Origin of the sequence: Streptomyces hokutonensis, assembly GCF_000376565.1 — a bacterium.
Classification (GTDB): domain Bacteria; phylum Actinomycetota; class Actinomycetes; order Streptomycetales; family Streptomycetaceae; genus Streptomyces; species Streptomyces hokutonensis.
In genome coordinates, this window is sequence record NZ_BARG01000028.1 from 1 (window position 1) to 48874 (window position 48874).

Here is a 48874-nt window from a genome sequence, read left to right on the forward strand (position 1 = left end):
TCCTCCAGGTCCTCCGGCGACAGGATCAGCAGGCGCTCCCCGTCCGACACCGCCGCCCGCCGGCCGTCCGGGGAGAGCGCCATCGGATGCCCGGTGACGTACGTGGTGCGTCCGCCGCGGACCAGGGCGTGGGATCCGTCGGGATGCTCCAGGACCAGCAGCCGCCCGTCGTCGCCCGAGCCCACCGGCCGGGCGCCCGGCACGGTGCGGAATCCGACCCGCACCGCCAACTCGGAGTCGAAACAGACGCCTTGGCCCGCCGCGTCGATGATCGCGGTCAGTCCGCCGCCCGGCAGGGCGCCCGTGACCGCCGTCACCGGCTGGGTGACCTGGAGCAGCCGTCCCGCGGTCAGGTCCAGCCGGTGGACACGGTGTTCACCGACGGCGAGGGCGAAGTTCCGAACGCGGGTGAGAGTGAGAAGCACCGGCTCCAGCTGGTGCTCGGCGCCCGCCCGGCCGTCCGTGTAGCGGGTGAGCCTCCCGTCGAGGCCGCCCACCAGCAGTCCGCCGCCGTCAGTCGCCAACACCTGGACGCCCGCCCGGTGTTCCAGTACCGGCTCCGGGTCCTTGGTGTCGAGCGACAGCGACCACACCGCCCCGCTCCACATCCCGACGTACAGCACGTCCCCGGCGAAGGCCAGCGCACCGGGCACATTGAACCGTCCGCCGTGCGGCGCGGGCAGGTCGACGATCCGGTGCCGCCCGTCCGGGGCCGCCAGCACCACCCGCCCCGACCAGTCGGCGACGGCCAGACAGCGCTCCCCGCGTGCCCACAGCCGGGGCCGCTCCCTGAGCTCCGCCGTACCGCCGACCTCGTGCTCCGCCGTATGGAAGGTCAGGGTTCGTCCGTCGCGTACGGCGAGCGCGCGGCCGTCGGGGAAGAAGACCGGGTGTCCGCGCGCGGCGAGGACGGGGCGGTCGGGCTCGTCCCAGGACGGCTGCTCCTCGGGTGCCCGCACCTCGAAGGGCGGGGTCGTCGCCGGTTCGCAGCCGGGAGCGGTCGCGACGAGCCGTACCTCCGGGGCGGGCGTGCGGAACGCGAGGTCGCCGAAGACCGCCGTGCTCCCGGTGACCGACGCGGTCAGCGTGCCGGTCGGCTCGGCGGTGGGCGGGTGTGCGGTCAAGGTGACCGTGGCCCCGGCCGGCCACGGGGACACACCGTCCGGTGCCGTGCCGGTCACCTTCAGCGCCGGCAGCGTGTGACCGGCGATCGCTTCGCTGACCGGTGTCTCGAAGTGGAGGACGGTGCGGGCCTCGGCATGGCGCAGCCCCACGGCCTCGCACACCTCGTCGATCCAGCGGGGCCGTGCCGTGGAGATCCAGTTGATCCGGTGCACGATGTACGGCACCTTCTCGACGGCCCCCGGATTGATGAGCAGCGGGATGAGCCGGCCGCCCTCCGGAGGGTTCAGCTTGTACGCCTCGTGCAGCTCCCACTGGCAGACGTCCTTGTCGAAGTACGTCGGCGAATAGAGCGCCACGACATGGCGGCTGCGGGGGAGCGCCTCCTCCAGGAAGCTCTGCCAGTCCGCGCCCAGCGGGGTGCCGCTGGTGCGGGACACGTCGAGGTAGATCCTCGGCGTCGCACCGTCGGCGGTCACACACCCGCTGAGCTCGTCGTGCAGATCCCTGGCCTGGATGTAGTCCTCGCGGGCGTAGCTGATGAACACGTCCCACTGGTCGGCCCCGGACGCGGTCCCCGCGATGTCCGTCGTCATCCCAGCACCTTCGAGATCGCGCCGATCAGCTCGTCGAGCAGCTTCCGGTGCTGCGGGTCCATGGCGGCGCCGTGGCCGCGCCGCAGCCGCTGGGCCTCGTCGCGGATGCCGGTCAGTTTGGTGCGCATGGTGTACGGATCCGGAGTCGGCGGCTGGAAGGGGAACCGTGCCGACAGGGGGTCGGGCGGCGGCTTGACCAGGTTGTTGAACCGTTCGACGAGGTCCGACACCATCAACGCCGTCTTCACCCGGGCGACTTCCGTGCGGCGCGCGGTCACCAGCTTCGCCAGCTCGTCCAGCGGATCGCGCCCGCCGTTCTTCCCGGTGCCCCGGCGCTGGTTGCTGATGCGCGCGTCCAGGTCGTCCAGGGAACGGGCCAGCCGGTCCGCCGTCGCCGTGTCGGAGATACCGCCCTTCACCGGGGACATGATGGCGTCGTACCGGTTGTACAGATCGCCGACGGCCATCGCGTCCGCGACTTCCGCGAGCCGCTGGACCGTCGCCTTTTCCAGCTCCCGGACGATCTGCCTGCCCTGCTCGGACCGGACCGCCTCCCGCACAGCGGGAAGTCTGCCCTGCAGGCCGGTCAGCCGGTTGCGCAAGGTGGCCAGCCGGTGTGGGGACCCACCGCTGTTCGCGGCCTTCATGGCGTCGACGAACTCGGCGACCGCCGGGTTGACGACCGCCGCCTCCTGCCAGCCCCGCACGGCCTCCAGCAGTTCGCCGGCCTGGGTGATGGTGGCGTCCCGCCCGGCGATCTCGGCGCAGGCCACCGCCCGGTCCGGGTCGCGGCCCAGGTGCAGCAGGCAGACGGCGTAGAGGAAGTTGAGCCAGGAGAAGCCGGAGACCAGGGGCAGGACACGGGCCAGTACCTGCTCGGCGGCTTCGGCGAGACCGGCCTGCAGCAGCGCCGCGGCCGTCTGTCCGTCCGCCTCGGCGATCAGCGAGTAGACCGCGTCGGCGCGGTCGCGGGGCAGGTTCGGCGCCGGCGGTGCCGCGCGCCTCGGGCTGGTGACGCACAGGGCGAGATAGGCGTCGAAGTCGGCGATGACGGAGTGGCGGCGCCGGCGGGCGTCCATGCGGGCCAGCTCGGCACGCGCCAGGCGCGGGTCGCCCGCCCTGAACGCTGCCACGGCCGGCGCGGCGGCGGGACGCGCCAGCTGGAGCAGCAACCTGCTTTCCAGTGCCGCGACCTGCTCCTTGTCGACGTCCGCTTCCGCGACCCCCCGCGTCGCCGTGTCCAGGGCCAGTTCCAGCGCGCCGGCCTTGGCCTGGCCGAGGGCGACGAGACAGGACAGCGAACCTTCCTCCGGGGCCAGCTCGAGGAACGCCTCCGCGCGTTCGAGCGCGCCCCGGGGATCGGCGCCGGCCGTCCGGGCGTAGGAGTCCATCTCGCCCGGGGTGAGACGCCTGCGCAGTTCCCGGCGGAGTTCGCCGACCTGCCCGCGGAGGTCGTCCGGCATCGGCTCGTCGCGCAGCGGACGCAGGATCCGCAGCGCCGCGACCTGGTCCTGCCCGTCCAGGCGGTACATGCAGAACGCCCGCAGGTAGCGGGCTTCCTGGTGCTCCGGCTTGTTCAGCAGGTATTCGGTCAGGAGCTCCAGGGCGATGTCGTACTTGCCTTCGTGGGCGTTGGCCCGGGCGTCCTCGAGGAGGTCCTCGCCCTCGTCGTCGAGCACCAACGACATGTCCATGAGCGTGGCGGGCGGCAGCTCGAGCAGGCGGTCCGTGACGGGCTTGGCGCCCGGCCCGCGGGTCAACTCCTCCAGCTGCTGGTCGTGTTCGACGAGGCCCGCCCGGCGGCCGATCCCCGAGAACTCGAAGGACGGCGTCCGCAGCGACTGAACGGGGTTGATCTCCCGGAACGAGTGGCGGTCGTCCGCGGTACCGGTCACGAGTACTCCTCTCCGAGCCCGGACGCGTCCCCGGGCTCCGGCACCTCGCCGGGGTCGGGCACCGTGCCGAGCGCGTGTTCGGCCAGTTGCCGGGCGAGCAGATACTCGGACTCCTGGTCCACCTTCACCAGGAGCATCAACACCCGGGCCAGCCCGGCCTGTTCGAAGAGCTGCTCCTCGGCCGGCTCGGGCTGGTGCTCCACTCGCGGCAGCCGGTCGAGCAGCGCGCCGCGGTCGGCCGTACGGCCCCGCCCGAGCGCGAGCGCGAGTTCGGCCCGCAGGCCGCCCGCCCGTGCGCCGGTCCACCGCCCGGGCACGACCCGCCGCCTAGGCATGATCCCGGTCATCGGTCCTCTCCTCCTCGGGCAGCAGGATCTCTCCGGTACCCACGATGATCTTGCGTTCCGCTCCGTGCAGGACCGCGGCGCCGTCGGCGTACACCTGGGAGGCGGCCTCCAGCTCCTTCAGCAGCTCGTTCACGACGGCCCTGGCCGGGTGGTCCTCGGGGAGGTCCCGGAGCCTCGGGTACGTGATGAGTTCGATACGACGGCGCAGCGCGTCGTTGCGGCGCTGGATGTCGTCCTGCGGGGCCCGCGGCCGGGGAACGGCCTCCGTGTCGAGGCCGCCAGGGTCGCCGTACGGCGCGAACCTGTCCTTCAGACGCCGGTATTGGGCCCGGTCTCCCGGGGAACGGTCCGGATCGTCGAGGAACTCGCTCACGAGGGCGAGATACCGGGAGATGGCGTCCCCCTCGCCGCCGAGCGCCCGCTCACGTTCCATCAGGTCCAGCACCTCGGGCAGCGTGATGCCCTTCGCGAGTCCCGTGCCCTCGTCCAGCACGACGAGCGCCTGTTCGCGTTCGGGCTGGCTCAGGGCGAAGTAGTAGCGGACCAGGCCCTCGACGAGTGCGGGGTCACCGAGGTCGGGATCCGCCTCGCGCACCGCGGCCGCCCGCCGCTCCAGCTCCTCGAAGTCGGACGGCCACGGTGCCCCGGACAGCGCGGGCCTGCCCAGCCACTCCCGCACCAGGGCGAGCAGCCTCAGCATCGCGACGCCGGTGCGCAGCGGTCCTGTCGTGGGGGCGTCGGCCGGGCGATGGGCCACCTGGAGGGAGAGACCGGCCAGCCGCTCGCTCAGCTCGCCCGGATCGCCATCCGCCCAGTCGCAGGCGAGAATCCCCAACTCGGCCTCGGTGACGGGCAGTTCCCGCTCCTCGGCACGCTTGCGCGCGCCGGTGAACGCGTCACGGGCCTCGTCGATCCGCCCGTCGAGCATCGACTGGACACCCTTGACGAGCTGGAGGTCATTGACTTCGGGCGGGATCCGGTCGGTGAGTTCGTCGAGTTCCCGGACGCGGTCGAAGTGGTGCAGCGCTCCGTCGGTCTCGTGCCGCTGCCAGTGCCCGACGGCCAGGTGGAGGTGGGAGATGGCGGCGATCCGGCGGCTCTCCGGCCGGCCCTTCAGAAGCTCGGCGTGTTCCGCGTACAGGTCGGTGACCCGGTCGTGCCTCTCCAGCCGTGCCTGTACCCACAGTTCCAGGTAGGCGGTGTCCGTCGTACGGCCCTCACCGGCGATCAGTTCGTCGAGGGCGGTCGCGGCGGCGCCGTAGCGCGCCGGTTCGTACCGTCCCAGCATCGCCCGCACATAGGCCTGCGCGAAGCGGATCCGGTCCAGCCCCTGCCCCCGGGGCCCCGCCCCGACGGCCTGCCCGAGCAGCCCGTCGGCCCGCTCCAGCTCGTCGCGGTCGTCGCTGTCGAGCAGCACCAGCGCCTGCTCGTACGGCAGCCGCCAGCGGCTCGGCAGTACGACCAGGAAGTACGCGGCACCGGCCAGGACGGACAGGAACAGCAGCGGCATGACGACCGCCAGGAGAATCGTGGTCACGTCCCGGTCTCCCTGCCGCGTTCGCGGTGCAGCCGCCGGACGAGCTCCGCGTACCGCATGCCGTATTCATGGATGTGACGCTGTGTCATGTGTCCGCTCTCCCGGACGCGCCGGAGGCCCGTCTGGACCTGCTCGGCGACCTGTTCGGCCGCGTCGAGCCGGCCGAGGAGCAGGAAGGTCTCGGCGTAGTCGAGCATGAGGTCGAACCGCCACCACATCAGCGTGTCGCCGTCGTGCAGCCACTGGTGCACAAAGGCGTTGGCCTTGGCCAGTTCGCCCTGACCGATCAGACAGACGGCCATCTCGTGCGCGTGTTTGCGGCGCAGATCGGGCGGCAGCCGGTCGAACGCCGTGTGGGCCGTCGTCAGGAGCCGGTGGGCGAAGGAGCCATCCGTGGCCCCGGCGAGCCGGCCCTGCACGACCTCCCACAGGCCGCCGATGATCGACAGCTGTGCCGTGTACGCCTCCACGCGCTCCGGGTCCGCCTGCACCGCGCGTTCCAGCAGCGACAGCGCCTCCAGCGGGTCCCCCAGATCCTCGTGGGCGATCTCGGCGGCGAGGATCAGCAGCGGGTATCCGGGGCAGTCGACCAGTGCCGTGTGGGCGAGCCCGACGGCCTGGCGCGGCCGGCCCGCCGCGCGGAGGGCACCTACCGCCGTCACCGGATCCATCGCGCGGCGCGCCTCGTCGAGGGCGTCGGCCAGCTGTTCCGGGTCCGTGCCGCCGAGCCCCGCACTCAGCGCGCGAAGCTGTTCCCGCACCTCCCGGACCGGTTCCACCCGGCGCATCCAGGACGGCAGCAGGCTGTCCTGGGCGCGGGGGGCGAACACGCCGGCGCAGGCCGCCCGTTGCAGCAGCCGCTCCTTGTCCGCGTCCGGCGGTGACTCGAAGCAGCGCAGTGCGGTGACGGCCAGGGCGTGCAGCCCGGGGTCCCGGCCGCCGGCCGGCAGCCCGCGGGCCGCTTCCGGCGTGAGATGGGCCAGCCGCTCCGGCTCCGCGAAGAGCTGCCCGAGGGACGGCGCTCCCCAGGCGGGCAGCGGCAGCAGCAGCGGGCCGTGCCCGGTCACCACGATGTCGGCGGGCAGGGCCACCAGTTCGGGGCCGATCGCGGCGCGCCAGGCCGGCAGTGCCCGCAGCGCCTCGGCCACGGACGCGAGCTGTGCGGCCGTCTCGCGCCCCGCTAGGGCGTCGGCGAGGTTGCCGGGCGCGTCGGTCTCGTAGCTGACGACCTGGAACCAGCGGCCGGCGAGCTGCCGTTGCTCCCCCCGCTCGCCGGGCATCACCGGGACCAGCCCGATGCGGCGCGGCCGGGTCTGCCAGGCCAGCAGCTCGGCCCGCTGGTCCCCGTCGATCTCCTCGACCGGGATCAGCCGGTACCAGCGTCGGCGGTGGGGTGCGCGGTAGAGCGTGCCCCACCAGCCGACACCGGCGTACTCGGCGTCGAGCTCCGCCGCGACGGCCGCTTCCGGTGCCTCCGTGGCCGTGGTCAAAGCTCGGCCTCGATGACGTCGGCGAGCTCGTCCAGCGTGTCCTCGTCGGCACCGGAGCACACGGCGTTCCAGAACCCGTCCAGGGCCGCGGTGAGAGCGGGCGACGCCTGGCCGACGCGGAGGGCCTTCTTGACCGTACGGCGGTACTCGGCCGGTACGGCGGCGGCGTCGATCCCGCCGACCGGGGCCCCGGTGACCGCCACCGGGCCGGGAATCACGGCCACCGGATCGGGAATCACGGCCACCGGCCCGGGCACGGTGGGCACCGGCCCGGGACCGACCGGAGGCTGCGGTTCGCCGCCCGGCGCGGGCCCGCCGACCGTCGCGAACAGCTTCTCCAGCGCGGCCCGTTTCTCCGCCAGCTCGTCGAGCGTGCCGATGGTGGTGCTCTGGTCGAAGGTCGCCTGGTACTCCCGCCCGGTGTTGGTGTGCGTGACCTGCACCGCGAGCAGCCCGTTCATGTCCAGCGTGAACTCGACCTCGAACTCGTGGTAGCCCTGTGGGCGGCGCTCGATGTCGTCCAGATGGATCGTGCCGATCAGGGTGTTGTTGTAGATGAACCTGTCCTCGCCCTGATAGATGGCCGCCTCGATGCGGGGTGCCTGATCAGGGTTGTAGTACTTCTGCACATGGCGGGCCGGGATCTTGGTGCCGCGCGGGATCAGCGCGCTGAACTCGCCGTCCTGCACACCGACGCCCATGGTGTGCTCGGCGATCAGCGTGACGGCGTAGTCCTGCTCGTCCGCGGACCGCTCGGCGGTTGGCCGGGTCGAGAGGTCGAAGGCGGGCGAGGCCTCGAACCGGTTGGCCACGATCGCCGCGCCCCGGGCGACCAGCGTGTCGGGGTTGGCGTCTCCGCGCACGAACCCCTCGTCCTGGTCGAAGTGGTTCAGCAGCATCCGCCTGACCTGCGGGACACGGGTCGAACCGCCCACGAGGAGCACGGCGTTGACATGCTCGGGCAGTACGCCCTTGCCGTTGCGCGCGTCGTCCAGCGCCCTGTCGACCTGCTCCAGGGACCGGTCGAGGTGCGGCTGGATCAGTGACTCGAAGGTTTCCCGGTCCAGCTCCAGCGGGGTGGTCCCATGGCCGAGGTCGACGGTCGTCGCGGCGCGCAGCGACAGCTCGCGCTTCGCCGTCTCCGCCGCCGCCTTGATCCGCAGCGGCTCGATCTCCTTCGGCAGGGTGTCGCCGAGCCGCTCCTTGATCCACTCGGCGACGGCGTCGTCGAAGTCGCCCCCGCCGAGCCGCTGGTCCCCGGCGGTCGCGATGACCTCGATCTCGTCCTCCCGGGTCTCGATGATCGACACGTCGAAGGTGCCGCCGCCCAGGTCGAAGACCAGGTAGACCTGCCGCTCGGTCTCGGCCCGGTCGACGCCGTAGGCGATGGCGGCGGCGGTGGGCTCGGGGATGAGCTGACGGGGGTAGAGACCCGCCAGCAGCGCCGCCTCCTCGGTGGCCTTCTTCTGGCGCTCCGTGAAGTAGGCGGGCACGGTGACCACCGCGTCATGGATCTCCCCGCCCAGAGCCTGCTCGGCGATCCGCTTCATCTTCATCAGCACCAGAGCGCTGATCTCCTGAGGGAGCAGCCACTCGTCACCGAGCCTGGCCCGCACGGGGTCGTTCACCTGGTAGACGCCCTGGGCGCCGAAGTACGCGAGCCGTTCCGGCTCCTTGAACTCCGCTCCCATCTCGCGCTTGATCTCCACCAACGTGCCCTCGGCGCCCGGTCCTCGGCTGATGGCGTCCTTGGCGTCGTGCCCGACGACGAGGGCACCGGTGACCGTGTCGAGCCGTACGACCGAGGGCGTGGCGACGGCGGCGGACCCCTCGCGTTCGGGGTCGGCGAGGATCTGCGGGGCGAGGTCGTCGGGGTGATAGGCGGCGACGGCCGAGTAGGTGGTACCGAGGTCGATGCCGACGACCCGGTGCAACTCGTCTTCCATGGGGGACCTCCGGGGTTCAGTCGTCGGCGAAGCCGTCGAGCAGATGGGTGCGGGTGAAGTCGCCGGTGAAATCCGTACGGGTGGTATCCGTGGGGCGGTGGACGTCCTCGCCGGCCGCGGCGAGGAATGCCTCGATCTCCCTGCGCAGCACGGTCAGACCGGCGGCCTTGCCGTCCGCGTCGAGGATCGGCTCCCAGGTCGGTACGAGACGCAGCAGTGGGAGCGGTGGATGGCGGGCGTCGTGTGCGGCGCGGGACTCGGTGCTCTCCAGATTGGCGGCGTGGGCCGCGGCGATCTCCTCGTCACTCGCACCGCGCGCTCTGAGCCGGGCGTCGTTGCGGTTCGCGGCCGCCCGGATCTCCTCGGCCGTGGCCTCGGGCGGCACACCGAGGCGCATGTACTCGGTTGTTCTGGGTACGACCATGGGCAGCGAGAACAGCGCCCCGCCGGCCTCGTCGGCACCGGGCATCCCAACATCCCCCGTTCACGAACGCTACGCGCCGGGGGCGAGGCTGGGAGGGCTCGCGCTCGACACGGTCCTTCTTGACGCAGGACGACCTGTGCGGCCGTAATGGTGCGCCGAGTCTAGAGGCGCCGAGGGGTAACTTGCCGTAGATCCCGAGTAGTTGTGGGCGATGGGATCGACATGGCTGGAATTGGTCCCACGGGTCGCCGTGACGTGCAGTCCTTGTGGAGCCGTGGTGAAGGGGAGAGGACCGTGACAACCCTCGCTGTCACCGGGCACATGGATCTGACGGACGAAAGCGTCCCCCTGATCCGCACCGCCCTGGACGAACTGCTGCGGCAGTACGCCGCTGCCGCCGACGACGTGCTCGTCGGTGTCTCCTGCATGGCCAAGGGCTCCGACTCCTTGTTCGCCGAGGCCGTTCTCGCCGCCGGCGGGTCCCTGGTCGCCGTCATCCCCGCCAAGGATTACCGCCGGAACCACGTCGCCGCCGACTACGCGCCCACCTTCGACGGGCTCGTCGAAGCCGCCGACGAGGTGCTCGTGCTGCCCTACGAGACAGCCGGCCCGCAGGCCTACGCCGCCGCCAACGCCGTACTGCTGGAATGCGCGGACCGGCTCGTCGCCGTATGGAACGGGGAACCCCCGGGCGGCAGGGGCGGAGGTACCGCCGACGCGGTTCTCGATGCCCGGAAGGCCGGCATCCACGTGGACGTGGTGTGGCCGGAAGGCGCCGTCCGCAGCTCGGTGACTCACTCCTGACGAGGAGTCCGACTACCGTCCGTCACCGCGCCGAATCGGCCTCGCCGCCCCCGGTTGTTCGCCATGCTGGTGGCATGAGCGACATCGGGGACGCGTTGTGGAACACGGGGGTCGGTCCGTCCGACTACTCGGAAGCGAACGACCGCTATCAGCAGGCGGTACTCGACCAGTACAAGCTCTGCGTGGAGATGGCCGACCGGGTCAGCTCCCGACGCAATCTGACCAACACCTTCTTCTTGTCGCTCAACAGCGCGGTCGTGGCAGTCGTGGCCGCGGTCTCGGACCGGACGGTGGCCGACATGTCCGTCCTCCTGCTGCTGGCCGGGCTGGTCATTCTGCTCGCCCAGTGCGCGGCGTGGTACATCATGGTGCGCTCGTACCGGCAGCTCAACACCGCCAAGTACGAGGTGATCGGCGCCTTCGAGGAACGACTGCCGGCGTTCGCGTACTCCCGTGCCGAGTGGGGCGCGCTCGGAGAGGGCCGAGACTGGCGCAAGTACCTGCGCCTGACCCACGTCGAGCAATGGGTACCGGTCGTCTTCGCGGCCTCCTACCTCCTGGGCTTCTGCGCCCTCGCCGCCCGGTGACCACGAGGTCCGGCGGCGCGGCGCCGAGCTTCTACGTCGAGCAGGCCATGGGACTGGTGGGAGAAGCGCTGAGTCTGCTGACCGGTGATCGTCCCGGGGGCTCCCACCTCAGCACTCGATGATGTTCACCGCAAGCCCACCCCGAGCCGTCTCCTTGTACTTCACGCTCATGTCCGCCCCCGTCTCCTTCATCGTCTTGATGACCTTGTCGAGGGACACCTTGTGGGACCCGTCCCCCCGCATCGCCATGCGCGCGGCGGTGACCGCCTTCACCGCGGCCATGCCGTTGCGTTCGATGCAGGGGATCTGGACGAGGCCGCCGACGGGGTCGCAGGTGAGGCCGAGGTTGTGTTCCATGCCGATCTCGGCCGCGTTCTCGACCTGCTCGGGGGAGCCGCCGAGGACCTCGGCCAGCGCGCCCGCCGCCATGGAGCACGCCGAGCCGACCTCGCCCTGGCAGCCGACCTCCGCGCCGGAGATGGACGCGTTCTCCTTGAAGAGCATGCCGATGGCGCCGGCCGCGAGCATGAAGCGGACGACGCCGTCCTCGTCCGCGCCCGGCACGAAGTTGATGTAGTAGTGGAGGACGGCCGGGATGATGCCGGCCGCGCCGTTCGTCGGGGCGGTCACCACCCGCCCGCCCGCCGCGTTCTCCTCGTTCACCGCCATCGCGTAGAGCGTGATCCACTCCATCGCGTGCGCCAACGGGTCGCCCTCCGCCCGGAGTTGGCGTGCCGACATGGCGGCCCTGCGGCGGACCCGCAGGCCGCCGGGCAGGATGCCCTCCCGCGACATGCCCCGCGACACGCACGCCCCCATCACCCGCCAGATCTCCAGCAGCCCGGCCCGGATCTCCTCCTCCGTGCGCCAGGCGCGTTCGTTCTCCAGCATCAGCGCGGAGATCGACAGGCCGGTCTCCTGGGTGAGGCGCAGCAGCTCGTCGCCGGTGCGGAAGGGGTACTTGAGGACCGTGTCGTCCAGCTTGATCCGGTCGGCGCCCACCGCCTCCTCGTCGACGACGAAACCGCCGCCCACCGAGTAGTACGTCTTGGACAGCAGCTCGCCGCCCGCCGCGTCGTACGCCCACAGGGTCATGCCGTTCGCGTGGTACGGCAGGGTTTTGCGGCGGTGCAGCTTCAGGTCGGCGTCGAAGTCGAACGGGATCTCGTGCTCGCCGAGCAGGCGGATGCGTCCGGCCGCCTTGATCTGCTCGACCCGTTCGTCGGCCCCCTCCACGTCCACCGTGCGCGGCGACTCGCCCTCCAGGCCGAGCAGCACCGCCTTCGGGGTGCCGTGCCCGTGCCCGGTCGCGCCGAGGGAGCCGTACAGCTCGGTGCGGACGGCGGCGACGGAGTCCAGCAGCTCCTCGTTGCGCAGCCGGCGCGCGAACATGCGGGCCGCCCGCATCGGGCCGACCGTGTGGGAGCTGGACGGGCCGATGCCGATCGAGAACAGGTCGAAGACCGAGATGGCCACGGTGACTCCTCAGAACGCGGACGTGCGGGGTGGTGCAAGGGGGGTGGGGTGCCGCCGCACACCTTCCAGTCTGCGGCGGCACCCCCGGGGTTGACTACAGCCCGGGGTACAGCGGGTACTTCTCCGCCAGCGCCGTGACCCGGGCCTTCAGACCCGCCACGTCGTACGACGGCTTCAGCGTCTCCGCGATGACGTCCGCGACCTCGGCGAAGTCCTCGGCACTGAAGCCGCGGGTCGCCAGCGCCGGCGTGCCGATGCGCAGGCCCGACGTGACCATCGGGGGCCGCGGGTCGTTCGGGACGGCGTTGCGGTTGACCGTGATGCCGACCTCGTGGAGCCGGTCCTCGGCCTGCTGGCCGTCGAGTTCGGAATTCCGCAGGTCGACCAGGACGAGGTGCACGTCCGTGCCGCCCGACAGGACGTCGACCCCTACGGCCTTCACGTCGTCCCGGACCAGTCGCTCGGCGAGCAGCCGCGCGCCCTCCACCGTACGCCGCTGGCGCTCCTTGAAGTCCTCGCCCGCCGCGACCTTGAAGGAGACCGCCTTGGCGGCGATCACATGCTCCAGCGGACCGCCCTGGAAGCCGGGGAAGACGGACGAGTTCAGCTTCTTCGCGAAGGACTGCTTGGCGAGGATGATCCCGCCGCGCGGGCCGCCCAGCGTCTTGTGGGTGGTGGACGTGACGACGTCCGCGTAGGGGACGGGGTTCGGGTGGAGGCCGGCCGCCACCAGCCCGGCGAAGTGCGCCATGTCGACCCACAGATACGCCTCGACCTCGTCCGCGATCCGGCGGAACTCGGCGAAGTCCAGCTGCCTCGGGTAGGCCGACCAGCCCGCGATGATGACCTTCGGGCGGTGCTCCTTGGCGAGCTTCTCCAGCTCGGCCATGTCGACCAGACCGGTCCGCGCGTCCACGTGGTAGGCGACCACGTCGAACTGCTTGCCGGAGAAGTTCAGCCGCATCCCGTGGGTGAGGTGGCCGCCGTGCGCCAGGTCGAGGCCGAGGATCGTGTCGCCGGGCTGGGCGAGCGCGAACAGGGCGGCCTGGTTGGCGGAGGCGCCCGAGTGCGGCTGGACGTTGGCGTACTCGGCGCCGAACAGCTCCTTGACCCGGTCGATCGCGATCTGCTCGGCCACGTCGACGTACTCGCAGCCGCCGTAGTAGCGACGGCCCGGGTACCCCTCGGCGTACTTGTTGGTGAGGACGGAGCCCTGTGCCTCCATGACCGCGACCGGAGCGAAGTTCTCCGAGGCGATCATCTCCAGCGTGGACTGCTGACGGCGCAGCTCGGCGTCGACCGCGGCGGCGATGTCCGGGTCGAGCTCGTGCAGGGGCGTGTTCAGGACGGACATGGTTCTACGACTCCTCAGCCGGCGGTGAAGGCGGTGTACTCGTCGGCGGAGAGCAGGTCGCCGGGCTCGTCCGTGATCCGTACCTTGAAGAGCCAACCGCCGTCGAAGGGCTCGGAGTTGACGAGCGCGGGCTCGTCCATGACGGCCGTGTTGATCTCCACGACCTCACCGGTGACCGGCGCGTACAGGTCCGACACCGACTTGGTCGACTCCAGCTCGCCGCAGGACTCGCCCGCGGTCACCGTCGTGCCGACCTCGGGGAGCTGGGCGTAGACGACGTCGCCGAGCGCGTTGGCCGCGAACTCGGTGATGCCGACGGTCGCGACACCGTCGGCGGCGGCCGTCAGCCACTCGTGTTCCTTGCTGTACCGCAGATTCTCGGGGTGGTTGCTCATGGCGTGAATTCTCCTGTACGCGGGGGAGTGCTGGTGAAGGGGGCAATGCGGAGGGCGTCGTAGAGCAGGGGCGATCCGCCCCCGGTCACGGACTCGACGCTACGACGACTGTCACTTCCGGCGCTTGTAGAACGGCAGCGCCACGACCTCGTACGGCTCGTGACTGCCCCGGATGTCCACGCCGACACCGGCCGTGCCCGGCGCGGAGTGCGCTGCGTCGACGTAGGCCATGGCGATGGGCCTGCCCAGCGTGGGGGAGGGGGCGCCGGAGGTGATCTCGCCGATCACTTGGCCGTCGGCGACGACGGAGTAGCCGGCGCGGGGGACCCGGCGGCCCTCGGCGACGAGGCCGACCAGGACGCGCGGCGGCTGCGCGGCGGCGCGTTCGGCGGCGGCCGTAAGGGCCGTACGCCCGACGAAGTCGCCGTCCTTCTCGAACTTCACGACCCGGCCGAGCCCGGCGTCGAACGGGGTGAGGGAGGTCGACAGCTCGTGGCCGTAGAGCGGCATGCCCGCCTCCAGGCGGAGGGTGTCCCGGCAGGACAGGCCGCACGGGATCAGCCCGGCCGGGGCGCCCGCCTCGGTCAGCGCCTCCCACAGCTTCTCCGCGTCACCGGGGGCGACGAACAGCTCGAAGCCGTCCTCGCCGGTGTAGCCGGTGCGGGCGATCAGCGCGGGGACGCCCGCGACCGTGCCGGGCAGCCCGGCGTAGTACTTCAGGCCGTCGAGGTCGGCGTCCGTGAGCGAGGCGAGGATGCCGGGGGACTCGGGGCCCTGGACGGCGAGCAGCGCGTACGCGTCACGGTCGTCGCGGACGACGGCGTCGAAGCCCTCGGCGCGCTCGACCAGCGAGTCCAGGACAATCTGGGCGTTCGACGCGTTGGCCACCACCATGTATTCGGTGTCGGCCAGGCGGTAGACGATCAGGTCGTCGAGGATGCCGCCGTCGGCCCGGCAGATCATCGTGTAGCGGGCGCGGCCGACGCCCACGGAGGCGATGTTGCCGACGAGCGCGTAGTTGAGGAGTGCGGCCGCCTCCGGTCCCGTGACCGTGATCTCGCCCATGTGGGAGAGGTCGAAGAGGCCGGCCTTCGTGCGGACGGCGAGGTGCTCGTCGCGCTCGGAGCCGTAGCGCAGCGGCATGTCCCAGCCGGCGAAGTCGGTCATCGTCGCACCGAGCGAGCGGTGCAGCGCGTCGAGCGCGGTACGACGGGGGGCGGCGGTACTGCTCATCGGTCGGTCTCCCAAGGCATGACGGCGAGGTCGTTCCTCCCCATCTGTCATCGGAACCTGAGAGGTTCGCCATGACCGCGCGGGACACGCACGGGCCATGGGTTGCACCTTGGGTGGGACCACCGGGACGGGCGGTCCGCTTTTCAGATGTGCCTCGCCCGCGCGGTAACTGGGCCTGAGAGATTCAAGGGAGGGACTTGCTCCTTCGGCGCCCCGGAGGTCGTACGACCGGGGACTCTCCCGCGCGGATTCAAGCGGCCGGTATGCAGTTAGGCGCGCACATCATCGCACAGGCTTTGTAACAGGCCTGTGGCCGGAAGCGAACGGAACCGCGAGACACCGTGCATTACCTTCTCTTTACGCTAGTTGGGGAGAACCTTTCCTGACCCCGCAGGGAGGACGATCACGGTGACAAGGACCACGGTGTACGCCACGACCTCGGCCGTAGCGCTGCCCGAACAGCCCTCGGCCCCGGCCAGGGAGGCATGCCCGGCGCGCCCGGCACCGGTCGTCCGCGACCTCCGCGAGCGCGCGGGCCGCAGCCCGCACGGACTCCGCTTCGGCCCCCGCGACCTGGTCGTGGTCACCGGCCTGCCCGGCAGCGGCAAATCCACGCTGATGCGGCGCGCGGTGACCGGCGACGGCGTCCGCGTCGACAGCCAGGACGCCAGGGACCGCTGGGAGACCCGGGCGTCCCGTATATCCGGACTCCTTCCGTACGCCGTCTACCGCCCGCTGGTCCGCCTCGCCCACTACACCGGACTGCACCGCACCCTGCGCTCCGCGTCCGGAGCGGTCGTGCACGACTGCGGCACCCAGACCTGGGTGCGCGGCTGGCTCGCCCGCGCCGCCGGCCGCCGCGGCGGCACGCTGCACCTGGTGTTCCTCGACGTCAGCCCGGACACCGCGCTCGACGGCCAGCGCGAGCGCGGCCGGGGCGTCTCGCGGTACGCGTTCCTGCGCCACCGCCGGGCCGCCGCCCGCCTGTTGCGCGCCGTGGAGCGCGGCGACCTGCCGCACGGCGTGGGCTCGGCGGTCCTGCTGGACCGGGACGCGGCGGACGTGCTGAGGCGGATCGACTTCGCGGACTGAGCCGCTAGCCTTTTCCGTCACAGCACGTTTACAGCAGGCGGTTTCACCAGCAGGCGGTAGGTAGATGGACTTCCCGGCGGACTTCCCCGGTCAGGCGTACCCCCACCCGCATCCGCACGGCGGATGGCCCGGCAACGAGCTGGAGGAGGTGCTCTCGGTCTCCCTCGGCCTGCCCTCGGCCGGCGGCCGGATCATCGAGGTGCTGTCCCGCAGCTTCGTCTGGGTCCCGCTGCCCAGCGGCGGAGGCCCGCACAGCGGACCCCTGGATCTGCCCACGCTCGACATCGAGGGGCAGGCCTTCGTCCCGGTCTTCAGCTCCGAGGAACAGTTCCGCAAGGTCGTCGGCTCGCATCTGTCGTTCACGATCGCGCCCGCGGTGGAGTTCGCCCGCGGGCTGCCCCCGCAGGTGGGCATCGCGGTGAACCCGGACGGCGTGGTCGGCATCCCCCTCCCGCCCGCCGCCGTGGCCGAGCTGTGCCGCATCGGCCGTACCGCCCTCGACGGCCCCACCAGCGGCGGCCGGGTCCGCCTCTTCGAACCCGACTGGCAGGACGACCCGGTCGACTTCCTCGCCGCGGCCTCCGCCGAGTTCGCCGCCATCGGCGTGGTCGGCACGGCCCGCCGCTGCCTCGCCGCGATCGAGACCGCCGACCCGGTCATGTTCGTGGGCGTCGAACTCACCAACTGGGACGGCGACCTGAGGGCGGCCCCCATGGACGCCCTGTCCCGCGCCCTCACCAGGACCGAGGTCAAGTGGCCGGTCAACCTGGTCCTCCTGGACGTGACGCAGGACCCGGTGGCGGAGTGGATGCGGCAGACAGTGCGCCCCTTCTATACACAGGGTCACTAGAAACTCCGCGAGGGGCAGCCGACCCGGGGGCGCGGGGCTGTGTCGATCTGCGGCTCCGCCGCGGGGCGCGACAAGCCACGACGCACCCGCACTCGCCAACGGACACTGAGCCCCCACCCATTGGGCGCTTAAGCTGTTTCCGAACGCAGGCCAACCACCAGAAGGGGCGGTACACGTGAGCGCCAGCGGCACCGCGACCGGCCAGGTCGAGCACATGCTGCGCCAGGTGACGCCCGGGCGCTACGACGCCTACGAGGCGCTCCTGCGCGCCCTCGCGACCCCCCACTCCGGCCAGATCTGGATGCTCCTGTGGCACGGCCAGTCCGGCTCCCCGGACGCCCAGTACGGAAACATGCACGTCGAGGGCTACGGCTACGCCCCCTGCGTCACCTCCGCCCAGGAGCTGTCCGCGAGCGGCTGGAACCGCTCGTACGAGGTGGTCGACGGCCTGGACGTGGCCCGCACCCTCTACCCCGACCACTTCGGCCTCTGGCTCAACCCGCACGCCCCCGGCGGCGGCGTCGGCATCCCCTGGCTCGACCTGCGCCGCATCGCCACCGGCCTGGAGCGCCAGCCCGCCGGGCCGTTGCGCCTGACGGAACCGGCGATCGAGGTCCCGCAGTTCTACGGCCTGCTCACCCAGAACGCCCACCGTACCCCGGCGGTCCGCACCCTCCGCCGCGCCTGGGTGCAGCCCGCGCTCGGGGCGCCGTATCTCGCGATCGGTCTGGATGTCTACGACACCAGCCCGCCCGCCGTCGACTCGGTGCGCGCGATGATGCAGCAGTCCATCGGCGCGGTCCCGGACGGCCTGCCGGTGTCGACCGTGGCGATGTCCGACGACTACGACCCGGTGGCCCTGTGGCTGCGGGCGAACGCCCGCCCGTTCTACGACCGCGAGGCCCACGCGGCGCCGGCGCAGGTGTCGACGCCGGGTGGATACGGCTATCCGCCTCCGAGGTACTGAAAGACGATGGGGCCCGCTCTTTGAAAAGAGCGGGCCCCATCGTTTGTTTCCGGCGTGCGCTTATACCGTCACGAATCTCTTACTTCGGCTTCGGGGTGCAGGTCTCGTTCCTGCTCTGGCACGAGGCGAAAATCGGGTATGCGGTAATGGCGTGCACGGTGTTCGACTTCACCTTCACCACGCTGCAGTTCGACTTCTCCAGCCATTTGGTGGTGGTGAAGGGCGTGTACTGGACCTTCGGCTGGACGTATCCGTAGTAATGGCCGGCCACCGGCAGGGAGAAGGAGACGCTGTTGTCCTTCTTGGTCGACTTGGTCACGTTGTACGCGTAGCTGCCGTCGACCTTGATCTTCATGATCTTCTTGATCTCCCACTCGAGGCTCACGCCCACCGAGAAGGTGTGGGAGGTCTGGCGCACCGTGCTGAAGGCCAGGGTGTAGTTGAGCGTGGCCTTGGACGAACTGCTGTTGTACGCGCCGACGCGGTTGCCGAGGGTCGAGTAGTACGGCTTGCCCGCCTTCTTGACCGTGTAGGTGATTTCCCCGCCCGGACAGGACATCGGGCTCTTCGAGCCGGATGTCGCCGCACTGGCGGCAGGGGCCATGGCGACCGCGCCCGTCATGACGGCAGCCAGCGCCATTGCCGAATGGGCGGTTCTGTTCATACGAAGCGACATTCGTGATTCCCCGTTTCTCGGCTTGGGCGAGCAGATTGCTCTCCGCCGATGGGGAGGAAGGTATCGGGCCGAAATAAAACGTGGCAAGCGGATTCGAATTCCTCCCCGCGCCCACCCTCAAGCGACGCTCAAATTCCGCTTTCCCTCGACATGGCACGGTTCGGGGATTGCCTCGAATGTCCGCCCTGCGGGCCGGGAGAAAGGTGGGCTTCTTGTCGTGAACTGGACATCACGACCTCGCGGTGTGGTGTACATCACGCCTTTCGGCCTCGCCCTGGGGCGGTGCTCCTGGGGGTTTGGTCAAGGGGTGGTTGGGGCGAGGTCGACGTAGGTGGCGGGCGGGGAGGGTGTCATCGCCGGAAAGAGGGTGGGCATCCAGCGGTCCCTCGATCCAGTGCGGTGAAGTCGGCGCCCGCCGGACGCTCGGCCGTGCGGGGCGCCTTTGGGGGATCGGGGCGACCGGTCGTAGACGTCCGGCCCTGTGGATCAGGGTCTGCGAGCCGGACTGGTCCGGTGGGTGGGCCGCGCAGTCGGTCGGAGAGGTGATCCGTCGCGTCGTCGATCCCGGCGGGTGGGTGGCGTGGCGTCCCGGGTCGCGTGCGGCTGCCGACGGCGGGGCCCGGATCGGTGTCGTCCGGTCGGTGACGGGGGCGCTGTGCGGCCGTCCGGCGTGGCGTTGCGGCCGCCGGCGAGCGCCCGCCCGGGCGGGCGGGTACGGCTGCTCACCCGTCCGTGGTGGATACTTGCCCGGCGAGTCCTCTTCCCCGCTTCTCCGCAGGATTTACGCCGACGACACATTTCTTCGCGCGTAGATCGCGGTCCGATGCCCTAAAAAGGCACCGGATCGGTGTTCTGTCCCAACTGCCCCGCGTCCGGGGGGCGTTACCCGTTGTCCGTATAACGGAACCCTCCAGCCCGCATCACGTTTACGCATCCATTCACCGCCAAGTCTGGCAGCAGATCACCAAAGCGTTGAAGACTCCCGCACCAGGGGCCGTGTGCCCCGATGTACGACGGACTGATCATGGCCGCCACAGCGGCAAGTGTGGGCCGGCTACCGCCGGTTGAGAGGGGTCCCTGCCAGATGACGGCACCATTGCACGAGCCGACCGCGGAAGCGGCCCCGAGCGCAGCCGAGGAAGCGGCGATCGCCAACGCCGGTGACAAGGCCGTGCAGGGGCGTTCCCTGGGCCGGATCGCCTGGGAGCGCCTCAAGCGCGACAAACTCGCCCTCACGGGCGGCATTGTCGTGCTCGTCCTCATTCTGGTCGCGGTTTTCGCCCCGATGATCGCCAGCCTCATCGGACAGGATCCGGACACCTTCCACGAGACCCTGATCGACCCGCTGTTCGGCACCCCCAAGGGGTCGCTGGGCGGCATCAGCGGCGACCACCTGCTGGGTGTCGAGCCCGTCAACGGCCGCGACATCTTCGCGCGGATCCTCTACGGCTCCCGGATCTCGCTCCTCGTCGGCTTCCTGTCCGCGATCGTCGCCGTCGTGCTCGGCACCGTCCTCGGCATCCTGGCCGGCTTCTTCGGCGGCTGGGTCGACTCGGTGATCAGCCGGGTCATGGACGGTCTGCTGGCCTTCCCGCAGCTGCTCTTCATCATCGCGCTGGTCTCCGTGATGCCGAACGAGATGCTGGGCCTGAGCGGTTCCAGCGTGCGGGTGTTCGTGATGATCCTGGTGATCGGCTTCTTCGGCTGGCCGTACATCGGACGCGTGGTGCGCGGACAGACCCTGTCGATGCGTGAGCGCGAGTACGTCGAGGCCGCCCGCTCGCTGGGCGCCGGACGCTTCTACATCCTGTTCAAGGAACTGCTGCCCAACCTGGTCGCGCCGATCATCGTGTACACGACGATGATGATCCCCACCAACATCCTCACCGAGGCGGCACTCAGCTTCCTGGGCGTCGGCGTCAAGCCGCCCACGTCCTCCTGGGGACAGATGCTCTCCACCGCGATCGACTACTACGACTCGGACCCCATGTACATGGTGGTTCCCGGCGTGGCGATCTTCATCACCGTTCTGGCCTTCAACCTCTTCGGCGACGGCGTGCGGGACGCGCTGGACCCGAAGGCTTCCCGCTGAACCGCATTGACCCAAGCGTCCCGTGCCATCTACACGGGGTCTCTCATCAAATCCGGAGGATCCGAGATCGTGACTACCCAACGCACCTCAGGGCGGCGTAGGCAGGCCTTTGCCGCTGCTGCCGCGGTCGCCGGCATGCTGGCCTTGGCAGCGTGCGGCGGCGGCAACAGCAGCGACGACGGCGGTTCGAAGACCGGTGCCGCCGGCTTCGACGCGGCGAACAACAAGGTCGCCCAGGCCTCGCTGGTCAAGAAGGGCGGCGAGCTCAAGTTCGTCTCCGCCCAGGACGCCGACTTCTGGGACACCACGCGCGGTTACTACGGCTTCATGTGGGACTTCTCGCGGTACTACAGCCGTCAGCTGCTCACCTTCAAGACCGAGCCGGGTGCCGCGGGCGCCGAGCTCACGCCCGACCTCGCCACCGACGAGGGCCAGGTCTCGTCCGACGGCAAGACCTACACCTTCCACCTGCGTGACGGAATCACCTGGGAGGACGGCAAGGCCATCACCTCCCAGGACATCAAGTACGGCATCGAGCGGGTCTGGGCGCAGGACGTGCTGTCCGGCGGTCCGATCTACCTCCAGCAGATGCTCGACCCGAACAACACCTACAAGGGTCCCTACAAGGACACCTCGAAGGACAAGCTCGGCCTGAAGGCGATCTCCACGCCCGACGCCAAGACGATCGTCTTCCACCTGCCCGTGGCGAACTCGGACTTCAAGCAGGTCCTCGCCATGGTCACGGCGTCCCCGGTCCGCCAGGACAAGGACACCAAGGCGAAGTACACGCTGCACCCCTTCTCCTCCGGCCCGTACAAGTTCCAGTCGTACAGCCCCGGCAAGAAGCTGGTGCTGGTGCGCAACACCAACTGGAAGGCGTCGTCCGACCCGGTGCGCAAGGCGTACCCGGACAAGATCTCGCTGACCATCTCCTCGAACCAGTCCGACATGGACCAGCGTCTGATCAACGGCGACTACGACATAGACGCCGGCCAGACGGGTCTGGGTCCGCAGGGCCGCACCATCGCCCTGAAGGAGCACAAGGCCAACCTGGACAACCCGATCTCCGGCTTCATCCGCTACGCGGTCTTCCCGCAGAGCGTCAAGCCGTTCGACAACATCGAGTGCCGCAAGGCGGTCATCTACGCGGCCGACCACGTGTCGCTGCAGACCGCGCGCGGTGGCCCGATCGCCGGTGGTGACATCGGCACCAACATGCTCCCGCCCGCCATCGCCGGTGGCGAGGGCCAGAAGTACGACCCGTACGGGATCTCCGGTGCCAACAAGACCGGCAACGACGACCTGGCCAAGAAGGCCCTGAAGGCCTGTGGTCAGCCGAACGGCTTCAAGACCACCATCGCCGTCCGCAACAACAAGACGCAGGAGGTGGCCACGGCCACGTCCCTGCAGGCGGCACTGAAGAAGGTCGGCATCCAGGCCGACATCTACCAGTACGACGGTTCGCAGAGCTCCGGCATCATCGGCTCCCCCTCGAACGTCGCGAAGAAGAAGCTCGGCATCATCATCATGGGCTGGGGTGCGGACTTCCCGACCGTCCAGGGCTACGGCGCCCCGCTGTGGGACAGCAAGTACATCCTGCAGAGCGGTAACAACAACTTCGCCCTGATCAAGGACAAGACGATCGACGGGCTGTTCAACCAGTACAACACTGCGCTGGACGAGTCGAAGAAGACGCAGATCGCCACGGAGATCAACCACAAGGTGATGGAGGGCGCGTACTACCTGCCCTTCACCTTCGAGCGACTCCTGAACTGGCGCTCCTCGCGTATCGCCAACGTCTACACGACGAACGCGTACAGCGGCTACTACGACTTCGTCAACATCGGTCTGAAGTCCACGAAGTAATCCCGGCACACCCGCCGTACGGCACGAAAGGCAGGTGAAGGCCGGCGCGGCGGGGCCGTGGGCCACCGGACGACCTCCGGTGGCCCCGGTCCCGCAGCGGGCCGTTAGCTGTGCTCGCTTACCTCATCAGGCGGCTGTTCGCCGCCGCAGTGATGCTGGTCGTCATCATCCTGGTGGTCTTCAGCATCTTCTTCCTCGTCCCCAAGTGGGCGGGCGTGGACATCGCCACGAGTTTCGTGGGCAAGCAGGCCGACCCTCATGCCGTAGCGGCGGTGCGGGAGAAGCTGGGTCTGAGCGACCCGATCTTCATCCAGGTCTGGCACTTCTTCAAGGGCATTTTCGTCGGCCGCACCTACTCGGCCGGCGGCGACGTCACCCACTGTGCCGCGCCGTGCTTCGGCTACTCCTTCCGTAGCGAGCAGTCCGTATGGCCGGTGCTCACCGACCGCTTCCCGGTGACCCTGGGACTCGCGCTCGGTGCCGCTGTGCTGTGGCTGGTCTTCGGTGTCGCGGCGGGTGTGCTCTCCGCGCTCAAGCGGGGCACGATCTGGGACCGGTCGGCCATGGTGATCGCGCTCGGTGGCGTGTCCCTGCCCATCTACTTCACGGGTCTGCTCTCCCTGGCGATCTTCAGTTACGGGCTGAACTGGATCAACGGCCAGTACGTGCCGCTGGACCAGAGCTTCTCCGGCTGGCTGGGCGGCATGATCCTGCCCTGGATCACCCTCGCCTTCCTCTACGCCGCGATGTACGCCCGTATCACCCGCGCCACCATGCTGGAGATCCTCGGTGAGGACTACATCCGCACGGCACGCGCGAAGGGCCTCAAGGAACAGGTCGTCATCGGCAAGCACGCCATGCGCTCCACGATGACGCCGATCCTCACCATGCTCGGCATGGACCTCGGTGCCCTCATCGGTGGCGCGATCCTGACCGAGACGACGTTCAGCCTGCCCGGCCTCGGCCAGGCGGTGCTCACCGCCATCAAGAACCAGGACCTGCCCATTATTCTGGGCGTCACCCTGATCACTTCTCTCGCGGTGCTGCTTGCCAACCTCGTGGTGGACATCCTGTACGCCGTGATCGACCCCCGAGTGAGGCTCTCATGACGGAACTCAGCAAGAGCGGGGCCGCCGTGGGCGAACCCACGGACGCCTCTCCCGCGCCCACGGCCTTCCTGGAAGTGCGCGACCTCAAGGTGCACTTCCCCACCGACGACGGCCTGGTCAAGTCCGTCGACGGGCTCAGCTTCTCGCTGGAGAAGGGCAAGACCCTCGGCATCGTGGGCGAGTCCGGCTCCGGCAAGTCGGTGACCTCGCTCGGCATCATGGGCCTGCACACCGCCGGCCAGTACGGCAAGCGCAAGGCGCAGATCTCCGGCGAGATCTGGCTGGACGGTACCGAGCTGCTGTCCGCCGACCCCGACCATGTGCGCAAGCTGCGCGGCCGGCAGATGTCGATGATCTTCCAGGACCCGCTCTCCGCGCTGCACCCGTACTACACGATCGGCGCGCAGATCGTGGAGGCGTACCGGATCCACCACGACGTCGACAAGAAGACCGCCAGGCGCCGCGCGGTCGAGATGCTCGACCGGGTGGGCATCCCGCAGCCGGACAAGCGGGTGGACAGCTACCCGCACGAGTTCTCCGGCGGTATGCGCCAGCGCGCGATGATCGCGATGTCGCTGGTCAACAACCCCGAACTGCTGATCGCGGACGAGCCGACGACCGCCCTGGACGTGACCGTCCAGGCACAGATCCTCGACCTCATCCGGGACCTGCAGAAGGAGTTCGGCTCCGCGGTCATCGTCATCACCCACGACCTGGGCGTCGTCGCCGAACTGGCCGACGACATCCTGGTGATGTACGGCGGCCGGTGTGTCGAGCGGGGACCGGCCGAGGACGTGTTCTACCAGCCCCGGCACCCCTACACCTGGGGTCTGCTCGGTTCGATGCCGCGGCTCGACCGTGAGCAGCAGGACCGGCTGATCCCGGTCAAGGGCTCCCCGCCCTCGCTGATCAACATCCCGTCCGGCTGCGCCTTCAACCCGCGCTGCCCGTACGCGGACCTCCCGAAGGACAACGTCACCCGCACCGTCCGCCCCGAGCTGGCCGAGGTCGGCACCCGGCACTGGGCCGCCTGCCACCTGGGCAAGGAACAGCGGGAGCGTATCTGGACCGAAGAGATTGCGCCGAAGCTGTGAGTGACGACGAGAAAGCGGTGACGATTCCCGCGCAGGCCGACGAGCCGCAGTTGCAGGGCGGGACCCTCACCAAGAACCCCGCCCCCGGCGAGGTCCTGCTGAAGGTGACCGGGCTGCAGAAGCACTTCCCGATCAAGAAGGGCCTGCTGCAGCGGCAGGTCGGCGCCGTGCACGCGGTCGACGGCCTCGACTTCGAGGTCAGGTCCGGCGAGACGCTGGGCGTCGTCGGCGAGTCGGGCTGCGGCAAGTCGACGATGGGCCGGCTGATCACCCGGCTGCTGGAGCCGACCGGCGGAAAGATCGAGTTCGAGGGCAAGGACATCACGCACCTCGGTGTGAGCGGCATGCGTCCGCTGCGCCGCAATGTGCAGATGATCTTCCAGGACCCGTACTCGTCGCTGAACCCGCGCCACACCATCGGCACGATCGTCGGCGCTCCCTTCAAGCTCCAGGGCGTCGAGCCCGAGGGCGGCATCAAGAAGGAAGTGCAGCGGCTGCTCGAGGTGGTCGGGCTCAACCCCGAGCACTACAACCGCTATCCGCACGAGTTCTCCGGCGGTCAGCGCCAGCGCATCGGCATCGCCCGCGCGCTCGCCCTGAACCCGCGGCTGGTCGTGGCGGACGAGCCGGTCTCCGCGCTCGACGTGTCGATCCAGGCGCAGGTGGTGAACCTGCTGGACGACCTCCAGCAGGAGCTCGGCCTGACGTATGTGATCATCGCGCACGACCTCTCGGTGGTCCGGCATGTCTCGGACCGGATCGCGGTCATGTACCTCGGCAAGATCGTCGAGCTGGCCGACCGCGAGCTGCTGTACAAGGCGCCGATGCACCCGTACACCAAGGCGCTGATGTCGGCGGTGCCGATCCCGGACCCGCGGCGGAAGAACGCGAAGAGCGACCGCATCCTGCTCCAGGGCGACGTTCCCTCGCCGATCTCGCCGCCGAGCGGCTGCCGTTTCCACACCCGGTGCTGGAAGGCGACGCAGATCTGCACGACGACCGAGCCGCCGCTCCTTCAGCTGCAGCCCGGCCAGCAGGTCGCCTGCCACCACCCGGAGAACTTCGCGGACCAGGCCCCGCAGGACACGGTCCTGCTGTCGGTCGCGAAGGAGGCCGAGAAGCTCCTCGGCGAGACGGCCCTGCAGGAGTCGGCGGAGACGTCGGCGGCGGTGGCGGCCACGCTCTCCGAGGAGGCCGCGGAGCCCGTGGTGGATGCCGCGGAGCCGGAGACCGGCGAAGAGAAGTAGCACGGAATCAGACCGTCCGAAGGCCCCGGTGACCGGTCCAGGTCGCCGGGGCCTTCGGGTGTCACGGTCAACTACCCTGTGACGCATGACAAGTTGGTAAAGTCATGTACATGACGTACGGGGCGGGGGCAGGGTCGAGCGTGTCCGACTGATCGGAAACGCACCCGAAGGGACGACTCATGGCACTCTCCCGGTCGGCACGTTTAGGGGCCCTCGCCACCGCGGCGGCCTCTTTTCTTGTCATAGCCGCCTCCTCCGCCCCCACCCCCGGCGCCGACGGCATCGGTGACAGCTACTTCCCGGAACTCGGCAACGGCGGCTTCGACGCCCGGCACTACGCCCTCGACGTGGCCTACAACCCCGACACCGACCGCCTCGACGGCCGTACGACCCTCACCGCCCGCGCCACCCAGAACCTCTCCTCCTTCGACCTGGACCTGCAGAAGCTGGAGGTCACCAAGGTCGAAGTGAACGGCAGACGGGCCCAGTTCACCCGCACCGGCGACGAACTGCGCATCACGCCACGGGACTTCCTCCGCAAGGGCAAGGACTTCACGGTCGCCGTCACCTACGGCGGTGTGCCCGAACCCCTCAACGGCCCCATCGTGTTCGGCTCCGACTACGGCTGGATGAAGACCGCCGACGGGGTCTTCGTCGCCTGCGAACCCAACGCCGCCTCCACCTGGTTCCCCTCCAGCGACCACCCGTCCGACAAGGCCACCTACGACATCCGCATCAAGGCGCCCAAGGGCCTCACCGGAGTCTCCAACGGCCGCCTCGTCTCGACGTACGACAAGGGCGACTCGACGTACACCCACTGGCGCGAGAGCAGGCCGATGGCGACCTATCTCGCCACCGCCACCATCGGGAAGTTCGACGTGAGGACGGGGACGACCCCCGGCGGCACCCCGATCTACGTCGCCATCGACCCGGTCCTCGCCAACAGCAACAGCGTCGACGTGTACGCCGTGACGGCCGCCGCCACCGACTACTGGTCGCAGGTCTTCGGGCCGTACCCCTTCGAGGAGACCGGCGCGATCGTCGACGACATGCCGGAGGCGGGGTTCTCGCTGGAAGTGCAGACCAAGCCCGCCTACTCGGCCGTGCGCAGCGAGACGACGATCGTGCACGAGCTGGCCCACCAGTGGTTCGGCGACTCCGTGTCGGTCGCGCACTGGAAGGACATCTGGCTCAACGAGGGCTTCGCGACCTACGCCCAGTGGCTGTGGGCCGAGCACCAGGGCACCCGCACCGCGCACGACTCGTTCCTGGCCGGCTACAACGCCCGCCCGGCCGACGCCGCCTTCTGGCAGACCGTGGTCGCCGACCCGCAGCGCGACACGATGTTCGCCTCCGCCGTCTACCAGCGCGGCGCGATGACCCTCCAGATGCTCCGCGAACGCATCGGCGACACCGCGTTCTTCAAGCTCCTGCCCACCTGGACGAAGCTGCACCGCTACGGCAACGCGAGCACCGCGGACTTCATCGAGCTGGCCGAGAAGATCAGCGGCCAGCAGCTCGACGACCTGTTCCAGACCTGGCTCTACACACCGGGCAAGCCCACCCTCTGACGACCCACGGGTGACAATGCGGTGTGCTTCAGCAACTGTTCAGCCCCTCCGTCCAGCACACGCTCGACCTCGTCGGCATCTTCGTGTTCGCCATCTCCGGCGCGCTGCTGGCCGTCCGCAAGAACTTCGACGTGTTCGGCATCGCCGTGCTCGCCGAGGTCACCGCGCTGGGCGGAGGGGTGTTCCGGGACCTCGTCATCGGGGCGGTGCCCCCGGCCGCCTTCACGGATCTGGGGTACTTCGTCACTCCCTTCCTCGCCGCCCTGCTCGTGTTCTTCCTGCACCCGCAGGTGGAGCGGATCCAGACCGGGGTCAACGTCTTCGACGCGGCCGGCCTCGGCCTGTTCTGCGTCACCGGCACGGTGAAGGCGTACGACTACGGGCTCGGTCTGACCGCCTCGGTGGCCCTCGGTCTCGGGTCCGCCGTCGGAGGCGGTGTGCTGCGGGACGTGCTGGCCAACGAGACTCCGTCCCTGCTGCGCTGGGACCGCGATCTGTACGCGGTACCCGCGATCGTCGGCGCCACCATGGTCGCCCTGTGCATCCGCTACGACGTGCTGGGCCCGTTCACCAGCGGGCTCGCGGTCGTCACCGCTTTCGTGTTGCGCCTGCTCGCGATGCGGTTCCACTGGCGAGCTCCGCGTGCGTGGAACCGGCGTTCGACCGTCCGTGAGGAGTAGCGCCGCTGGTCTTCGCGTGCGGGTGGTTCTTGCCCATCTCCAGGGTCAGCCAGCGGAAGACCGCCTTCACCTGCGGCCGCCACAGCGCCATCGTGTGACCGCCGTCGCTGCGCGGCAGGAACACCACGTGCACGGTCGTCGGCGCCTTCGCGACCGACGCCAGGGCGGTGCCCGCCTCATAGCCGTCGCCGGACTCGCCGGAGATGTACAGCGCGATCGCGGGCGGCGTCCGCTTGGCCTTCAGCAGCAGGTACGGGTTGTTCTCGGCGCGCAGGGTCTGGCTCGCCGCGGCGAGTGAATTGCGTTCCGCGATCGGGTCGTTGTAACCGGACATGCCGACGGCCGCGCGGTAGCGGTCCGGGTGGGCCACCGCCAGCTTGACCGCGCAGTGCGCCCCGGCCGAGTAGCCGGCCACCGCCCAGCCCGAAGGGGCGGGCTGCGCGCGGAAGTTGTCCATGACCATCTTCGGTACGTCGACGCTCAGCCAGGTGTCGGCGTTGACCGTGCCGGTGATGTTGGCGCAGCCGGTGTCGACGCCGGCCAGCAGATTGGTGCGCGGCGCGACCAGGATGAACGGCGCGACCCGCCCGCTCTTCATCAGCGGCGCCAGCTGCTCGGTGGCGTGCAGCGACCCGAACCAGGCCTTCGCCGAACCGGGATAGCCCGGCAGCAGCTCGACGACCGGGAACTTGTGGTTCCGGTAGGCGGCCTCCTTGTACTGCGGCGGCAGCCACACGTACACCTCGGCATTGACGCCCGAGACCTGGCCCTTGAGCTGGGTGACCTCCACGCCGCCGTCCGCGCGCATGCCCGGGCCCTCGGCGGGGGAGAAGTCCTGCTTGACCTTGGGCAGCCGGTTCAGCGAGATGTTGCCGGTGCCGTTCTTGCCGAGGTTAGCGGCCTGCTGGACGTGGTTGCCGGTGCCGAGGAGGTCGGCCCAGTTGTCGTAGAGGTTGTTCTCGTTGTTGACCATGACGAAGACCAGGGTGACGGCCGTGGCCTGCGCGAACAGCAGCATCAGGGCCCGCGCCGCCACGCGTACGGCCTTGGGGCCGCGCATCCGCGACCACAGCACGAGCGGCAGTATGAGGGCGACGATCGTCAGCACGACGGCGGTGTAGAGGAACGGAGTCCCGGTGAGGCTCATGTCCCCAAAGAGGGGGATCACGGGCCCTGGGTCACGGACGAGTACGGACACTTACCAAGAAATTGCCGGAACCTCACCCGACCAGTCGGTGTTTTCATATGCCCGCAACACCAAAGCTACCGCTTAGTAATTACCTATTGTACGGTTCACGTATGCCAGAAGCAGCTTCCGCACCGGCGGCCACGCGGGCCGTGATCGGTGACAGTGAGTTCGACCGCGACACGGCGGTCACCCGTCGCGCCCCGGGCGTCTACGACATCGACCTCTCGGCCGGCTGGACGATCATCAACGCGGTCAACGGCGGCTACCTCCTGTCCGTCCTGGGCCGAGCCCTGGCGGACGCGCTCCCGCACCCCGACCCGTTCACGATCTCCGCGCACTACCTCACGGCGTCCCAGCCGGGCCCCGCCGTCGTCCGCACGGACGTGGTCCGCACCGGCCGCACCCTCTCCACCGGCCAGGCCTCCCTCTTCCAGTACGACGACCAGGGGCGCGAGGTGGAACGCATCCGCGTCCTCGCCTCCTACGGCGACCTGGACGCCCTCCCGGACGACGTCCGCACTACGGCGAAGCCCCCCGCGTTCCCGCCCATGGACCAGTGCTTCGGCCCGGAAGACGGGCCCGCCCCGGTCTCCGGCAGCTCGGCCATCGCCGACCGCCTGATGCTCAAGCTCGACCCCTCCACCCTCGGCTGGGCCCTCGGCTCCCCCTCCGGCAAGGGCGAGATGCGCTCCTGGTTCGGCCTCGCCGACGGCCGCGACGCGGACCCGCTCTCCCTCCTCCTGGCAGTGGACGCGCTCCCCCCGACCGCCTTCGAGATCGGCCTCAAGGGCTGGGTCCCCACGGTCGAACTCACCGTCCACGTCCGCTCCCGCCCGGCACCGGGCCCGCTGCGGATCTCGATCACCACCCGCAACCTGGCCGGCGGCTTCCTGGAGGAGGACGCGGAGGTCTGGGACAGCACGGACCGACTGGTCGCCCAGTCACGGCAGTTGGCACGGGCGAGGCTGAACTGAGCGTGTGCCGGTCCGGCGGGGCGGCCGACTCCGATCCTGGTCGGGCCCCTTCGGGGCAACAGGCGCGAACCGGATCGGTTCCGGGCCGGCTGGCATGCGCACGGCGCCGACGGCAGGCCGGTGACGACGGCGTGTGACGGGAGCAACGGCCGGACCCACCCGCCTGCCCGGGCCGCCGACCGCGGTTTGGCGCGCGGCCCTTTTCGGGGGCGGGTGTGGCGAGGCGGCTGGTGTCTGCCGGTGCCCCGCAGCAGATCGCTCGACCTGCACCGGGTCCGGCCGACCGGCTTGGGCCCCGGGACCGGCCGCCAACTGTCGGCGGAGGGTGCTGCCTTCGGCGGAGGGCTGTGGCGAGGCGGCTGGTGTGCACCGGCGCGCCGCAGCAGATTGCCCGATCTGCGCCGTGTCCGGCCGTCCGGCTCGGGTCTCGGGGTCGGCCGCCAACTGGGGGCGGAAGGCGCTTCCTTCGGATGACGGGTGTGCCGAGGTGACAGGCGCCGTCGGCACGTCACAGCGGATCGTCCGACTTGCGCCGGGCTCGGCCGATCGGCTCGGGTCCCGGGGTCGGTCGCCAACTGCCGACGGAGGGCGGCTGTGGAGAGGCGGTTGGTGTCCGCCGGTGCGCCACAGCGGATTGCCCGACCTGCGCCGGGCCCGGCCCACCGGCTCGGGTCCCGGGAGTGGCCGTCAACTGCGGGCGGAGGGCGCCTCCTTCGGATGACGGCTGGGCCGGCGGGAAGGGAGCCCGGCGGGGTCACAGGTGTGGACGAGACCCTGCCGTTGTCCGGCCGCTGACCGTGTGGCACGGCCGCCGCCCGACTCAGCCGAGCGGCTTCCTTCCCAGCCAGGCCGCCAACTGGCCGTAGGCGTCCGCCTTTTCGGGGGTCGGCCGGGCCGTGTCGAAGGGGGTGTCCGCGTCGCGCTGCTCGTCCGGCAGGACGCGGTGGGCGATGGCGAGGGCGAACTCGGCGAGTTCCGGGTCGAGTTCGAGGGGGTGGCCGAGGGACTCGGAGAGGTCCCAGGTGTGGGTGACGTTCTCCATGAGGTAGCCGGAGAGGGCCGCACGGCCCGGTGCCTCGCCCCACGGGACACGCACCGGCGCGTCCAGCCGGGCGTCGTCCGCCCAGGCCTTGAGGACCCGGACGCGGGCCTCGTCGTACGCGGCCGGCCAGCCCTCGTCGGCGACTCCGTCCACGAAGGGGTGTACGGCGAGTCCGTCGCCGCCCTCGCCGATCGTCGCGATGCGCAGGGTGCCGCCGACGATATGGCTCAGCAGGATCCGTACGTCGAACTCCGTGCACGGGGTGGGACCGGCCAGCTGCTCCGGCCGTACCGTCCTGATCAGCGCGGCGGCCTGCTCGGTGGCGCGGGTGTAGAGGGGGCGGGGGTCCGTGGCGTTTGTGTTCATGGCCCTGATGCTGGACCCATAACCTGACAGATTCCGTCAACATTTGCGCCGGCTTTCAGGGCGGCGGATCCTGGGGGAGTGAAGGCCGACCGACTCCTCTCCATCCTGCTGCTCCTGCAGACCCGTGGCCGCGTCCCCGCGCACGAACTCGCCGACCGGCTGGAGGTGTCGGTGCGGACCATCTACCGGGACGTCGAGGCGCTGTCCGCCTCCGGGGTGCCGGTGTACGCCGAGCGCGGGCGGCACGGCGGGATCGAGCTGCTCGCCGGGTTCCGTACGGACGTCACGGGACTGACCGCCGACGAGTCGCGCGCCCTGTTCATCCTGGCCGCGCAGGGCGCCCACGCGGCGCTCGGCCTCGACGCCGCCCTCGGTTCCGCGCTGCGCAAGGTGATGGCCGCGCTGCCGGCGCCGTACCGCCCGGCCGCCGAGGTGACCTCCCGGCGCATCCTCGTCGACGCCACCCGCTGGAAGGGCGGGCCCCAACCCGCCGTGGATCTCGACGTGTTGCAGGACGCGGTCTTCACCGACCGGCGGCTGCGGCTGCGCTACCGGCACAGCGGCGCGAAGGAGCCCAGCACCTACACCGTCGATCCGTACGGCCTCGTCTCCAAGGCCGGCGTCTGGTATCTCGTCGCCGACCGCCGCGCCCGCCCCCGCCTCTTCCGCGCCGACCGCGTGCACTCGGCCACCCTCCTGCCCGACCCGGTGCGGCGCCGCCCGGGCGTCGAACTCGCCGACGCCTGGGAGGAGTTGCGCCGTCAGGTGGAGGAACGCCCCGGCGGACTCGACGTCACCGTCCGGGTCCGCCGCTCCCGCCTCGACATGTTCCTGCGCCTCAACGCCTCCTCACTGGCCGAACTCCCCGACGACGAGGGGGAGAACGAGTGGGTGACGGTCCGGCTGACCTACGGCGTCGTCCGCGAGGCGCGTCAACTGCTCCAGTTCGCCGACGCGTTGGAGGTCGTATCGCCGCCCGAGGCGCGGGCGGAAGTGATCGCGGCGGCCGCTTCTGTCACGGAGCTGTACCAGCGAGTAGGCGAGGCCCGATAGTGAAGTCGCAGGTCAGGGCGTTCACTTGAGCTGCTCTTTACCTGGCGCACAGGGTGAGGACAGGGCGCCGACAAGGAAGCCCTAAGGGGCGTTGATTGAGTTCCCGCCACAAGGCATCCTCATCGTTTTTGGAGCTGTTTCTCATGAAGCGTGCGCGTCTCCTCCCCGCAGTGGCCCTGCTGGCGCTCTCGCCCCTGGCCCTCGCGGCCTGCGGGTCGAGCGACTCCTCGTCGTCCTCCGGCAGCGCCAACTCCGGCTCCACACAGTCCTGTTCCGCACCGACCGGCAACGCCACGGCGCGGCCCAGCGGTGCCCCGTCCGGCGCCCCCTCCGGTGCGCCCACGGGCGCCGCGGCCTCGGGTCGGCCGACGGGCATGCCGACCGGCAACGCCTCCGGCATGCCGAGCGGTGGTCCCGGCGGCGGAGGCGGCCAGGGCGGCGGCCCTGGCGGCGGGTGCGGCGGAGGTCCGGGCGGTGGCCAGATGAGCGGGGCCCCGCAGCAGGGCTGACCGCTCTCCGCACGGCAGGGGCGGCGCACCCGTACACCGGGAGCGCCGCCCCTGCCGTATGCCCGCGGCCGGTACCGCCTCAGCCGAGCCAGTGCCGGCGGCCCACGCTGATCAACCGCATCTGGCGGGTGGCGAGTCGGGTCACCCGCTCGCGCTCGTGCTCGACGTCGGAGGTCTCCCGCGCCTCCAGGAAGAGCGAGGCCGTGATGAGCATCTGGTCGACGTAGAGGTGGGCCAGCATCAGCAGGTCGGAGTCGTTCCAGCCGCCGGACTCCGGGTCCTTGGCGAGTTCGGCCTTCACCTCCTCGGCGAACCGGGCGAGTTGGTCCCGGATGGCCTCCCGTACCGGCTGCACCCCGCCGTGCCGCTCGCGGGCCAGGAAGCGGACGTGGGCCGGGTGGGCGTCCACGTGGTCGGCGATCAACCGGACGGCGCGCACGATGCGTTGGTCGCTGTCCTCCGCCGTCGCCACCGTCTGACGGATCATCGGGTGCAGGCTGCCGAGCGCCTCCTCGACGAGCGCCACCCCGAGGTCGGCCGTGGAGCGGAAGTGCCGGTAGAAGGCGGTCGGGGCGACGCCGACCGCGCGGGTGACCTCGCGCAGGCCCAGGCTGCTCAGGCTCTGCTCCTCCAGCAGCCCCAACGCGGCGTCCAGCAACGCCTGTCGGGTCTTCTGCTTCTGTACCTGCCGGATGCCGAGGGTGTGACTCATGTCATCCAGTTAACAACTGTTCTCCGGAATTGAAAAGCCGTCGGAGACGCTAGACTCAAAGTCAGTGAACAAGTGTTACTACAACCGTTCACCGAAATGTAACGAGAGTCTGCTCAAGTCGTCTCGGAGGGGGAGTCATCCCATGCTGGTCCTCGTCGCAGCACTCCTGCTGTTCGGCGTCGTGATGGGCACCGTGGCCCACGCGTCGTTCGCCTTCACCGCCGTCGCCGCCACCGTCATCGCCGTATGGCTGGGCATCTTCGCGCTCCGCGAGCGGCACGGCCGCCGCGGCCGTACGTCCGCCAACTGACCGCCCGTCCATCCGCCCACCCGATCCTCGGGAGCCGAACCACCATGCAACTCACCGCACCGGCAACCAGCAGCAGCACCGACTTCAAGGCCACCGGCCGCCGTGACGCCGACGGCATGGCCGTCGCGTCCTTCATCCTCGGCCTCGTCGGCCTGCTCGTCCTCAACGTCTTCCTCGGCCCGATCGCCATCGCCCTGGCCGGCGCGGCCCTCTGGCGCGGCACCGCCCGCCGCGGCCGGGCCCTCCTCGGCCTCGGGCTCGGCATCGCCGATCTGCTGGTCCTCGTCGCCTTCATGCAGCTCGACAGCACCGTCTCCTGGAACTTCTAGGCCCGCCCACCCCTCCGGGGTCGCCGCCGGGGACCGTAGAATCGGCGGCACCATGGCATACCTCGACCACGCCGCGACCACCCCGATGCTTCCCGAGGCAGTCGAGGCGATGACGGCCCACCTGAGCATCACGGGCAACGCCTCCTCCCTCCACGCCTCCGGCCGCAAGGCCCGCCGTACGGTCGAAGAGTCCCGGGAGACCCTCGCCGAAGCGCTCGGCGCCCGCCCCAGCGAGGTGGTGTTCACCTCCGGCGGCACCGAGGCCGACAACCTCGCGGTGAAGGGCCTGTACTGGTCCCGCCGCGACGCCGACCCGGCCCGCACCCGGGTACTGGCCAGCCCCGTCGAGCACCACGCCGTCCTGGACGCCGTCCACTGGCTCGGCGAGCACGAGGGCGCCACCGTCGAGTACCTCCCGGTCGACTCCTACGGCCGTGTCCACCCCGAGGTGCTGCGCGAGGCGATCGCCCGCAACCCCGACGACGTCGCCCTGGCCACCGTGATGTGGGCCAACAACGAGATCGGTACGGTCCTGCCGGTCCGCGAACTCGCCGATGTGGCCCAGGAGTTCGGCGTACCGCTGCACGCCGACGCGGTGCAGGCCTTCGGCCAGGTCCCGGTCGACTTCGCCGCCTCCGGGCTCGCCGCGATGACGGTCTCCGGCCACAAGATCGGCGGGCCGTACGGCATCGGCGCCCTGCTTCTCGGCCGGGAGTACACCCCCGTACCCGTCCTGCACGGCGGCGGTCAGGAGCGCCATGTCCGCTCCGGCACCCTCGACGTCCCCGCCATCGCCTCCTTCGCCGTCGCCGGCCGCCTCGCCGCGGAGCAGCGCGAGTGGTTCGCCCACGAGATCGGCGCCCTCCGCGACAACCTCGTCACGGCCGTCCGTACGGCGGTCCCGGACGCGATCCTCGGCGGGGACCCGGTGAACCGGCTCCCCGCCAACGCCCACTTCACGTTCCCCGGCTGCGAGGGCGACTCCCTGCTCCTGCTGCTGGACGCCCAGGGCATCGAGTGCTCCACCGGCTCGGCCTGCACGGCGGGCGTCGCCCAGCCCAGCCATGTCCTGCTCGCCACCGGCACCGACCCGGACCTGGCCCGCGGCACCCTGCGCTTCTCCCTCGGCCACACCTCCACGGAGGCCGACGTCGAGGCCGTGGCGAAGGCGATCGCCCCGGCGGTGGAACGCGCCCGCGCCGCCGGGCTGACCTGACCCGCACACGCGAAGAACCGGGGAGAGTCCGCCGACTCTCCCCGGCAACAGGTGCCCGGCGTCCACGGGGGAGGCACACGCCGGACAGGCTCTAGTCGTCCGTCGCGCTCGCGCTCGCGGTCGCCGTGGCGGTCGAGTCGTCCGTCGCGGTCGCCGAGGCGCTGGCACTCGCGGAGGCGCTCGCACTGGCCGTGGCCGTGGAGTCGTCGGTGTCGGTCGTGGTGGTGCTCGTGTCGTCGCCCGTCACCATGAGGGAGGCCATCATGCCCTCGTCCTCGTGCTGCAGCAGATGGCAGTGGAGCATGTACATGTAGGTGTCGTCGGAGAAGTCGGTGAACTCCATGGCGATCTTGATCGAACCGCCACCGACCACCTCGTAGGTGTCGTACCAGCCGAGCTGGACCCCGGTGGGATCCTCGCCGTTGACGGAGATCAGCTGATACGGCACGTCGTGCAGGTGGAACGAGTGCTCCAGCTGGGTCGAGTTCTGGATCGTCCAGATCTCCTTCGAGCCGACCGTCGTACTGATCATCGCCATCGCGGCCATGGTCGTGCCCGCCGACCCGTTGATCAGCATGGTGGCGCCGTTCTGGCCCAGGGTGATCGTCCGGGCGGTGAAGTCGCTCGTGTCGTAGCGGTCGATGGTGTTGAGGGTGCTGGGCAGGTCGTCCGGGGTGTCGGAGCCGCTGGCCGTGATCGCGAGGAAGTCGTACGTGCCGCTGCCGCCGCGGATCCAGCCGGTGGTGATCACGGCCTGGAGGGTGGCGTCCGCGGTGAGGTCCATGGTGAATTCGGCGCGGGCGCCGGCCACCAGACGGATCGTGGTCACCTCGGTGGCCTCGGTCAGATAGCCCTGGTCCGTGCTGATCTGGGTGAGGGTGCCGCCGTCGCTGCGCTGGATCACGATGATGTCGGACGGCGAGGCGTTCAGCGCGCGGAAGCGGGTCCGGGTCTTGGTGGCGGTGAAACCGAGCGTGGTGGAGTCCACGTTGGTGCCGTTGACCAGGAGGGGGAAGGTGGTCGTGCTCAGCCGGTAGCCGGCCGCGTCGTACTTGATGTCTCCGTCGGTGTCGACGGCCAGGGACTGGAAGATGAGCGGGATGTCGTCGACGCCGTAGTCGCTGGGCAGCGCGGCGGACGCGTCCGTGGAGTCCTCGACGATGATCATCCCGGCGAGGCCGTGCACGGCCTGCTTGGCGGTGGTGCCGAGGGCGTGCGGGTGGTACCAGAGCGTGGTGGCCGGGTCCTTGACGGTGAACGTGGGGGACCAGGTCTCGCCGTCGGCGAAGGCGACCTGCGGGCCGCCGTCCATCTTCGCGGGGACGTGGGCGCCGTGGAAGTGGACCGTCGTGTCCTCACCGATGTCGTTGGTGATGTTGAGGAGGACCACGTCGCCGTTGGTCCACTTCATGGTCGGGCCCAGGAAGTCCTGGTTGTAGCCCATCGTGCTGCTGGTGACGCCCGAGATCACCTCGTGGGTGCCGGTCTTGGCCTCCAGCGTGAAGGTGGTGGTGCCGTCGGAGGTGGTGCCCTCCAGCAGGTCCGGGATGGTGAGGGTGGTGTCCGCCGCGGACGCCTTGTTCTTCGCCGCGTCGTTCAGCAGGGAGAAGGCACCTCCGGCGGCGGCCACCGCCGCGATGCCGGCCCCGGCCATTCCGCCGAGGAACTTGCGCCGGTGCACACCCTTGCCCCGGGCGGCACCGCCCTTGCTGTGCTCGCGCTTCTCGGCCGTGGATTTGCGGTGGTTGCCCTTGCTGTCGCTGTTTGCTTGGGACGCGGGCTCACTGGTGTGTGTCATGGCGCCAGAGATTTGACCTAAGGCCTGTGTAAAAACTGAGCAGTAGTTAGCAGTGAGCACGGCAATCTGTGAAAGGTAAGCGTGCGCGATCCCTTCACAACTCCCCTGCGACGCAAGGCGAGTTGGCGTACCCCAGGTCACATCCCGAGCAGGGGACGCATCGGACACCGCCGTGACTGAAACGACTCATAGCCAAAGCCGAGTGTGACCCGAGTCACACCCCTGTCCGGTGTGCCCGCCTTACGAGCGCCATGTACCGGTCCCAGTCCCAGTACCGCCCGGGGTCCGTGTGATCGGTCCCCGGCACCTCCACGTGCCCGATGACGTGCTTCCGGTCGACCGGGATTCCGTACCGCCGGCATATCCCGGCCGTCAGCCGCGCGGAGGCCGCGTACATCGCGTCGGTGAACGACGAGGCCTCCTCCACGAAGCCCTCGTGCTCGATGCCGACACTGCGTTCGTTGTACTCCCGGTTGCCCGCGTGGAAGGCCACGTCGAGCTCGCGGATCATCTGCGTGATGTGTCCGTCCTTGCGCACGATGTAGTGCGCCGCCGCCCCGTGCGCGGGGTCCTGGAAGACCTTCACCGCGCTGGGGAAACTGCCCTGGGTGACATGGATGACCACCATGTCTATCCCGTAGTCGTCCGGCCGGTCCGCCCGCCGGTAGTTCGCCGACGACGCCGACACCCACTGCGCGCCCCGGAAGTCCACCGCGCCCGCCACCCGCGGCTTCTCCACCCCGGGCAGCCGCCACCACAGCCGCGCCAGCTCGTCCCGCGCCAGCGCGGCCGTCCCCACGGCGGCCGCGGCGCCGCCGATCAGCAGCGCCCGCCGGCCCGTGACCCCTCGCGCGGTCTCCGTGTGCCCGCCCTGTGTCTCCCCCATGCGATCTTCAACGGATACTCGCGGGTCCCGGTTCCCGGCGACCCGTACCCTGGAAGGGTTATGACTGAGACCTCGCAGCGCCCCCGCCCCCTTCGCGTACTCGCCGCCATGTCCGGCGGCGTGGACTCCGCCGTCGCCGCCGCCCGCGCCGCCGAAGCCGGCCACGACGTGACCGGCGTCCACCTCGCGCTCTCCGCGAACCCGCAATCGTTCCGCACGGGCGCGCGTGGCTGTTGCACCATCGAGGACTCACGGGACGCCCGCCGCGCCGCCGACGTCATCGGCATCCCGTTCTACGTCTGGGACCTCGCCGACCGCTTCCGCGAGGACGTCGTCGAGGACTTCGTCGCCGAGTACGAGGCCGGCCGCACCCCGAACCCCTGCCTGCGCTGCAACGAGAAGATCAAGTTCGCCGCGCTCCTCGACAAGGCCCTCGCCCTCGGCTTCGACGCCGTCTGCACCGGCCACTACGCCCAGGTGATCGTCAACGAGGACGGCACCCGCGCACTGCACCGCGCCTCCGACATGGCCAAGGACCAGTCCTACGTCCTCGGCGTCCTGGACGAGCGGCAGCTGGCGCACGCCCTCTTCCCGCTCGGCGACACGGTGACGACGAAGGACGAGATCCGCGCGGAGGCCGAGCGCCGCGGCCTCGCCGTCGCCAAGAAGCCCGACTCGCACGACATCTGCTTCATCGCCGACGGCGACACCCAGGGCTTCCTCGCGGGCCGCCTGGGCAAGGCCGAGGGCGACATCGTCGACGAGTCCGGCACGGTCGTCGGCTCCCACGAAGGCGCGTACGGCTTCACCATCGGCCAGCGCAAGGGCCTGCGCATCGGCACCCCGGCCGCCGACGGCAAGCCGCGCTACGTCCTGGACATCTCCCCGGTGAACAACACGGTGACGGTCGGCCCGGCCGCCTCCCTGGACGTCAGCGCCCTGACCGCCGTCCGCCCCCGCTGGTGCGGCACGGCCCCGACCGGCCCCGGCACCTACACCGCCCAGCTCCGCGCCCACGGCGGCGAGACCGAGGTCACCGCCGAACTCGTCGACGGCACCCTGGAGGTGACGTTCAGCGAGCCGGTCCGGGGTGTCGCCCCCGGGCAGGCGATCGTGCTGTACGACGACACGCGCGTGGTGGGGTCGGCGACGATCGCGACGACTGTGCGGGCGGCGACGGCGATGGCGTGACCCTTCGGGGAGTGGTCGTCCCGTGGGTCAGCGCGTGAAGAACTCCGTGAGCAGCGGCGCCAGGGCGGTCGGGTCCACCATGTGGGTCTGACCGTCCAGGGTGCGGTACGTCCCCTCCGGCGCCGCGTCCGCGACCGCCCGCGCGGCCTCCCGCATCCACTCGGCGCTCGCGCCGCCCGCGATCGTGAGCAGCGGGACGGACAGGGACGCCAGCCGGTCCGCCGGGACCAGACCGTCGCCCATCGCCGCGTCGTCGTAGGCGAGGGTCGGGGCGATGGCCTCCATGCCGGGCCACATGGGGGAGCGGCGGGCGCCCTCGATCATCTCCGGGGGTGCGCCGGTGAGCGCCATGAACAGCTCGACGGCGTCGCCGTGGCGGCCCTCGGCGAGCAGTTCCGTGAGGCGCCCGGTGTACTCGGCGCGCTCCTTGGCGCCGGACGCGTCGAGGGCGAACGGCGGCTCGTAGAGGGCGACCTGGGTGACGGGCAGGCCGCTCGCCACCGCGTGCAGGACGAGCGCACCGCCCGACGAGTGGCCGTAGAGGGCCGCGCTGCCGCCCACGGCGTCGATCAGCGCCGCGAGGTCCTCGACCTCCCGGGCCACCGCGAACGGCGCCGTGTCGCCGCTGGAGCCCCGGCCCCGGCGGTCGTACGGGACCGCCCCGAACCGGTGCGCGAGCTGCGCGGCGAGCGGCAGCAGGCCGTCGCCCGTCGTCATCGCGCCACCGACCAGGACGACGGGCGGGCCCGCACCGATGCGTTCGTACGCGATGGCGGTGCCGTCGCGCGAAACAGTCTTCTTGTCCATGCCCTGGAGACTGCCGCAGGGCTGCGGACTAATCGGTCACAACACTTCTACTTCGTAGAAGCAGAGGTGGTCCTTGATCTGCGCCACGTCGGGCTTGGGGTCGGGGTACGCCCACACCAGGTCGGTCGCGTCCGGGAGCGACCAGTAGGAGGCGTCGCCCTTGAAGGGGCAGTGGGTGTGGGTCTCGGAGGGGGTCAGGAGGTCCAGGCGCACGTCCTCCGGGGGGAGGTAGTAGCGCACGGGACAGCCGGTCTCCTTCAGGACGAGGGGGCGGTCGCTCTCCGCCAGCACCTGGTCGCCGTGGACGACGCGTACGCGCCGGTCGCCCTGCTCGATCGTGATCGTGTGTCCGTCAGCCATACCGGAAAAGCACTCGCGGGCCCTGGGTTCTTCCCGCGTACGGTGACGGATATGAAGATCTGTGTCTTTCTCTCCGCCGCCGACCTGGACGAGCGCTACACGCGCCCCGCGCGGGAGTTCGCCGAACTGCTCGGCAAGGGCGGCCACACGCTCGTGTGGGGCGGTTCGGACGTCGGCCTGATGAAGGTGGTCGCGGACGGCGTACAGGCCGCAGGCGGACGGCTGGTGGGCGTCTCGGTGACCTTCCTGGCGGCGAAGACCCGCGCGGGCGCCGACGAGATGGTGATCGCGGCCGACCTCGCCGAACGAAAGAAGCTGCTCCTGGAGAAGGCCGACGCCGTGGTGATCATGGTGGGCGGCACCGGGACGCTGGACGAGGCCACCGAGATCCTGGAGCTGAAGAAGCACGGCCACACCGACAAGCCGGTGGTGCTCCTGAACACGGCGGGCTTCTACGACGGCCTGAAGACCCAGTTCCGGCGCATGGAGGACGAAGGGTTCCTGCCCGTCCCGCTCACCGACCTGGTGTTCTTCGCGGAGGAGCCGGTGGGGGCGCTGGCCTACCTGGAGGAGTCTCTCGGCATCCACTGATGCGAACATGGCGGGCATGGCTACACATGTGATCACCGGGGCCGGTTCCGGCATCGGCGCGGCCGTCGCCCGCCGGCTGCACGCGCGCGGGGACGACCTCGTGCTCCACGCGCGCGACGCGGGCCGCGCGATGGAACTGGCGGCGGAGTACCCCGGGGCGCGCACCCTGGTCGGCGACCTCGCGGACCCCGACCGGCTCAGCTGGGCGTTCTCCCACCAGAGCCTGCCCGACCGGGTGGACACGCTCCTGCACATCGCGGGGGTGGTCGACCTCGGCCCGGTGGGCGAGCTGACCCCGAAGACCTGGCACCACCAGCTCAACGTCAACCTGGTCGCGCCCGCCGAACTGACCCGTCACTTCCTGCCCCAACTCCGCGCGGCCCGCGGCCACGTGCTCTTCGTCAACTCCGGCGCGGGCCTGCGGGCGAGCGCCGACTGGTCCGCGTACGCCGCCTCCAAGCACGGGCTGAAGGCCCTGGCGGACTCCCTCCGCCACGAGGAACACCCCAACGGCGTCCGCGTCACCTCCGTCTACCCCGGCCGCACCGCCGGCCCCATGCAGGCCAAGGTCCACCAGCAGGAGGGCAAGCCCTACGACCCCTCCCAGTGGATCGACCCCGAGTCCGTCGCCACGACGATCCTCATGGCGATCGACCTGCCGGCGGACGCGGAGGTCAACGACCTGACGGTGCGGCCGGGAAGGTGACCCGGAAGGTGACGGGGCCGGAGCGATCGCGCGGGGCGAACGGCGCGGAGGTCCGGGACTGGCTCGACGAGGTCTGGGGTCGGACGGAGGCCGCGTTGGTCCTCGTAGGCGGCGACAACGGCGGGCCGCTCGCCGAGCGAAGGATCTGTGGCGAGGTCTTCGACCCCGAGGACGTCGCGGAACTGCGGGCTCTCACCACGACCGGCGAGTTCGCGAACGACATCTGCCGCTGCCACGGCAGCGTGACCATTGCGCTTCTCGACGCGGAGTGCGAGTTCATCGGGAGTGGCAGCGTGCACGGCGAGACGGACGTCTCCTGGGAGCGCGGCCGATTCCGGAACAACCTGGAGGTGGCGGATCCGGAGCGGCTGGTCGCGTTCCTGGAGCGGCACGGCATCCGGATGCGCTGAAGCCCGGGGGCGTCATCCCTGCCCCAGGGTTCCGTAGGCTGCCGGGGTGAGCAACAACAGCCAGTTCAGCTTCGGTCCGGCCACCGGTGTCGGTTCCCTGCCCGGAGGCGATGCCCGGGAGGCCGCCAAGACCGCGACCGGGGCCTTCGAGGACTTTCCGTTTCTGCCCGAGCTGCCCGCTCGGGGGCCCGGTGCGGACATGATCGGGCGGACCATCGGGCTGCTCGTCGAGGTGTACGCGCGCGTGGAGCCCAGCGGTTGGCGGATCGGGGACCGGCCGGGGCGGGACACCAAGCGGGCGTGGGCGTGGCTGGGGGAGGACCTCGACGCGTTCGAGGAGTTCACGCAGGGCTACGAGGGACCACTCAAGGTGCAGGCCGTGGGGCCCTGGACGCTTGCCGCCGGCCTGGAGTTGAGGAACGGCGAGGCCGTGCTCTCCGACCCCGGCGCCTGCCGCGACCTCGCCGGCTCGCTCGCCGAGGGCCTGCGCAACCACCTCGCCGAGGTCCAACGCCGCGTCCCCGGCGCCCAGATCGTGCTGCAGCTCGACGAGCCGTCCCTGATCGGCGTACTGCGCGGACACGTCAGATCCGCCAGCGGCTACCGCACCTACCGCGCCGTAGACCGCCAACTCGTCGAGAGTACCCTCCGCGAGGTCGTCGGAGTGCACGCGAACGGCCCGGTCGTCGTGCACTCCTGCGCGCCGGACGTGCCGTTCGCCCTGCTGCGTCGGGCGGGTGCCGCCGGGGTCTCCTTCGACTTCTCGCTCCTCACCGAGCGTGACGACGACGTGATCGGCGAGGCGGTCGAGGCCGGCACCCGGCTCTTCGCCGGTGTCGTGCCGGGCACGGACACCGCATTGTCAGACCCTGCCGGTAGCGTCATGGGTGTCAGGACGCTGTGGCGCAGGCTGGGGCTGCGACCGGGACTGCTCGCGGAGGCGGTCACCATCACCCCGGCGTGCGGACTCGCGGGGGCTTCCCCCGAGTACGCGCGCCATGCTCTCGCCCACTGCGTCCGGGCGGCGAGATCCCTCGCGGACAACCCTGAGTGACGGAAGGACGACACGGTGGCCGGCGACAAGGAAGCGGAGACGGCGGTGCCCGCAGCGGCACGGGAGAAGCACGCGCAGCTCGCTGAGCAGATCGAGGAGCACCGCTTCCGTTACTACGTGAACGACGCCCCGGTCGTCAGCGACGCGGAGTTCGACAAACTCCTGCGCTCTCTCGAGGCGTTGGAGGAGGAGTACCCGGAGCTGCGCACGCCGGACTCCCCGACGCAGAAGGTCGCGGGGGCGTACGAGACGGAGTTCACCTCCGTCGTCCACCGCTCCCGCATGCTCTCCCTGGACAACGCCTTCGAGGACCTGGAGCTGGCGGCCTGGGCCGAGCGCGTCCACAAGGACGTCGGCGCCTCCGACTACCACTTCCTGTGCGAGCTGAAGGTCGACGGCCTCGCCGTCAACCTGACGTATGAGCAGGGCCGCCTCACGCGCGCGGCGACCCGCGGCGACGGCCGTACGGGCGAGGACATCACGCCCAACGTCCGGACGATCGCCGAGATCCCGGACCGGCTGACCGGCGAGCGCGTGCCCGACCTCGTGGAGATCCGCGGCGAGGTCTACTTCCCGATGGAGAAGTTCGAGGAGCTCAACGCCCGCCTGGTCGAGGCCGGCGACAAGCCCTTCGCCAACCCCCGTAACGCGGCGGCGGGTTCACTCCGCCAGAAGGACCCGCGCGTCACCGCAGGCCGCCCGCTGCACATGGTCGTGCACGGCATCGGCGCCCTGGAGGGCTTCGACCCCCTCACCCGCCTCTCCGAGGCGTACGACCTCCTCAAGACCTGGGGCCTGCCCACCTCCTCGCACAACAGGGTGGTCGACGACCTCGACGGCGTACGGGAGTTCATCCGGTACTACGGCGAGAACCGGCACTCCGTCGCACACGAGATCGACGGCGTGGTCGTCAAGCTCGACGAGATCCCCCTCCAGGGACGCCTCGGCTCCACCTCCCGCGCCCCGCGCTGGGCGATCGCGTGGAAGTACGCGCCCGAGGAGGTCAACACCAAGCTGGTCAACATCCGCGTGGGCGTGGGCCGTACGGGCCGGGTGACGCCGTACGCCCAGGTCGAGCCGGTCACGGTGGCCGGCTCGGAGGTCGAGTTCGCGACGCTGCACAACCAGGAGGTCGTCAAGGCCAAGGGCGTCCTCATCGGCGACACGGTGGTGCTGCGCAAGGCCGGTGACGTGATCCCGGAGATCCTCGGCCCGGTCGCCGATCTGCGCGACGGCAGCGAGCGGGAGTTCGTGATGCCCGCCGAGTGCCCCGAGTGCGGTACGCCGCTGCGGCCCATGAAGGAGGGCGACATCGACCTCCGCTGCCCGAACGCCCGCACCTGCCCTGCCCAGTTGAGGGAGCGGCTCTTCTACCTCGCGGGCCGCAAGGCGCTGGACATCGACCACTTCGGCTATGTGTCGGCCGCCGCCCTCACCAAGCCGCTGGAGCCGGCGGAGCCGCCGCTGAAGGACGAGGGCGACCTGTTCGGCCTCACCATCGAGCAGTTGCTGCCCATCAAGGCGTACGTCCTCGACCAGGACAGCGGGCTGCCCAAGCGCGACCCGAAGACCGGCGAGGAGAAGATCGCGACGGTCTTCGCCAACCAGCAGGGCGAGCCGAAGAAGAACGCGCTCGCGATGCTGGAGACCATCGCGGCGGCCAAGGAGAGCCCGCTCGCCCGCATCCTCACCGGCCTGTCGATCCGTCATGTCGGCCCGGTCGCCGCCGAGGCGCTGGCCCGCGAGTTCCGCTCGATCGAGCGTATCGAGCAGGCCGACGAGGTGGAGCTGGCGAACACGGACGGCGTCGGGCCGATCATCGCCGCCTCCCTCAAGGAGTGGTTCGCCGAGGACTGGCACCAGGAGATCCTGCGCAAGTGGCGGGCGGCCGGGGTCCGGATGGAGGACGAGGGGTCCGGCGAGGACGAGGGCCCGCGTCCGCTCGAAGGACTGACCGTCGTCGTGACCGGCACACTCGAACACTTCACGCGGGACGGGGCGAAGGACGCCCTGCAGAGCCGGGGAGCGAAAGTGACCGGTTCTGTTTCGAAGAAGACGTCTTTCGTCGTCGTAGGTGACAATCCTGGTTCCAAGTACGACAAGGCGATGCAGGTCAAGGTGCCGGTTCTGAACGAGGACGGCTTCACCGTTCTGCTGGAACAGGGCCCCGAGGCGGCCGCCGAAGTCGCGCTTCCGGCCGAGGAGTAGCGAGGAGCAGCGGTTGAAGGCCACCCGATCGGCGCATACCAGATGCATACGGGTGGCCGGGTCGCATTCGGGCAACCGTCTACGACCGCTGCCCGTGGAAGCCTTCTGCGGCCTACTGTTGAGGTGTGCACCTGCCGTGCCCAGCTGCGGTTGGGGCAACCCCCTGCTCTTGGTGAGCAAGGGGAAGGGTTTTCCAAACGCGGTTCCGTTGATGGAAGTCGGGCATCGGACCGCGTGGCGTGGGCACCGCCGGCTGTGAGAGGGACGGGAATGGAACCGACCGAGAGCGCGCCCCCGGACTCACTCCTGCGCCGGCTCACCGGCGCCTGGCGGGAGAGTCGTTGGGGAGCGCGCCCCGTGGAGCGTCCGGGCAGCACCCAGCCGCGCGCCACCGGACAGTACTCCACACCGGACGCGCGCCACGACGCACCGCTCTCCGCCAACCACGCCTCCGCACTGCCGGGCGGCGAAAGCGGACGGCACCTCAACTGGCCCGCGCTGCCCACGGCGGTGGTGGCCGCGGCCGGCTTCGTCCTGGGTGCCGGCTTCTTCCGCGCGTTCACCGGCGACCATGCGCTCTTCCCGTCCGGCACCGTCGGCTGGTCGCTGGCCGTCCTCACCGGCATCATCGTCGGCCACCTGGTCGCCCTCGGCCGCGCCCGCTGGTGGGGCGGCACCGGCTCGGGCGCCGCCCTCACCCTCGGCGTCCTGCTGCTCTACGGCTGGGTCGCCGCGGGCATGGTCAGCCTCACCGTCGTCGTCCTGGTCGGCATAGCCCGCCGCAACCGCTGGCGCCAGGGCGTGCTGCACGGCGCGGTCGACATCCTCGGCATAGCCGCCGGAGCGCTCGTCCTCGGCGCGTTCGGCCGGGTGCCGTCCGTCGAGAAGCCGTGGAACCCGGACACCTGGACGGTCTACACCGCCCCCGAAGTGATCCTGGTCGCCCTCGCCTATCTCGCCGTGACCCGCACCCTGCTCTGGTACCTGCACGCCCCGCGCCACGGCGGACTGCCCACCGTCGCCCGCACCGCCCTGCTCAGACAGGGCCTTGTCGCGGTCGCCCTGCTCGGCATCGCCCCGCTGATCTGTGTGGTCGCGGTCGCCCAGCCGGTCCTGCTGCCCCTCTTCTCGATCCCGCTCATAGCCCTCGACTCCACGCTGTGGATGGCCCGCGCCAGGGCCGAGGAGCAACTGCGCGACCCGCTGACCGGGCTGCCCAACCGGCAGTGGCTCCTGGAGCGCATCTGGACCGCCCTGGACGACGCCGAACGCATCGGCGCCAAGGCCGCGCTCATGCTGATCGACCTCGACCGGTTCCGATCGGTCAACGACACTCTCGGTCATCTGGCCGGTGACCGGCTGCTGTTGCAGATAGCCGACCGGCTGCGGGTGGCGCTGCCGCGCGGGGCGGAGGCCGCGCGGCTCGGCGGCGACGAGTTCGCCGTACTGCTGCCCGTCGCCGACTCCACGACGTCCGCGACCCGGGTCGCCCGCAACCTCGTCGCCGCGCTCAGCTCCCCGCTCGACCTCGACGGGCTCACCCTCGTCCTGGAGGCCAGCGCGGGCGTCGCCGTCTTCCCCGACCACGCCCTCGACGCCGAGGGACTGCTGCGCCGGGCGGACGTCGCGATGTACCAGGCGAAGCGGGACCGTACGGGCGTGGAGGTCTACGAGTCCAAGCGGGACTCCAACACCCCCGACCGGCTCGGCCTCCTCGGTGATCTGCGCCGTGCCCTCGACGCGCACGAGGTGCAGGTCCACTACCAGCCCAAGGTCCGCTTCGACGGCCAGGTCGCCGGCCTCGAGGCGCTGGTGCGGTGGGTGCATCCCGAGCGCGGGAAGGTGCCGCCGGACGAGTTCATAGCGATCGCCGAGTCGTCCGGTCTGATGCCCCATCTCACCGAGTACGTGCTCGACACGGCCCTCGCCCAGGTCGCCAGGTGGCGGGCTCAGGGCCTCTTCGTACCGGTCGCGGTCAACGTCTCCCCGCGCGATGTGCACACCCCCGGATTCGCGGGCTCGGTCGCCGCGCGCCTCGCCCGGCACGGTGTCCCGGCGGGCTCGCTCCAGCTGGAGATAACCGAGCACGTCCTCCTGGAGGACCCCCAGCGCGCCGCCGACACGCTCAACGGCCTGACCGGCCACGGCGTCAAGATGTCCCTCGACGACTTCGGCACGGGGTACTCGTCCCTTGTGCATCTACGACGGCTCCCCGTCAGCGAGTTGAAGATCGACCGGTCGTTCGTGGCGCGGCTCGCGGTGGACACGGAGGACGCGGAGATCGTGCGGTGCACGGTGGATCTCGCGCACTCGCTCGGGCTTCTCGTCGTCGCGGAGGGTGTCGAGGACGACGAGACGTGGGAGCGGTTGCGGGACCTGGGCTGCGACGCCGTACAGGGGTGGCTGGTCGCTGCGGCGATGCCGCCGGAGGACATGACGGCGTGGTTGCTGGCGCGGGGGTCTCGGGGGTGGCAGCGGCCGCGTGCCGCGTTGCCTGCGGCTGCGGCGGATGATCCGGGGAGGCTCGGCTGAAAGGCTGCGCCTACTGGGGAGGGGCTTCTGCCGGTTCGCGGCTGCGGGTGCGTCGTGGCCGGTCGCGCAGTTCCCCGCGCCCCTGATAGCGCACGCCCTGTTGTGAAGTGGGCGATCGGCTGCTGTGGGCGCGCCCGTGCGGCGGAGCGGCAAATCGACACGGTCCCGCGCCCCTGATAAC

44 protein-coding genes and 2 riboswitches are annotated in these 48874 nt (G+C 70.4%); of the genes, 25 read left to right on the plus strand and 19 right to left on the minus strand.

Annotation, left to right across the window (positions count from 1 at the left end; genetic code table 11):
* The 7 genes from SSP08S_RS55365 to SSP08S_RS15875 form a co-directional block, all read right to left on the minus strand.
* The coding region (locus tag SSP08S_RS55365; RefSeq protein WP_043259482.1) for a toll/interleukin-1 receptor domain-containing protein at window positions 1–1718 on the minus strand (1718 nt) is incomplete at its 3' end.
* Window positions 1715–3613, minus strand: a complete 1899-nt coding sequence (locus tag SSP08S_RS15850) for a hypothetical protein (protein ID WP_019068602.1) — start codon at window positions 3611–3613, stop codon at window positions 1715–1717. The genes SSP08S_RS15850 and SSP08S_RS55365, both read right to left, overlap by 4 nt.
* The gene (locus tag SSP08S_RS15855; RefSeq protein WP_158697166.1) at window positions 3610–3960 is read right to left on the minus strand and encodes a hypothetical protein; all 351 of its coding nucleotides are present in this window, start codon (window positions 3958–3960) and stop codon (window positions 3610–3612) included. Before SSP08S_RS15855 ends, SSP08S_RS15850 begins: the two co-directional genes overlap by 4 nt.
* Entirely contained in the window at window positions 3941–5497 is a 1557-nt protein-coding gene (locus SSP08S_RS15860) for a Rossmann-fold NAD(P)-binding domain-containing protein (RefSeq protein WP_019068604.1), read from the minus strand. The genes SSP08S_RS15855 and SSP08S_RS15860 overlap by 20 nt, the downstream gene beginning before the upstream one ends.
* A complete protein-coding gene (locus SSP08S_RS15865) occupies window positions 5494–6987 on the minus strand; it encodes a tetratricopeptide repeat protein (protein WP_019068605.1) in 1494 nt (497 codons plus the stop codon). Before SSP08S_RS15865 ends, SSP08S_RS15860 begins: the two co-directional genes overlap by 4 nt.
* Window positions 6984–8933, minus strand: coding sequence for an Hsp70 family protein (locus tag SSP08S_RS15870; protein ID WP_019068606.1), 1950 nt, complete (start codon window positions 8931–8933; stop codon window positions 6984–6986). The genes SSP08S_RS15865 and SSP08S_RS15870 overlap by 4 nt, the downstream gene beginning before the upstream one ends.
* Window positions 8934–8949: 16 nt before the next feature.
* Window positions 8950–9402, minus strand: a complete 453-nt coding sequence (locus tag SSP08S_RS15875) for a hypothetical protein (RefSeq protein WP_019068607.1) — start codon at window positions 9400–9402, stop codon at window positions 8950–8952.
* Window positions 9403–9651: 249 nt separating this feature from the next.
* Here SSP08S_RS15875 and SSP08S_RS15880 point away from each other — a divergent pair, with 249 nt between their 5' ends.
* Together SSP08S_RS15880 and SSP08S_RS15885 are read left to right on the plus strand one after the other, a co-directional pair.
* Window positions 9652–10161, plus strand: a complete 510-nt coding sequence (locus tag SSP08S_RS15880) for a hypothetical protein (RefSeq protein ID WP_026178527.1) — start codon at window positions 9652–9654, stop codon at window positions 10159–10161.
* 74 nt (window positions 10162–10235) lie between these two features.
* Window positions 10236–10748, plus strand: a complete 513-nt coding sequence (locus tag SSP08S_RS15885; RefSeq protein ID WP_019068609.1) for a RipA family octameric membrane protein — start codon at window positions 10236–10238, stop codon at window positions 10746–10748.
* Between the two features lie 108 nt (window positions 10749–10856).
* On the opposite strand, the gene SSP08S_RS15890 is transcribed toward SSP08S_RS15885, so the two are convergent.
* The 4 genes from SSP08S_RS15890 to gcvT form a co-directional block, all read right to left on the minus strand.
* Window positions 10857–12224: an L-serine ammonia-lyase gene (locus SSP08S_RS15890; protein ID WP_019068610.1), complete on the minus strand. Its 1368-nt coding sequence runs from the start codon at window positions 12222–12224 to the stop codon at window positions 10857–10859.
* Between the two features lie 94 nt (window positions 12225–12318).
* Window positions 12319–13578: a serine hydroxymethyltransferase gene (gene glyA / locus SSP08S_RS15895; RefSeq protein WP_019068611.1), complete on the minus strand. Its 1260-nt coding sequence runs from the start codon at window positions 13576–13578 to the stop codon at window positions 12319–12321.
* Window positions 13579–13592: 14 nt separating this feature from the next.
* Window positions 13593–13973: a glycine cleavage system protein GcvH gene (gene gcvH / locus SSP08S_RS15900; RefSeq protein WP_019068612.1), complete on the minus strand. Its 381-nt coding sequence runs from the start codon at window positions 13971–13973 to the stop codon at window positions 13593–13595.
* 111 nt (window positions 13974–14084) lie between these two features.
* Window positions 14085–15206 (minus strand): glycine cleavage system aminomethyltransferase GcvT, encoded by a 1122-nt coding sequence (gene gcvT, locus SSP08S_RS15905; RefSeq protein ID WP_019068613.1) that lies wholly within the window; start codon window positions 15204–15206, stop codon window positions 14085–14087.
* A gap of 34 nt (window positions 15207–15240) precedes the next feature.
* Window positions 15241–15359: riboswitch (glycine riboswitch) on the minus strand.
* Window positions 15360–15459: riboswitch (glycine riboswitch) on the minus strand.
* A gap of 149 nt (window positions 15460–15608) precedes the next feature.
* On the opposite strand from gcvT, the gene SSP08S_RS15910 reads away from it, so the two are divergent.
* The 3 genes from SSP08S_RS15910 to SSP08S_RS15920 all read left to right on the plus strand — a co-directional run bounded on the left by SSP08S_RS15910 (window position 15609) and on the right by SSP08S_RS15920 (window position 18115).
* On the plus strand, window positions 15609–16298 hold the full coding sequence (locus SSP08S_RS15910; protein WP_043259483.1) for an AAA family ATPase: 690 nt from the start codon (window positions 15609–15611) through the stop codon (window positions 16296–16298).
* Between the two features lie 64 nt (window positions 16299–16362).
* Window positions 16363–17148 carry an enhanced serine sensitivity protein SseB gene (locus SSP08S_RS15915; RefSeq protein WP_019068615.1) on the plus strand — a complete coding sequence of 262 codons (786 nt, stop codon included), beginning with the start codon at window positions 16363–16365 and terminating at the stop codon, window positions 17146–17148.
* Between the two features lie 175 nt (window positions 17149–17323).
* The gene (locus tag SSP08S_RS15920; RefSeq protein ID WP_019068616.1) at window positions 17324–18115 is read left to right on the plus strand and encodes an enhanced serine sensitivity protein SseB C-terminal domain-containing protein; all 792 of its coding nucleotides are present in this window, start codon (window positions 17324–17326) and stop codon (window positions 18113–18115) included.
* 79 nt (window positions 18116–18194) lie between these two features.
* On the opposite strand, the gene SSP08S_RS15925 is transcribed toward SSP08S_RS15920, so the two are convergent.
* Window positions 18195–18755 (minus strand): hypothetical protein, encoded by a 561-nt coding sequence (locus tag SSP08S_RS15925; protein ID WP_019068617.1) that lies wholly within the window; start codon window positions 18753–18755, stop codon window positions 18195–18197.
* 1120 nt (window positions 18756–19875) lie between these two features.
* Between SSP08S_RS15925 and SSP08S_RS15930 the strand changes: the two genes are divergently transcribed.
* The 7 genes from SSP08S_RS15930 to SSP08S_RS15960 all read left to right on the plus strand — a co-directional run bounded on the left by SSP08S_RS15930 (window position 19876) and on the right by SSP08S_RS15960 (window position 28450).
* Window positions 19876–20883, plus strand: a complete 1008-nt coding sequence (locus tag SSP08S_RS15930; RefSeq protein WP_026178530.1) for an ABC transporter permease — start codon at window positions 19876–19878, stop codon at window positions 20881–20883.
* A 69-nt stretch (window positions 20884–20952) separates the two neighbouring features.
* Window positions 20953–22749, plus strand: coding sequence for an ABC transporter substrate-binding protein (locus tag SSP08S_RS15935; protein ID WP_026178531.1), 1797 nt, complete (start codon window positions 20953–20955; stop codon window positions 22747–22749).
* 110 nt (window positions 22750–22859) lie between these two features.
* Window positions 22860–23858: an ABC transporter permease gene (locus tag SSP08S_RS15940; protein WP_019068620.1), complete on the plus strand. Its 999-nt coding sequence runs from the start codon at window positions 22860–22862 to the stop codon at window positions 23856–23858.
* Window positions 23855–24952, plus strand: coding sequence for an ABC transporter ATP-binding protein (locus tag SSP08S_RS15945; protein ID WP_019068621.1), 1098 nt, complete (start codon window positions 23855–23857; stop codon window positions 24950–24952). The genes SSP08S_RS15940 and SSP08S_RS15945 overlap by 4 nt, the downstream gene beginning before the upstream one ends.
* Complete coding sequence (locus SSP08S_RS55370) at window positions 24949–26199, plus strand: ABC transporter ATP-binding protein (protein WP_019068622.1); 1251 nt, start codon at window positions 24949–24951, stop codon at window positions 26197–26199. The genes SSP08S_RS15945 and SSP08S_RS55370 overlap by 4 nt, the downstream gene beginning before the upstream one ends.
* Before the next feature lie 179 nt (window positions 26200–26378).
* On the plus strand, window positions 26379–27770 hold the full coding sequence (locus tag SSP08S_RS15955) for a M1 family metallopeptidase (protein WP_019068623.1): 1392 nt from the start codon (window positions 26379–26381) through the stop codon (window positions 27768–27770).
* A gap of 23 nt (window positions 27771–27793) precedes the next feature.
* A complete protein-coding gene (locus SSP08S_RS15960) occupies window positions 27794–28450 on the plus strand; it encodes a trimeric intracellular cation channel family protein (RefSeq protein WP_019068624.1) in 657 nt (218 codons plus the stop codon).
* On the opposite strand, the gene SSP08S_RS15965 is transcribed toward SSP08S_RS15960, so the two are convergent.
* The gene (locus SSP08S_RS15965) at window positions 28359–29597 is read right to left on the minus strand and encodes an alpha/beta hydrolase (protein ID WP_019068625.1); all 1239 of its coding nucleotides are present in this window, start codon (window positions 29595–29597) and stop codon (window positions 28359–28361) included. The genes SSP08S_RS15960 and SSP08S_RS15965 overlap by 92 nt on opposite strands.
* Window positions 29598–29749: 152 nt before the next feature.
* Between SSP08S_RS15965 and SSP08S_RS15970 the strand changes: the two genes are divergently transcribed.
* Window positions 29750–30613 (plus strand): thioesterase family protein, encoded by an 864-nt coding sequence (locus SSP08S_RS15970; RefSeq protein ID WP_026178532.1) that lies wholly within the window; start codon window positions 29750–29752, stop codon window positions 30611–30613.
* Between the two features lie 820 nt (window positions 30614–31433).
* On the opposite strand, the gene SSP08S_RS15975 is transcribed toward SSP08S_RS15970, so the two are convergent.
* On the minus strand, window positions 31434–32021 hold the full coding sequence (locus SSP08S_RS15975; RefSeq protein ID WP_019068627.1) for a TIGR03086 family metal-binding protein: 588 nt from the start codon (window positions 32019–32021) through the stop codon (window positions 31434–31436).
* Window positions 32022–32099: 78 nt separating this feature from the next.
* On the opposite strand from SSP08S_RS15975, the gene SSP08S_RS15980 reads away from it, so the two are divergent.
* Both SSP08S_RS15980 and SSP08S_RS61070 read left to right on the plus strand, forming a co-directional pair.
* The gene (locus tag SSP08S_RS15980) at window positions 32100–33074 is read left to right on the plus strand and encodes a helix-turn-helix transcriptional regulator (RefSeq protein ID WP_019068628.1); all 975 of its coding nucleotides are present in this window, start codon (window positions 32100–32102) and stop codon (window positions 33072–33074) included.
* A gap of 143 nt (window positions 33075–33217) precedes the next feature.
* Window positions 33218–33583, plus strand: a complete 366-nt coding sequence (locus SSP08S_RS61070; protein ID WP_102133348.1) for a hypothetical protein — start codon at window positions 33218–33220, stop codon at window positions 33581–33583.
* A 79-nt stretch (window positions 33584–33662) separates the two neighbouring features.
* Here the strand turns inward: SSP08S_RS61070 and SSP08S_RS15990 are convergent, their stop codons facing one another.
* A complete protein-coding gene (locus SSP08S_RS15990; RefSeq protein WP_019068630.1) occupies window positions 33663–34295 on the minus strand; it encodes a TetR family transcriptional regulator in 633 nt (210 codons plus the stop codon).
* Between the two features lie 142 nt (window positions 34296–34437).
* Here SSP08S_RS15990 and SSP08S_RS62545 point away from each other — a divergent pair, with 142 nt between their 5' ends.
* Genes SSP08S_RS62545 through SSP08S_RS16005 form a run of 3 tightly spaced genes read left to right on the plus strand, consistent with a single transcriptional unit; the run spans window position 34438 to window position 36150 of the window.
* The gene (locus SSP08S_RS62545) at window positions 34438–34605 is read left to right on the plus strand and encodes a hypothetical protein (RefSeq protein WP_019068631.1); all 168 of its coding nucleotides are present in this window, start codon (window positions 34438–34440) and stop codon (window positions 34603–34605) included.
* 44 nt (window positions 34606–34649) lie between these two features.
* Window positions 34650–34934 carry a hypothetical protein gene (locus tag SSP08S_RS16000; RefSeq protein ID WP_019068632.1) on the plus strand — a complete coding sequence of 95 codons (285 nt, stop codon included), beginning with the start codon at window positions 34650–34652 and terminating at the stop codon, window positions 34932–34934.
* 52 nt (window positions 34935–34986) lie between these two features.
* Window positions 34987–36150: a cysteine desulfurase family protein gene (locus tag SSP08S_RS16005; RefSeq protein WP_019068633.1), complete on the plus strand. Its 1164-nt coding sequence runs from the start codon at window positions 34987–34989 to the stop codon at window positions 36148–36150.
* A gap of 91 nt (window positions 36151–36241) precedes the next feature.
* Here the strand turns inward: SSP08S_RS16005 and SSP08S_RS16010 are convergent, their stop codons facing one another.
* Both SSP08S_RS16010 and SSP08S_RS16015 read right to left on the minus strand, forming a co-directional pair.
* Window positions 36242–37948 (minus strand): multicopper oxidase family protein, encoded by a 1707-nt coding sequence (locus tag SSP08S_RS16010; protein WP_019068634.1) that lies wholly within the window; start codon window positions 37946–37948, stop codon window positions 36242–36244.
* Window positions 37949–38162: 214 nt separating this feature from the next.
* Window positions 38163–38834, minus strand: a complete 672-nt coding sequence (locus SSP08S_RS16015) for an N-acetylmuramoyl-L-alanine amidase (RefSeq protein WP_019068635.1) — start codon at window positions 38832–38834, stop codon at window positions 38163–38165.
* A 60-nt stretch (window positions 38835–38894) separates the two neighbouring features.
* Between SSP08S_RS16015 and mnmA the strand changes: the two genes are divergently transcribed.
* Complete coding sequence (gene mnmA, locus SSP08S_RS16020; RefSeq protein WP_019068636.1) at window positions 38895–40025, plus strand: tRNA 2-thiouridine(34) synthase MnmA; 1131 nt, start codon at window positions 38895–38897, stop codon at window positions 40023–40025.
* Window positions 40026–40052: 27 nt separating this feature from the next.
* On the opposite strand, the gene SSP08S_RS16025 is transcribed toward mnmA, so the two are convergent.
* Together SSP08S_RS16025 and SSP08S_RS16030 are read right to left on the minus strand one after the other, a co-directional pair.
* The gene (locus SSP08S_RS16025) at window positions 40053–40832 is read right to left on the minus strand and encodes an alpha/beta fold hydrolase (RefSeq protein ID WP_019068637.1); all 780 of its coding nucleotides are present in this window, start codon (window positions 40830–40832) and stop codon (window positions 40053–40055) included.
* Window positions 40833–40868: 36 nt separating this feature from the next.
* Complete coding sequence (locus SSP08S_RS16030) at window positions 40869–41192, minus strand: DUF427 domain-containing protein (protein ID WP_019068638.1); 324 nt, start codon at window positions 41190–41192, stop codon at window positions 40869–40871.
* A gap of 51 nt (window positions 41193–41243) precedes the next feature.
* Between SSP08S_RS16030 and SSP08S_RS16035 the strand changes: the two genes are divergently transcribed.
* The 6 genes from SSP08S_RS16035 to SSP08S_RS16060 all read left to right on the plus strand — a co-directional run bounded on the left by SSP08S_RS16035 (window position 41244) and on the right by SSP08S_RS16060 (window position 48693).
* Window positions 41244–41783 carry an LOG family protein gene (locus SSP08S_RS16035; RefSeq protein ID WP_019068639.1) on the plus strand — a complete coding sequence of 180 codons (540 nt, stop codon included), beginning with the start codon at window positions 41244–41246 and terminating at the stop codon, window positions 41781–41783.
* Window positions 41784–41790: 7 nt separating this feature from the next.
* The gene (locus SSP08S_RS16040; protein ID WP_026178533.1) at window positions 41791–42489 is read left to right on the plus strand and encodes an SDR family oxidoreductase; all 699 of its coding nucleotides are present in this window, start codon (window positions 41791–41793) and stop codon (window positions 42487–42489) included.
* A gap of 8 nt (window positions 42490–42497) precedes the next feature.
* The gene (locus tag SSP08S_RS16045; protein ID WP_102133349.1) at window positions 42498–42899 is read left to right on the plus strand and encodes a hypothetical protein; all 402 of its coding nucleotides are present in this window, start codon (window positions 42498–42500) and stop codon (window positions 42897–42899) included.
* A 46-nt stretch (window positions 42900–42945) separates the two neighbouring features.
* Window positions 42946–43953: a methionine synthase gene (locus SSP08S_RS16050; protein ID WP_019068642.1), complete on the plus strand. Its 1008-nt coding sequence runs from the start codon at window positions 42946–42948 to the stop codon at window positions 43951–43953.
* 15 nt (window positions 43954–43968) lie between these two features.
* Window positions 43969–46161, plus strand: a complete 2193-nt coding sequence (gene ligA, locus SSP08S_RS16055) for an NAD-dependent DNA ligase LigA (RefSeq protein WP_019068643.1) — start codon at window positions 43969–43971, stop codon at window positions 46159–46161.
* A gap of 270 nt (window positions 46162–46431) precedes the next feature.
* Window positions 46432–48693 (plus strand): putative bifunctional diguanylate cyclase/phosphodiesterase, encoded by a 2262-nt coding sequence (locus SSP08S_RS16060; protein WP_019068644.1) that lies wholly within the window; start codon window positions 46432–46434, stop codon window positions 48691–48693.
* The last annotated feature ends 181 nt before the right edge of the window (window positions 48694–48874 follow it).

Bases quoted from the DNA above. Each gene is read 5' to 3' on its own strand.
- SSP08S_RS16060 (WP_019068644.1), top strand. From the start codon at position 46,432: ATGGAACCGACCGAGAGCGCGCCCCCGGACTCACTCCTGCGCCGGCTC.
- SSP08S_RS16040 (WP_026178533.1), top strand. From the start codon at position 41,791: ATGGCGGGCATGGCTACACATGTGATCACCGGGGCCGGTTCCGGCATC.
- SSP08S_RS16035 (WP_019068639.1), top strand. From the start codon at position 41,244: ATGAAGATCTGTGTCTTTCTCTCCGCCGCCGACCTGGACGAGCGCTAC.
- SSP08S_RS15870 (WP_019068606.1), bottom strand. From the start codon at position 8,933: ATGGAAGACGAGTTGCACCGGGTCGTCGGCATCGACCTCGGTACCACC.
- SSP08S_RS15930 (WP_026178530.1), top strand. From the start codon at position 19,876: ATGACGGCACCATTGCACGAGCCGACCGCGGAAGCGGCCCCGAGCGCA.
- gcvH (WP_019068612.1), bottom strand. From the start codon at position 13,973: ATGAGCAACCACCCCGAGAATCTGCGGTACAGCAAGGAACACGAGTGG.
- mnmA (WP_019068636.1), top strand. From the start codon at position 38,895: ATGACTGAGACCTCGCAGCGCCCCCGCCCCCTTCGCGTACTCGCCGCC.
- SSP08S_RS16030 (WP_019068638.1), bottom strand. From the start codon at position 41,192: ATGGCTGACGGACACACGATCACGATCGAGCAGGGCGACCGGCGCGTA.
- SSP08S_RS16015 (WP_019068635.1), bottom strand. From the start codon at position 38,834: ATGGGGGAGACACAGGGCGGGCACACGGAGACCGCGCGAGGGGTCACG.
- SSP08S_RS16025 (WP_019068637.1), bottom strand. From the start codon at position 40,832: ATGGACAAGAAGACTGTTTCGCGCGACGGCACCGCCATCGCGTACGAA.
- SSP08S_RS16000 (WP_019068632.1), top strand. From the start codon at position 34,650: ATGCAACTCACCGCACCGGCAACCAGCAGCAGCACCGACTTCAAGGCC.
- SSP08S_RS15965 (WP_019068625.1), bottom strand. From the start codon at position 29,597: ATGAGCCTCACCGGGACTCCGTTCCTCTACACCGCCGTCGTGCTGACG.
- SSP08S_RS15915 (WP_019068615.1), top strand. From the start codon at position 16,363: ATGGACTTCCCGGCGGACTTCCCCGGTCAGGCGTACCCCCACCCGCAT.
- SSP08S_RS15975 (WP_019068627.1), bottom strand. From the start codon at position 32,021: ATGAACACAAACGCCACGGACCCCCGCCCCCTCTACACCCGCGCCACC.
- SSP08S_RS15945 (WP_019068621.1), top strand. From the start codon at position 23,855: ATGACGGAACTCAGCAAGAGCGGGGCCGCCGTGGGCGAACCCACGGAC.
- SSP08S_RS16010 (WP_019068634.1), bottom strand. From the start codon at position 37,948: ATGACACACACCAGTGAGCCCGCGTCCCAAGCAAACAGCGACAGCAAG.
- SSP08S_RS62545 (WP_019068631.1), top strand. From the start codon at position 34,438: ATGCTGGTCCTCGTCGCAGCACTCCTGCTGTTCGGCGTCGTGATGGGC.
- SSP08S_RS15885 (WP_019068609.1), top strand. From the start codon at position 10,236: ATGAGCGACATCGGGGACGCGTTGTGGAACACGGGGGTCGGTCCGTCC.
- SSP08S_RS15925 (WP_019068617.1), bottom strand. From the start codon at position 18,755: ATGGCGCTGGCTGCCGTCATGACGGGCGCGGTCGCCATGGCCCCTGCC.
- gcvT (WP_019068613.1), bottom strand. From the start codon at position 15,206: ATGAGCAGTACCGCCGCCCCCCGTCGTACCGCGCTCGACGCGCTGCAC.
- SSP08S_RS16005 (WP_019068633.1), top strand. From the start codon at position 34,987: ATGGCATACCTCGACCACGCCGCGACCACCCCGATGCTTCCCGAGGCA.
- SSP08S_RS15990 (WP_019068630.1), bottom strand. From the start codon at position 34,295: ATGAGTCACACCCTCGGCATCCGGCAGGTACAGAAGCAGAAGACCCGA.
- SSP08S_RS61070 (WP_102133348.1), top strand. From the start codon at position 33,218: ATGAAGCGTGCGCGTCTCCTCCCCGCAGTGGCCCTGCTGGCGCTCTCG.
- SSP08S_RS15875 (WP_019068607.1), bottom strand. From the start codon at position 9,402: ATGCCCGGTGCCGACGAGGCCGGCGGGGCGCTGTTCTCGCTGCCCATG.
- SSP08S_RS15855 (WP_158697166.1), bottom strand. From the start codon at position 3,960: ATGACCGGGATCATGCCTAGGCGGCGGGTCGTGCCCGGGCGGTGGACC.
- glyA (WP_019068611.1), bottom strand. From the start codon at position 13,578: ATGTCCGTCCTGAACACGCCCCTGCACGAGCTCGACCCGGACATCGCC.
- SSP08S_RS15970 (WP_026178532.1), top strand. From the start codon at position 29,750: ATGCCAGAAGCAGCTTCCGCACCGGCGGCCACGCGGGCCGTGATCGGT.
- SSP08S_RS15955 (WP_019068623.1), top strand. From the start codon at position 26,379: ATGGCACTCTCCCGGTCGGCACGTTTAGGGGCCCTCGCCACCGCGGCG.